This window comes from Candidatus Nebulibacter yamunensis (assembly GCF_024208055.1).
GTDB classification, from domain to species: domain Bacteria; phylum Pseudomonadota; class Gammaproteobacteria; order Francisellales; family Francisellaceae; genus Caedibacter; species Caedibacter lacustris.
The window spans coordinates 1-57671 of the sequence record NZ_JAMBMW010000008.1; the positions used below are offsets into that span (position 1 = coordinate 1).

Annotated in this window: 48 protein-coding genes, 1 tRNA gene and 1 pseudogene (1 of these 50 running past the window's edge); 32 read left to right on the top strand and 18 right to left on the bottom strand. The window is 36.2% G+C overall.

What is annotated here, in order from left to right:
- The 3 genes from M1V25_RS04815 to M1V25_RS04825 all read right to left on the bottom strand — a co-directional run.
- Positions 1-251, bottom strand: a 251-nt coding sequence (locus M1V25_RS04815; protein ID WP_498842592.1) for a hypothetical protein, incomplete at its 3' end; no start/stop codon positions are given.
- A 199-nt stretch (positions 252-450) separates the two neighbouring features.
- Positions 451-525, bottom strand: a tRNA-Arg gene (locus M1V25_RS04820).
- A 332-nt stretch (positions 526-857) separates the two neighbouring features.
- A complete protein-coding gene (locus tag M1V25_RS04825; RefSeq protein WP_498842593.1) occupies positions 858-2516 on the bottom strand; it encodes a glutamine--tRNA ligase/YqeY domain fusion protein in 1659 nt (552 codons plus the stop codon).
- Positions 2517-2688: 172 nt separating this feature from the next.
- On the opposite strand from M1V25_RS04825, the gene pckA reads away from it, so the two are divergent.
- The 4 genes from pckA (at position 2689) to M1V25_RS04845 (ending at position 7834) form a co-directional block, all read left to right on the top strand.
- On the top strand, positions 2689-4308 hold the full coding sequence (gene pckA / locus M1V25_RS04830; RefSeq protein ID WP_498842594.1) for a phosphoenolpyruvate carboxykinase (ATP): 1620 nt from the start codon (positions 2689-2691) through the stop codon (positions 4306-4308).
- 167 nt (positions 4309-4475) lie between these two features.
- Positions 4476-5675, top strand: a complete 1200-nt coding sequence (locus M1V25_RS04835) for a BaiN/RdsA family NAD(P)/FAD-dependent oxidoreductase (protein ID WP_498842595.1) — start codon at positions 4476-4478, stop codon at positions 5673-5675.
- Between the two features lie 176 nt (positions 5676-5851).
- The gene (locus M1V25_RS04840; RefSeq protein WP_498842596.1) at positions 5852-7354 is read left to right on the top strand and encodes an APC family permease; all 1503 of its coding nucleotides are present in this window, start codon (positions 5852-5854) and stop codon (positions 7352-7354) included.
- Between the two features lie 210 nt (positions 7355-7564).
- Positions 7565-7834, top strand: a complete 270-nt coding sequence (locus M1V25_RS04845; RefSeq protein WP_116964144.1) for a hypothetical protein — start codon at positions 7565-7567, stop codon at positions 7832-7834.
- On the opposite strand, the gene rsfS is transcribed toward M1V25_RS04845, so the two are convergent.
- The gene (gene rsfS, locus M1V25_RS04850; RefSeq protein WP_116964145.1) at positions 7831-8175 is read right to left on the bottom strand and encodes a ribosome silencing factor; all 345 of its coding nucleotides are present in this window, start codon (positions 8173-8175) and stop codon (positions 7831-7833) included. The two genes, M1V25_RS04845 and rsfS, sit on opposite strands and share 4 nt — an antisense overlap.
- Before the next feature lie 215 nt (positions 8176-8390).
- On the opposite strand from rsfS, the gene M1V25_RS04855 reads away from it, so the two are divergent.
- The 10 genes and pseudogenes from M1V25_RS04855 to M1V25_RS04900 all read left to right on the top strand — a co-directional run bounded on the left by M1V25_RS04855 (position 8391) and on the right by M1V25_RS04900 (position 19151).
- On the top strand, positions 8391-10493 hold the full coding sequence (locus M1V25_RS04855) for an ATP-dependent helicase (RefSeq protein ID WP_498842597.1): 2103 nt from the start codon (positions 8391-8393) through the stop codon (positions 10491-10493).
- Positions 10494-10496: 3 nt separating this feature from the next.
- On the top strand, positions 10497-11006 hold the full coding sequence (locus M1V25_RS04860; RefSeq protein ID WP_498842598.1) for a low molecular weight protein-tyrosine-phosphatase: 510 nt from the start codon (positions 10497-10499) through the stop codon (positions 11004-11006).
- Entirely contained in the window at positions 10993-11616 is a 624-nt protein-coding gene (gene yihA / locus M1V25_RS04865; protein ID WP_116964148.1) for a ribosome biogenesis GTP-binding protein YihA/YsxC, read from the top strand. Before M1V25_RS04860 ends, yihA begins: the two co-directional genes overlap by 14 nt.
- Before the next feature lie 16 nt (positions 11617-11632).
- The gene (locus M1V25_RS04870) at positions 11633-13147 is read left to right on the top strand and encodes an ATP-binding cassette domain-containing protein (protein WP_116964149.1); all 1515 of its coding nucleotides are present in this window, start codon (positions 11633-11635) and stop codon (positions 13145-13147) included.
- A 13-nt stretch (positions 13148-13160) separates the two neighbouring features.
- A complete protein-coding gene (gene rbsC / locus M1V25_RS04875; protein ID WP_498842599.1) occupies positions 13161-14108 on the top strand; it encodes a ribose ABC transporter permease in 948 nt (315 codons plus the stop codon).
- Positions 14109-14131: 23 nt separating this feature from the next.
- A complete protein-coding gene (gene rbsB, locus M1V25_RS04880; protein ID WP_239986764.1) occupies positions 14132-15043 on the top strand; it encodes a ribose ABC transporter substrate-binding protein RbsB in 912 nt (303 codons plus the stop codon).
- 110 nt (positions 15044-15153) lie between these two features.
- Positions 15154-16533, top strand: a pseudogene (gene eno, locus M1V25_RS04885) (phosphopyruvate hydratase); the annotation flags it as partial.
- A gap of 197 nt (positions 16534-16730) precedes the next feature.
- Complete coding sequence (locus tag M1V25_RS04890) at positions 16731-17051, top strand: septum formation initiator family protein (RefSeq protein WP_116964151.1); 321 nt, start codon at positions 16731-16733, stop codon at positions 17049-17051.
- The gene (ispD, locus tag M1V25_RS04895) at positions 17048-17740 is read left to right on the top strand and encodes a 2-C-methyl-D-erythritol 4-phosphate cytidylyltransferase (RefSeq protein WP_498842600.1); all 693 of its coding nucleotides are present in this window, start codon (positions 17048-17050) and stop codon (positions 17738-17740) included. The genes M1V25_RS04890 and ispD overlap by 4 nt, the downstream gene beginning before the upstream one ends.
- 67 nt (positions 17741-17807) lie before the next feature.
- On the top strand, positions 17808-19151 hold the full coding sequence (locus tag M1V25_RS04900) for a dihydroorotase (RefSeq protein ID WP_116964153.1): 1344 nt from the start codon (positions 17808-17810) through the stop codon (positions 19149-19151).
- A gap of 186 nt (positions 19152-19337) precedes the next feature.
- Here M1V25_RS04900 and M1V25_RS04905 read toward each other — a convergent pair whose 3' ends face one another.
- On the bottom strand, positions 19338-20345 hold the full coding sequence (locus M1V25_RS04905) for an OmpA family protein (protein ID WP_498842601.1): 1008 nt from the start codon (positions 20343-20345) through the stop codon (positions 19338-19340).
- Between the two features lie 269 nt (positions 20346-20614).
- On the opposite strand from M1V25_RS04905, the gene M1V25_RS04910 reads away from it, so the two are divergent.
- Positions 20615-22405 carry an aminopeptidase P family protein gene (locus M1V25_RS04910; RefSeq protein ID WP_116964155.1) on the top strand — a complete coding sequence of 597 codons (1791 nt, stop codon included), beginning with the start codon at positions 20615-20617 and terminating at the stop codon, positions 22403-22405.
- 13 nt (positions 22406-22418) lie between these two features.
- Here M1V25_RS04910 and M1V25_RS04915 read toward each other — a convergent pair whose 3' ends face one another.
- The 6 genes from M1V25_RS04915 to M1V25_RS04940 form a co-directional block, all read right to left on the bottom strand.
- Positions 22419-25532: an efflux RND transporter permease subunit gene (locus tag M1V25_RS04915; RefSeq protein WP_116964156.1), complete on the bottom strand. Its 3114-nt coding sequence runs from the start codon at positions 25530-25532 to the stop codon at positions 22419-22421.
- A gap of 12 nt (positions 25533-25544) precedes the next feature.
- On the bottom strand, positions 25545-26750 hold the full coding sequence (locus M1V25_RS04920) for an efflux RND transporter periplasmic adaptor subunit (protein WP_116964157.1): 1206 nt from the start codon (positions 26748-26750) through the stop codon (positions 25545-25547).
- A 3-nt stretch (positions 26751-26753) separates the two neighbouring features.
- The gene (locus tag M1V25_RS04925; RefSeq protein WP_116964158.1) at positions 26754-27275 is read right to left on the bottom strand and encodes a disulfide bond formation protein B; all 522 of its coding nucleotides are present in this window, start codon (positions 27273-27275) and stop codon (positions 26754-26756) included.
- 222 nt (positions 27276-27497) lie between these two features.
- Positions 27498-28208, bottom strand: a complete 711-nt coding sequence (locus tag M1V25_RS04930; protein WP_498842602.1) for an HvfC family RiPP maturation protein — start codon at positions 28206-28208, stop codon at positions 27498-27500.
- Complete coding sequence (locus M1V25_RS04935; protein WP_498842603.1) at positions 28208-29050, bottom strand: HvfB family MNIO-type RiPP peptide maturase; 843 nt, start codon at positions 29048-29050, stop codon at positions 28208-28210. Before M1V25_RS04935 ends, M1V25_RS04930 begins: the two co-directional genes overlap by 1 nt.
- 32 nt (positions 29051-29082) lie before the next feature.
- Entirely contained in the window at positions 29083-29379 is a 297-nt protein-coding gene (locus M1V25_RS04940; RefSeq protein ID WP_116964161.1) for a hypothetical protein, read from the bottom strand.
- A 186-nt stretch (positions 29380-29565) separates the two neighbouring features.
- Here M1V25_RS04940 and M1V25_RS04945 point away from each other — a divergent pair, with 186 nt between their 5' ends.
- The 5 genes from M1V25_RS04945 to thrC are packed head-to-tail and all read left to right on the top strand — an operon-like array spanning position 29566 to position 32561.
- Positions 29566-29718: a hypothetical protein gene (locus M1V25_RS04945; protein ID WP_498842604.1), complete on the top strand. Its 153-nt coding sequence runs from the start codon at positions 29566-29568 to the stop codon at positions 29716-29718.
- 27 nt (positions 29719-29745) lie between these two features.
- Positions 29746-30039 carry a hypothetical protein gene (locus tag M1V25_RS04950; protein WP_498842605.1) on the top strand — a complete coding sequence of 98 codons (294 nt, stop codon included), beginning with the start codon at positions 29746-29748 and terminating at the stop codon, positions 30037-30039.
- Positions 30033-30290, top strand: coding sequence for a GNAT family protein (locus M1V25_RS04955; RefSeq protein ID WP_498842606.1), 258 nt, complete (start codon positions 30033-30035; stop codon positions 30288-30290). Before M1V25_RS04950 ends, M1V25_RS04955 begins: the two co-directional genes overlap by 7 nt.
- The gene (locus M1V25_RS04960; RefSeq protein ID WP_239986766.1) at positions 30283-31281 is read left to right on the top strand and encodes a homoserine kinase; all 999 of its coding nucleotides are present in this window, start codon (positions 30283-30285) and stop codon (positions 31279-31281) included. Before M1V25_RS04955 ends, M1V25_RS04960 begins: the two co-directional genes overlap by 8 nt.
- Positions 31278-32561 (top strand): threonine synthase, encoded by a 1284-nt coding sequence (thrC, locus tag M1V25_RS04965; protein ID WP_498842607.1) that lies wholly within the window; start codon positions 31278-31280, stop codon positions 32559-32561. Before M1V25_RS04960 ends, thrC begins: the two co-directional genes overlap by 4 nt.
- Before the next feature lie 69 nt (positions 32562-32630).
- On the opposite strand, the gene ubiD is transcribed toward thrC, so the two are convergent.
- The gene (gene ubiD / locus M1V25_RS04970) at positions 32631-34103 is read right to left on the bottom strand and encodes a 4-hydroxy-3-polyprenylbenzoate decarboxylase (protein ID WP_116964164.1); all 1473 of its coding nucleotides are present in this window, start codon (positions 34101-34103) and stop codon (positions 32631-32633) included.
- A 199-nt stretch (positions 34104-34302) separates the two neighbouring features.
- On the opposite strand from ubiD, the gene fur reads away from it, so the two are divergent.
- The 3 genes from fur to pyrG all read left to right on the top strand — a co-directional run bounded on the left by fur (position 34303) and on the right by pyrG (position 36895).
- Positions 34303-34737, top strand: coding sequence for a ferric iron uptake transcriptional regulator (fur, locus tag M1V25_RS04975; protein ID WP_116964165.1), 435 nt, complete (start codon positions 34303-34305; stop codon positions 34735-34737).
- Between the two features lie 116 nt (positions 34738-34853).
- Positions 34854-35147, top strand: a complete 294-nt coding sequence (locus M1V25_RS04980; protein WP_116964166.1) for a VOC family protein — start codon at positions 34854-34856, stop codon at positions 35145-35147.
- Between the two features lie 95 nt (positions 35148-35242).
- On the top strand, positions 35243-36895 hold the full coding sequence (gene pyrG / locus M1V25_RS04985; protein ID WP_498842608.1) for a CTP synthase: 1653 nt from the start codon (positions 35243-35245) through the stop codon (positions 36893-36895).
- A 9-nt stretch (positions 36896-36904) separates the two neighbouring features.
- On the opposite strand, the gene M1V25_RS04990 is transcribed toward pyrG, so the two are convergent.
- From M1V25_RS04990 to M1V25_RS05005, 4 genes are all read right to left on the bottom strand, one after another.
- Positions 36905-37195 (bottom strand): YciI family protein, encoded by a 291-nt coding sequence (locus tag M1V25_RS04990; RefSeq protein ID WP_498842609.1) that lies wholly within the window; start codon positions 37193-37195, stop codon positions 36905-36907.
- Positions 37196-37441: 246 nt separating this feature from the next.
- Positions 37442-41329 carry a phosphoribosylformylglycinamidine synthase gene (purL, locus tag M1V25_RS04995; protein WP_498842610.1) on the bottom strand — a complete coding sequence of 1296 codons (3888 nt, stop codon included), beginning with the start codon at positions 41327-41329 and terminating at the stop codon, positions 37442-37444.
- 106 nt (positions 41330-41435) lie between these two features.
- Entirely contained in the window at positions 41436-43322 is a 1887-nt protein-coding gene (locus M1V25_RS05000) for an ATP-binding cassette domain-containing protein (RefSeq protein ID WP_498842611.1), read from the bottom strand.
- A gap of 10 nt (positions 43323-43332) precedes the next feature.
- On the bottom strand, positions 43333-43923 hold the full coding sequence (locus tag M1V25_RS05005) for a CBS domain-containing protein (RefSeq protein ID WP_157966620.1): 591 nt from the start codon (positions 43921-43923) through the stop codon (positions 43333-43335).
- 252 nt (positions 43924-44175) lie between these two features.
- Here M1V25_RS05005 and fumC point away from each other — a divergent pair, with 252 nt between their 5' ends.
- Entirely contained in the window at positions 44176-45555 is a 1380-nt protein-coding gene (gene fumC / locus M1V25_RS05010) for a class II fumarate hydratase (protein ID WP_498842612.1), read from the top strand.
- 34 nt (positions 45556-45589) lie between these two features.
- Here fumC and dacB read toward each other — a convergent pair whose 3' ends face one another.
- The gene (gene dacB / locus M1V25_RS05015) at positions 45590-46999 is read right to left on the bottom strand and encodes a D-alanyl-D-alanine carboxypeptidase/D-alanyl-D-alanine endopeptidase (protein ID WP_498842613.1); all 1410 of its coding nucleotides are present in this window, start codon (positions 46997-46999) and stop codon (positions 45590-45592) included.
- A gap of 90 nt (positions 47000-47089) precedes the next feature.
- Here dacB and folB point away from each other — a divergent pair, with 90 nt between their 5' ends.
- From folB to pheT, 8 genes are all read left to right on the top strand, one after another.
- Positions 47090-47452: a dihydroneopterin aldolase gene (gene folB / locus M1V25_RS05020; RefSeq protein WP_498842614.1), complete on the top strand. Its 363-nt coding sequence runs from the start codon at positions 47090-47092 to the stop codon at positions 47450-47452.
- Positions 47440-48738 carry a dihydropteroate synthase gene (gene folP, locus M1V25_RS05025; RefSeq protein ID WP_498842615.1) on the top strand — a complete coding sequence of 433 codons (1299 nt, stop codon included), beginning with the start codon at positions 47440-47442 and terminating at the stop codon, positions 48736-48738. Before folB ends, folP begins: the two co-directional genes overlap by 13 nt.
- Before the next feature lie 102 nt (positions 48739-48840).
- Positions 48841-49770 (top strand): ABC transporter ATP-binding protein, encoded by a 930-nt coding sequence (locus M1V25_RS05030; RefSeq protein ID WP_116964192.1) that lies wholly within the window; start codon positions 48841-48843, stop codon positions 49768-49770.
- Between the two features lie 5 nt (positions 49771-49775).
- Entirely contained in the window at positions 49776-50555 is a 780-nt protein-coding gene (locus M1V25_RS05035; protein WP_116964175.1) for an ABC transporter permease, read from the top strand.
- 17 nt (positions 50556-50572) lie between these two features.
- A complete protein-coding gene (locus tag M1V25_RS05040) occupies positions 50573-52222 on the top strand; it encodes an NAD+ synthase (protein WP_116964176.1) in 1650 nt (549 codons plus the stop codon).
- A 342-nt stretch (positions 52223-52564) separates the two neighbouring features.
- Positions 52565-53830, top strand: coding sequence for an MFS transporter (locus M1V25_RS05045; protein WP_116964177.1), 1266 nt, complete (start codon positions 52565-52567; stop codon positions 53828-53830).
- Between the two features lie 63 nt (positions 53831-53893).
- The gene (pheS, locus tag M1V25_RS05050) at positions 53894-54907 is read left to right on the top strand and encodes a phenylalanine--tRNA ligase subunit alpha (protein WP_116964178.1); all 1014 of its coding nucleotides are present in this window, start codon (positions 53894-53896) and stop codon (positions 54905-54907) included.
- Positions 54908-54954: 47 nt separating this feature from the next.
- The gene (gene pheT, locus M1V25_RS05055; RefSeq protein WP_498842616.1) at positions 54955-57336 is read left to right on the top strand and encodes a phenylalanine--tRNA ligase subunit beta; all 2382 of its coding nucleotides are present in this window, start codon (positions 54955-54957) and stop codon (positions 57334-57336) included.
- A gap of 6 nt (positions 57337-57342) precedes the next feature.
- Here pheT and M1V25_RS05060 read toward each other — a convergent pair whose 3' ends face one another.
- Positions 57343-57671 carry the 3' portion of an NADH-quinone oxidoreductase subunit B family protein gene (locus tag M1V25_RS05060; RefSeq protein WP_116964180.1) on the bottom strand. Its footprint extends 193 nt past the window's final position, so 329 of the gene's 522 nt are visible here — the last part of the coding sequence; its start codon lies beyond the right edge, outside the window — the gene reads right to left on this strand; its stop codon occupies positions 57343-57345.

Below are 57671 nucleotides of genomic sequence, written 5' to 3' on the forward strand. Positions count from 1 at the left end.
TCAAACGAGGTGACTAAGCCATTGACTTCATTAGTGATCAATTGAGGCAGTTCAGCTTCAGTAAACTGATAGCTGATCTTCAAAGCATCCTCATCAGTGCATTGTTGACTAAAGAAAGGTTTATTAGCACAGGTATTACCACTATCCCCACCAGCATATCCCAATGAGGTCCATAACGTGCAAACTGATAGTAAATAAACTAAATAAAAAAGTGTCGCTTGAAGATACTTTAGAACAACACTTTTAATCATCTAAGGTTTCCTTACATTCACTTTACCTCAAATACAGATGGTATCTTAAAATTCCAGTATCGCTGTAATGCTTTGTTGTAAAGAATTGTTCGGTTGTGTTTCTCCAATCTCAAAACATAAAGGAACTAAATCTCAATCGATGATAACTTAGTAAACGCTATCATAATTTTCTATTTTTTATGACTTTATTTTGCTTTTATGGTGTCCCGAGCAGGAATCGAACCTGCATTTAGCCCTTAGGAGGGGCTTGTTCTATCCGTTAAACTATCGGAACACGGCGCTAAATAATGCACGAAAATAGATGTTTATTCAAGTTCAGTTTCTGGTACAGAGTCAATTTTTTGTAGCTTGATTAACCGTGACAGACAGGGGTAACTTGTCTTTCAGGTAGGTGATAAGGGCTTTTACCACATTTTCATCTATGGTTTCTACCACCTCACCATTGACATCTATTTTATCAAGAGTGACTAGACGCTCCAGCTCATTGGTGATTTATTTTGTCCAAAAAATCGTAGTTATCGTATTGATCGCTAATCACTATGGACTTAAGGATTATTTTTGGAATCTCAAAATAAACTTGGGTCTGACTATAAGTGTATACATCTGTTATTTTGACCACGTATCTTTTAAGCTAACAATTTGATTAAAGATCAGATGCTGATCGTTATGATCATAACGATCAGCACAGAAGTAACCTAAACGATTAAACTGAAAGCGTGTTTCAGGTGCCACGTCGGATAAGGATTTTTCAAGTTTAGCATTTTTAATGGTATTTAAAGAACTTGGGTTTAGTCCATCTTCTAAGTTATCCAGTCCACCAGGATTTTCACAGTTAAACAAACGATCATATTGTCTTATTTCAGCATTGATACAGTTGTTTGCATCTACCCAATGTACTATGCATTCAGGTTTTTTGCCATCGGTAGGTTTCTGTCCACCTAGCGTTTCAGGAAGATAGTAGCATTTTAGTTTGGTGATGTTTCCTTTATCATCTCTCTCTAGCCCATAACATTCAATAACATAGGCGTTTAATAAACGAGCACGTCCATTTAAGCTGAGTCGTTTATGACTTTTTTCTAAAACATCCATAAAGTCATTTTGTTCAATATAAATTTGATTTGAAATACTGATATCTCTACGTCCAAAATCGGGATTCTGTGGATGATTAGGAACGTTAAGGAGTTCATGATTTAGGTTATCAATTTCAACGAGTAGGGGATACAAAACAACGTTTCGCCTTGGGGTAATTTGATTTAAATCATCTCGAATCACCTCTTCAAAAAGACTAAAATCGGTGAGGGAGTCTTGCTTAGAAATGCCAACAAGTTCAACTAATCTACGAATGGCAGAAGGCGTGACGCCTCTTCTGCGAAGCCCACAAATAGTAGGCATCCTTGGGTCATCCCAACCATGGACAAGCTGATTCTCAACGAGGTATTTAAGTTTTCGTTTACTGGTGATCGTGTAGTTTAGATTTAAGCGTGAAAACTCAATTTGCTGAGGCTTACATGTGAAGCCACATTTTTCAACTATCCAGTCATAAAGTGGGCGATGATCTTGAAATTCAAGTGTGCACAATGAATGAGTGATACTTTCAAGAGCATCTGATGCGGCGTGAGCAAAGTCGTACATTGGGTAAATACACCAAAGCTCTTCAGTATGAGGATGAGTAACTTTTTTGATCCGATAGAGTGTAGGATCGCGCATATTAATATTCCCTGAAGTCATATCTATTTTTGCACGCAAAGTACAGCTGCCTTCATTGAACTCACCATTACGCATTTTTTGAAATTTTTGTAAATTTTCTTCAATAGATCGAGTGCGATAAGGACTGTCTACACCTTTTTCAGTGAGCGTACCTCGATAGCTTTTGACTTCATCAGCACTTAAGTCACAGACATAAGCATCTCCATTTTTAATGAGTTTAAGAGCTAACTCGTAAAGCGTTTCAAAGTAATCAGAGGCATAAAATAACTTGTCGTGCCAATCAAATCCTAGCCATTTTACATCTTCTTGGATGGCATGTACAAATTCAGCTTCTTCGTTAGCAGGGTTAGTGTCATCAAAGCGCAGATGACAAGGTCCGCGCTGATAAGCTTGCGCTAAGCCAAAATTCAAGCAAATGGATTTTGCATGTCCTATATGTAGGTAACCATTAGGCTCAGGTGGAAAACGGGTAACGACTTTACCCTTGTTTTTATTATGTTTAATGTCTTCATCAATAATATTGCGTATAAAGTTAGTCTTATGTGCAATGTCAGCCATAAAGCACTCGCGTTTTGTTTTTAACACCACATTGTAAAGTGCTTTAATAGCGAGCTCAATAGTCACAACGATAAAGGAAATAAAAATTCAATAAAGTTAGCTATATTAGGTTGTTCATACTGCTTAAGCATATTATTATATTTGTGCTAGAACCAATGGAGAATCTACAAACATGTTGCTTGATCAGTTAAAAAAGTATCAAATTAATGAAACTAAAGAAATTTTTTACAATCTTAGTTATCAAGATTTGTATAGACACGAGACATCTAAGACTACTCACGGGTATGAGAAAGGGATAGAAACTTCAACAGGTGCAGTGACTGTTGATACTGGTGAATACACAGGGCGCTCACCAAAAGATAAATTTATTGTTGAGACTCCAGAAGCAAAAGAAAATGTATGGTGGGCAAAAGATGGCTCAGATAATAAACCTTTATCTGCCAAAAGTTGGGAACATTTAAAAACACTTGCAACGAAGCAATTAAATGATAAAAAACTCTATGTAATGGATGGCTTTTGTGGTGCCAATTCAGCGACAAGGCTTGCTGTCCGTTTGGTCACAGAAGTAGCATGGATGGCGCATTTTTTTAAAAATATGTTTATTCGCCCAACAGAAGAAGAGCTTAAAGCGTTTCAGCCAGATTGGACGATTTTGAATGCGTGTAAGACAAAATGTGAAGATTATGAAAAGTGGGGTTTGAATTCTGAAACGTTTGTTGCTTTCAATATTACTGAACGTATGACTTTAATTGGTGGTACATGGTATGGTGGTGAGATCAAAAAAGGTATTTTTTCAATGATGAATTACTTTTTGCCACTCCAGGGGATTGGCTCTTTCCATTGCTCTGCTAATGTTGGTGATAAAGGCGATTCAGCTTTATTTTTTGGTTTATCAGGAACAGGTAAGACAACACTATCAGCAGATCCAAAGCGTAAACTCATAGGTGATGATGAACACGGTTGGGATGACGATGGCATTTTTAACCTTGAGGGTGGTTGTTATGCCAAAACCATTAATCTATCTAAGGAGAATGAGCCTGATATTTATCACGCCATTCGTCGTGATGCGTTGTTGGAAAATGTTGTATTAAATATAGATAAAATAATTGATTTTTCTTCAAGTGTCAAGACAGAAAACACACGTGTATCGTATCCGATTTACCATATCAATAATATTGTTAAACCTGTTTCAAAAGCAAGACATCCAACTAAAATTATTTTCTTAACCTGTGATGCTTATGGTGTGTTACCACCTGTATCTAAGCTTTCAATTGAGCAAGCGATGTACCAGTTTTTATCAGGTTATACAGCAAAAGTAGCGGGAACTGAGCTAGGTGTCAAAGAACCAACAGCAGTTTTCTCATCGTGTTTTGGTCAGCCATTTTTATTGTTGCACCCAACTCGATATGCTGAGATTTTGGGCAAAAAAATGCTCGTGCATGGTGCGAGTGCATACCTTGTAAATACAGGTTGGACTGGTGGTGGTTATGGCAAGGGGCATCGTATTTCAATTAAAGATACGCGTGCAATTATTGATGCTATATTGGATGGATCGATTGATCATGCACCACTAAAAAAAGATGTGGTTTTTGACTTTGAGATTCCACAAGCTTTGCATGATGTTGATAGTAATATTTTAAATCCACGTAACACTTGGAAAGACAAAGAGGCTTACGATGTGCAATATCAGAAGTTAGCGGCGATGTTTGTTAAAAATTTTAAAAAATTCACTAACAATCTACTAGGGAAAAAATATGAGGAATATGGCCCAAAGTGTGACGCCTTGGTTTAGTTGATAAACTTAAGGCTTTAAAATAAAAACATGTTAAATATGAAATTTTCTTTCCTATAGTCATAGCGAACTTAAAAAACTTATTTGATTTTCATATTTTTTCTAACTCATTGTTTTTCTATGATATATTTACCGACCTTATCAAAGATAAGTATTTCTCCTAATTTATGAAAAAAGATGTCTTAGTGATTGGGGCAGGAGCCTCGGGCTTAATGTGTGCAATTGAAGCAGCAAAGCGTGGGCGCAAGGTCATTGTGATTGATCATGCGAATAAGGTTGGTAAAAAAATTTTAATGTCAGGTGGCGGGCGTTGTAATTTCACCAATTACTATGTTGAACCTGCACGTTTTTTATCACAAAATCCGCATTTTTGTAAATCTGCGCTTAATCGCTATACACAGTGGGATTTTGTTGCACTTGTTGACAAGTACCAGTTGCAATATCATGAAAAAACATTGGGGCAGTTATTTTGTAACGGTAAGTCTTCAGAAATTATTGAGATTTTGCTTTCTGAATGTAAAAAATATGCAGTTGAGATAGAGCTCAACACTGAAATAGATGCAATTGAGGAATTAAAATCAAATGAAAAAAAACTTACTGAGCGATTTAAAATCAAAACATCAGCACAAGGGTATATTGTAGAGTCACTTGTTATCGCAACAGGTGGCTTATCAATTCCCACTATGAGGGCAACGGGGTTGGGTTATCAAATCGCTAAAGACTTTGGAATAAGAGTATTACCTACATCAGCTGCTTTAGTACCTTTTGTTTTATCAGAAAAAGATAAAAAACGTTATGCCACACTTTCAGGTATTTCAGTGTTTGTAGAAGTAGAATGTCGTAATCAGTCTTTTCGTGAGAATATACTTTTTACCCATAGGGGTTTAAGTGGTCCTGCGATGTTGCAAATTTCTTCTTTTTGGCAGTTAGGAGACATTTTGCATATTAATCTTGTTCCAGATGCTCCTGAGTTGGCAGCATATCTTGTGCAAGGGCAACATAAAAATGGTTCAATTAAGCTCAAAACTTTATTGGAAGAACTGCTACCTAAGCGTTTACTCAATGTGTTTTTAAATGAAACTATGCTAAACAGTAACATTGCAGAGCTTGCAACAAACAATCTGCTAGAGGTAGCAAATATATTGCAAAACTGGCAAATTAGACCATGTAGTACAGAGGGCTATCGAACAGCAGAAGTCACCAAAGGCGGTGTGCATTGTGATGAGCTATCATCCAAAACTTTTGAGAGTAAAAAAGTTAAAGGGTTGTATTTTATCGGAGAGGTGATAGATGTGACGGGCTGGTTAGGTGGATATAACTTTCAATGGGCATGGGCTTCTGGTTGGGCGGCAGGGCAAATTGTTTGACCTGGTACTTGCTGCAAAAATTATATTAACTGTAAATGTTTGTTTTAATGTTGAATATTGTTATATATTTACAGAAGCTAAAAATAACGTTATATTCTCACGCTGTACGGGATGGCTTAGGCAAAATAACGCTTTAATTTCAACTCAGTTTATGTGAACAAATAAAGGGCAGAACAATGAGTACAGGATATATACCCAAAAAATCGGGCGTTTCACTTGTAAGTGCAACGTTATTAAGTGCAACGTGTATGGTTGGTTCAGGTTGGCTTTTTAGTGCTCAATTAACAGCGAGAATTGCGGGAAATTGGGCATTTGTTGCGTGGATATTAGCGGCTATTTTAGTATTATTTGTTGGACTTTGCTTGTCTAAAGTTGTATCTGTTTATCCTGTAAGAGGGGCAACAACCCGATCAAGTGCATTGTCACACAATGGTATTTTTGGGATGCCGTTTGCCTTTGCAAACTGGTTTGGAGTTATGGTAGTCATTGCAACAGAAGCACAAGCAACGACTCAATATCTATCTGCTGCTATTGGTTCTGAGGTGTTAATGCAAAATCATGCTTTAACGTACGGTGGTAAGTTTCTAGCATTAGGCATTTTATTTTTATATTTAGTTGTGAATTTTTATGGGATTAAGCTTTTAGCACGTGTCAACAATATTATTACGGTGTTTAAAATATTTATACCTCTTTTTATAATTACAGTATTTTTAATTGCAGGCTTTGATCACACAGGCGCTGTAAACAACTTTGATTTGACGACAAATGGTGATTATGGCTTTAGTAGTGCAGTGGTAGCTATCATTAGTGCTGGCTTAATTTACTCATTCAATGGTTTTCAGATTAGTGTATCCTTTGCAAGTGAAATTAAAAATCCCAAACGTAATGTCCCTTTATCAATTATACTATCGGTATTTATTATTTTAATTGTTTATATGGGCCTGCAATATGCCTTTATGACAGCGGTTCCCCATGATTTATTGGTTAAAAATGGTGGTTGGCAAGGAATGAATTTTTCATCGCCATTATTAAATCTTGCAATGCTATTGGGATTAAATTTCTTAGCGTTGTTGTTGTTAGCAGATAGTGTAGTGAGTCCCTCTGGCACTGGTTACACTTATTTGGGTGCATCATCTCGTATGCTTTATGCAATGTCAGCTGAAGGGCAAATGCCACGTTGGATTGCAAAACTTGATCCGATCTATAATTTCTCCAAGCGGTCAATGATGATTAATTGGATTTTAGCAGCTATTGTGTTGTTTAATGCTGAAAGTTGGGCGGCTTTAATGGTGATTGTAACTGGTTATCACGTTATTGGCTATATGGCAGCACCAATTAGCATGGGTGCTATTGCACCTAAAACGCGTTGGGCAGGTTTGGTGGTGTTTATTCTGTTAGGACTCATTATGCTGACGATTCCAGCGGGTGACTTGTTAATGGTTAATTTGTCATTAACAATATTGTTGGCGATCTATGCTGTTGTGCAACGAAAAGTGGGTGTGCAAAAATTGCTATTATTTATTATTCCGTTTATTGCATACTTATGGCTATTGTATATTGTGCCACATATTTGGTTTGTTGCTATTATTTCAGCTGTTTTCTATATTTTAATCACCACAAAGTCTTACGTTGCTTTATGTAAAGAACATAGTGATGAGACTCGCGTGATTGAAGACTAAGTATAGCATCGTATATACTTGTCAGATTTAAAATTTTGCTATCTAAACTTGAAAAAACCCTATCTAGCTGTCATTCTTTAGATGGTGAATTCAAATGCTTTGAGTACGAACTGTTTTGTGATTTTTGTGCCAAAAGTGTGCAAAATTTAAAAATCAGGAAGTTTGTAAAATAGTTTATGATGAAAATCACAAGATAGGAGTCTTGTTATTATGGTTAGCGGAAAATTTTTACTGACATTTGATTGGGTAGTCAACTGTTTGAAATCCTTTAATCAAACCCAGCCAAAAGATAAAAAAATAGCAGAACGATTACGTTATATCGTTAAGCTTGCAACTGCAAGAGGCTGCAAGTCGAGCGCTCATTTTTTTGAGCGTTTATGTCAGGTGAGTTTGTCGATTACTGAAATTCGTAAATCAACTAAACATTTAGCAAGTTTTGTTTCTCCTGATGAGATGAAAATTTTATTATCGACTGCTTAACTTGCTTTTGATGAGTTGGGTTTAATATCCCATAGTTTCTCAAGTTGATAGAAATTTCTCGTCTCTTCGCGCATAACGTGAACGACAATATCTGCTAAGTCGATTAAAATCCAGTCGCTTTTTGCCTCTCCTTCAACCCCTAGAATCTTAATGTTATGTTTTTTAGCCATCATCTCTAAATGACTGGCTAAAGCTTTAGCATGTGTACCCGAATTAGCTGTACAAACAACAACGTAATTCATCAATTCGGTCAAATGGGTAACGTTCATGACGTTGATGTTTTCGGCTTTAATGTCTTCTAAGGCATTTATAGTTAAATCAAGAATTTTTTTTGCTTCCATTGTTGAAGTGATCGTAAAGTTACTTAAGTTTAAAGCGTAACAGTTTAGTATAAGTTAAAAAGACAAGCAAGTGCTATGTGATTGGTGATATTTTCGTTACAATGCAATCAAAAGAGGAGTTTAGGAGTTGCTTGGCAATATTTAAAACTGTTAATTGCAATTCTGCGTTTAAAGTTTTGTAGTGAATGTTAATAAAAATGCTCAGCAAAAAGTAAATGAAAGGTAAATTGAATTATACAGCTGAACAATGGGAGGTTATTAGACATGACCTTGATAGTCATGCTTTGATTGCAGCTGTGGCAGGTAGTGGTAAAACACAGACGTTAATTGCACGCATTGAGCACCTATTAGAAAATAATGTAAATCCTCATGAGATATTAGTGTTAATGTTTAATAAATCAGCATGCAATGATTTTCAAAAGAGGTTAAGCTTACTTGAGTTTGATATGCGTCAACGAATTGACATTAAAACCTTTCATGCTTTAGGGTATAAAACGATTGGTTTTATGGAGAAAAAAGGCTTGCTTGAACCTGCAACCCTTATCAATGCAGACTACCTATTAGAAAAACTGACAAAAGAGGCTTTACAGAAAACGCACAGATTAATGGCATACAAAGAAGAGATTACAACAGAACTTATTGATACCTTTAGTCAATACGTTGCAATGATTAAATCAAACTTACTATTATCAGATGCGCTTAAACTAATCAATAAGAGTGAGTACAGTAAAGTTGAGGTATTTTTTCAGTTTTATGAACAACTTCGTTATCACTATAAGTGGCGAACATTTGATGACTTACTCTATGAGCCGATGCAAATTTTATACAAAAATAAAGTTTTAGCTGAACGCTTTGGCAATCGTTATCATTATGTGATAGTCGATGAATATCAAGATATTAATGAAGTGCAGCAATATTTGTTAAAGCTTGTTGCTGCAAATGCTAAATCGGTAATGGTAATGGGAGATGTAGATCAAACTATTTATGAATGGCGTGGCTCAAAACCATATTATATGTCAAAAGGTTTTGCTTTGGATTTTCAGCCACTTAAACGTTATAGTTTATCACAGACTTTTCGCTATGGGCATTTGTTGTCAATGATGGCAAATCAAGTGATTCAATATAACGATGTGCGTTCACAAAAAATATGCTTTTCAGCACTAACTGCGCAAAAGAAAACGGACGTCAATATTATCAGTAAAAAGCAGTTAACATCTGTGATTGAAGCGGTTCAACAGGATTTAGATAATCAGCTATATTTGTTGCAAGATGTCGTTGTTTTAGTGAGGAAATATAGCTCGTTTATATTATTTGAGTTAGCCTGTTTGCAAGTAGGTATGACTTATCAAATCTTAGGTGGAAAAAGTGTATTTAAACTGTCAATAACCGAGACAATTTTAGGATATTTACAACTCACAGAACAAGCAAAGTACTTATTGATTCTAGATAAAGCCACGCGCCAAAATATAATATGTACAATGTTAAGCTATCCAAGTTTGTATTTAACAGCAAATCAATTACATAGTCTAGCAGCACTGCTTTGTGAGCAGCCAACTAAACCTGAAGAAGTATTTTCAGCATTTAATAAAATGTATACTTTGCCTTTTTATCAACAAAAACACATTGAAGAAAGAATGTTTGTATGGCGCACAATGTTAAATTGGCGTCCAACGGATAAAGCAAAGACAGTTATCAATGGATTATATACACTTTTAGATCTTAAAAGTTTATTGACCAAAAAAACTACAGTTAATCCGGTATATATGGATAGTGATGTGGCAGATGCTTGGTTGAGTTTTGCATCGGATGATCAAAAGACTCTTGCACAATTTATACAACAGCTTTTAAACTTGAAAGAAAAGTCGTTAAAAGACTCAAATAGCAATAGTGGATTAGTGATTTCATCTATCCATAAGGCAAAGGGTTTACAATGGCAGCATGTAATATTGTGCGATATGACAGAACAAAGCTTCTTTGGTAACGTCAGTGAACAACCAACTCAAGAGGAAATTGAGAGAGAACGTAGACTTTTCTATGTCGCAATTACACGTGCAATTAGCAAGCTTAGCATTATTGCTGGAACCGACATTGCAAAACTTAATCAATGGTTCAATACAGGTGGTGTGCGACATCCTTGTGACTTAAGAAAAACAAACTCGGTACGCTTTTTATATGAAAGTCAATTGCTTACGTGTGAAAAAGCGTTACATACACTCACAGAAAATCACAATAATACTGTGAACATTAAGCCAAAATATAATAAACTAATCGCAACTTATTTACAGAGGCTTCAATCAAAGGCCAGTTTAATTGAGTAAAAAATGATCAAAACAGTTAGCATTTTGTTCGTGTGTATGGGCAATATCTGCCGCTCACCCACGGCACATGGCATATTTAGACAATTAGTGCAAGCAGAAAATTTAGAAGCCTATTTTGAAATAGAATCTGCGGGAACACATTCAGATATTTGGCATAAAGGGAGTGTTTCTGATCCTAGAAGCGTTGCAACAGCGTTAAAATATGATTGTGATATCTCGGATTTACGTTCAAGACAACTTGTTGCTTGTGACTTTGATTATTATGATTATATTGTTGCGATGGATGAGCAAAATGTTATGGATATGGCAGTTATTGCTAAAAAAACACATGACATGGGAAAGGTTACAAAATTATTGGACTATGCCCCACATTTAAATCTTAAAGATGTACCTGATCCTTATTATCATCACGGATTTGATCAAGTGTATTTGATGATTGATACCGCGTGTAGAAAACTTTTATCACATCTAAAAACCAATTTACAAATAGAGAAAAATAATGAATTATCGTAATGTAAAGTATTTGATGGGTGCTTCTCTTGTTAGTCAATTACCTCATGATTATGGAATTGAAGTTGCCTTTGCTGGACGCTCAAATGCCGGCAAATCAAGTGCTTTAAATACTTTGACAGAGCACAATAAACTCGCGCGCGTGAGTAAAACGCCAGGGCGCACACAATTGATTAATCTTTTTAGTCTAGACGAGCACAGAAGACTTGTGGATTTGCCTGGTTATGGTTATGCCAAAGTATCAGAGAAAACTAAGGCAAATTGGCAAAAAACGCTAGAGCAATATTTAACTATGCGTCAATGTTTAAAAGGTATTGTGCTACTTGTTGATGCGCGTCACCCAATTAAAAACTTTGATTGTATGATGGTGGAATCAGCAGTAGTGTATCAGCTAAATTTACATATTCTACTAACTAAAGTAGATAAACTTAAAAACAGTGAAAAAGCCAAAGCTGAACGCTTATTGGGTGACTACTTAAAACAAGTCAAAGCAGGTGAAAACATAAGCTTTCAACTCTTTTCTGCGCATACGGGAACAGGATTAGAGAAGCTAAAGCAAAAGCTTGATTTATGGTATGGTTTACCCTTTGTTGATATGTCATCTGTTGAGTAGTTTTAAAATGGAGAAAATGGTGAGAAATGACGCTCAAAACACCAGAGAATATGTACTCAAGCTTGAAGATATTCATAAAAATTTTCCAGGAACAAAGGCATTAGATGGCGCAAGCTTAAACGTTTATAAAGGCAAAGTCATGGGGCTTTTAGGTGAAAATGGCGCAGGTAAATCAACCTTGATGAAGGTATTAAATGGTATTTACCAAAAAGATAAAGGTGTAATTTACTTTGAAGGACAAGTAGTAAAGTTCAATCACATTCGTCAAGCACAAAAAGCAGGTATTGCTATGGTCCATCAAGAGCCACACATCTTGCCAGATTTAACGATTGCAGAGAATGTATTACTTGGACAGGAGTTAATGCAACATCGTTTTAAAATCAATTGGAAAGCAATGTATAAAAAAGTGGATGATTTGTTGCAATCACTACATATGAAACAAAAGGCCAAATCTCTGGCGCAAGGTGTAAGTATAGGTGACCAAAAATTGCTAGAAATTGCCAAAGCATTATCTATCGATGCAAAAGTCATTATCATGGATGAGCCAACCGATGCTTTAACAGAAAAAGAAGTTTTGCGATTGTTTGAAATCATTCGTAAGTTATGCTTTCAAGGTAAAAGTATTATTTATATTTCGCACCGAATGGAAGAGATTTTTGATATATGTGATGACATTACTATTATGCGTGATGGTCAATCTATTATCGAAAGTCCAATAAGTATACTCAATTACGAACAAATCATCGAAAAAATGGTTGGACGTAAATTAGAGCAAATTACATATAAAGGGCAAAGCATCTTAAAAAGTAAGCAAAAGGTTTTTTGTGCTCAAAATATTAGTAATAATCAAATTAAGCCTATAAGCTTTGAGATTTATCAGGGTGAAGTGTTAGGATTTTATGGTCTTATTGGTGCAGGTAGAACACAATTGGCACGCAGTATTTATGGTTGCTATCCGATTGTTGAAGGTGAGCTTATATTAGAAGGCAAATTGATTAAGGTCAAAAGTCCTTATGAAGCGATCGTGCATGGGATTATCTATATTTCAGAAGATAGAAAAATAGATGGACTTATTATTGGTGCTAGTGTACGCGAAAACATGTCTCTATCAACTTTAAAGTCCTTAAGTAATCGATTTGGACATATTGATTGCAAAAAAGAAAAGGAAGAAGTGAATCGGTATATCGAGAAGTTTAAAATTAAAACCTCTAGCCAAACGCAACTTGTGCAAAATTTAAGTGGAGGAAATCAGCAGAAGATCTCAATTGCAAAAGGCTTAATGTGTCATCCAAAACTTCTCATCTTAGATGAACCTACGCGCGGCATTGATGTTGCAGCAAAACGTGAGATCTACCGTTTAATACATGAATTTAAACAACGTGGTTTGGCAATTTTACTGATATCATCCGAGATGCCAGAGGTAATTGGATTAAGTGATCGTTTAATGGTAATGAGTGATAGGCAAATCAAGGGTGAGCTTGAGTTAGGTGCCATTACACAGGAAGCAATTATGAAACTGGCGCTTGGCTAATAAAGAGAGGACTATGGGAAAAATCAAATATAAATTTTTAAGTAAGCAATTTCTTATCGAATATAAGGCAGCAATTGTCCTTATTATAATGGTTATTGTTATGTCGTGTTTAAACGAGTATTTTTTAACGTGGAGCAATATTTTAGTAGTTTTACAGCAAACTTCAGTCAATGCGATTATTGCAGTTGGTATGACATTTGTAATTTTAACCAAAGGCATTGATTTATCTGTAGGTTCAGTTTTAGCATTGTGTGGTATGATTTGTGCTTTTTTATTATATTGGGAATGTCCTTTATATATTGTTATACCCTTAACAATACTAGTTGGTATTGTTTTAGGAGCTATTAGTGGCATAATTGTAACCAAAGGTGTAGTACAACCTTTTATTGCAACGTTAATTACAATGACACTTTTTCGTGGTTTAACAATGGTGTTTAGCAATGGTTACCCTGTTGCAACGAGCTCAGATGCCTTTGCCGTTATTGGAACAGGGCGCCTGTTTGGAGTTCCTGTGTCAGTTTATATAACAGCTATGATCTTTGGGTCAGCTTTTTATATTTTAAAGTACACGCGTTTTGGTCGTTATGTTTATGCTACAGGCGGTAATGAAGAAGCTGCTAAATTAGCAGGTATTCGCATAAATAACATTAAACTTGCAGTGTATGTCATTTCAGGTGCATTAGCTGCAGTGGCCGCGATGGTTATCACTTCGCGCTTATCTTCGGCGCAACCGACAGCAGGAACAGGTTATGAGCTTGATGCTATTGCTGCCGTTGTTTTAGGTGGAACAAGCTTGTTTGGTGGTAAAGGTAAAATCATAGGCACTTTGATGGGTGCGCTTATTATTGGGCTGTTGAGTAATGCTCTTAATTTAATGGATGTTTCATCATATTATCAAATGATTGTGAAAGCATTCGTTATTTTAATTGCAGTATTATTTGATTTTAAAGTAAAAAACTAACCAACCTTATGGAGAGAAGTCGTATGAAAAATAAAATCATGAAGTATGTCAGTTTAATCATAGGTATTTTTTCGATTTTAATATTAGCAGGTTGTGGAAACTCAAATGACAATAGCAAAACCATTGGTTTGGTTGTTTCTACGCTAGATAACCCATTTTTTGTCAGTATGAAAAGTGGTGCAGAGGAAACAGCAAAAGCAGAGGGTTATAAGGTTATTGTTCTTGATTCACGCAATGATCCATCTAAAGAATTATCGAACGTACAAGATCTTGTTACACGTAATATTAAAGTTATTATTATCAATCCAACTGACTCACAGGCGGTTTCTAATGCGGTGAAATATGCCAATCAACACAACGTTGAAGTGATTACTTTAGATCGAACTGCTGTTCAAGGGAAAGTATTATCTCACGTTGAATCGAATAATGTTGTAGGTGGAAAAATGGCTGCTCAATATATGATTGAGCGCTTAAATGATAGTGGTAAAATCATAGAACTTGAGGGGATTCCTGGTACATCTGCTGCAAAAGAGCGAGGTAAAGGTTTCGAAGATGAAATTGCCAACTCAGGCATCACGATTGTTGCTAAACAACCTGCAAACTTTGATCGTACCCAAGGTTTAAACGTAACCCAAAATCTATTGCAGGCCAATCCTGATATTAATGGTATTTTTGCACAAAATGATGAAATGGCATTAGGTGCAATACGTGCTGTAGAAGAAGCTGGTAAAAAGCGTATTATAATTATAGGCTTTGATGGTACCAAAGAAGCTATCAATGCAGTAAAAGCTGGGAAAATGACAGCTAGTATTGCTCAGCAGCCTTATTTAATGGGAGAGCTAGGGGTTGAGGCAGCAATTAAATTCTTAGTTGGTCAAAAGGTTAATCCACATATTGTTGTGCCATTAAGATTGGTAACACAATCTAATGCTTAATTGAAAAAGTAAACTCAATTTCTTTATGGATATTGGTTAATCCACTGGGCATTTAAGGTAAATGTTGGTATGCTTATGCCAAATTTTTATTAAGACAAAAAGGTAAAATAATGAATGCAAGAATTACTAATATTGTAGCAAGACAAATTTTAGATTCTCGTGGCAATCCAACTATTGAAGCAGATGTAATTTTAGAGTCAGGCGCTTTTGGACGTGCGGCAGTACCTTCTGGTGCTTCGACAGGAACAAGAGAGGCGCTTGAATTAAGGGATGGTAATAAGTCGATTTATTTTGGCAAAAGTGTGTTAAATGCGATTAAAAATATAAATATAACGATTAAAAAAGCACTCATCGGTTTAGATGCGTTAGATCAGCGTTTAATTGATCAAACGATGATTGATTTAGATGGTACTGAAAACAAAGAAAAATTAGGTGCTAATGCGATTTTGGCTGTTTCTTTAGCATGTGCTAGAGCTGCTGCTTCACACCTTAGAAAGCCATTTTATCGCTATTTGATGAACTCTAAAGAGTATATTATGCCAGTACCGATGATGAACGTTATCAATGGTGGTGAGCATGCTGACAATAATATTGATATGCAAGAATTTATGATTATGCCAGTTGGTTTTGATAAGTTTTCAGATGCGCTTCGCTGTGGTTCGGAAATTTTCCATACTCTGAAGAAGGTGCTTGTTAAAGCAGGTTTTAGCGTTGTTGGAGTTGGTGATGAAGGAGGTTATGCGCCAAACCTTCCGTCAAATGAAATGGCAATTGAGATGATTTTAAAAGCCATTGAACAAGCAGGTTATAAAGCAGGTGAAGAAGTCTATATTGCTCTTGATTTGGCTAGTAATGAGTTTTACAAAGATGGTAAGTATGTATTGGCTTCTGAAAATAAATCATTGACTTCAGCTGAACTTGTTGATTACTTAGAAGATTGGGTAAATCGTTACCCAATTATTTCTATTGAAGATGCGATGGCTGAAAATGATTGGCAAGGCTGGAAACTTTTGACTGAACGTTTAGGTAAAAAAGTGCAATTGGTTGGGGATGATTTATTTGTAACCAATAGTAAAATTTTGCAACAAGGTATTGATAAGAGTATTGCTAATTCAATTTTAGTGAAACTTAACCAAATTGGTACCTTAAGTGAAACCTTTGAGGCAATGGCAATGGCAGCTGATGCCGGCTATACTTCTGTAGTTTCACATCGTTCAGGTGAGACTTCCGATACCACTATTGCTGATTTAGCAGTTGCAACGGGTGCAGGACAAATTAAAACAGGTTCTTTGTGTCGTTCTGATCGTGTGTCAAAATATAATCAATTACTGCGCATTGAAGAAGACTTGGGTCAGAATGCAATTTATCCAGGTATTAAGGCTTTTAACTTCAATGAGGACTTAAATGATGAAGCAGGTGTGCAAGTTGAGCAGGAAGCTAACGTTGTATCAAAAGAAAATACAGAAGAAACGAAAGTGCATGTTAACGAAACGATTGTAATTGTTGAAGATGAAAAGCACCATACAACTGAAATAAAAGAACAGATTAAAACTTTTGTAGTAAAGGAAAAAACTTTAGAAAAAGGGCAAAAACAGGACCAACAAGCAAAGCTTCAAATTGATCAGGCTGAACAAATTGCAAAGCAAGGACAGCTTGCAACCAACGAAGAAGAAAAACCTAAAGTAGAATGATTACACGCTATACCTTTTTTATTGCGGTTTTAGTTACGGGGATTGGAGCATTACAATATGATTTTTGGTGGAGCCAAACAGGATTTTTTGCAACACAAAAGCTTAATCAGGAAGTGAATATCAAGCAAATGGAAAACAATAAACTTCAGGCACGCAATAATCAATTGTATGCGGAGATTCTGTCACTGCGTCACAATGATTTTATTTTAGAAGGTATGGCACGCCAAAACTTAGGTTTTATTAAAGATGGTGAAATGTTCTATCAAATCTTCCAACCTCAAGAGAAAGTCATATCCTTGCAGGAAGATAAGAAGTGAAAAGAATTGTGGTTATTCCTGCAAGTGGCATAGGTTCAAGGATGCAGCAAGACATTCCTAAGCAATATATTAAGCTAGATAATGGTTTGACGATTCTAGACACAACAATTTCATGCTTATTGAGTGAGTCTTTTTTTGATTTAATTGTAGTAGCGCTTAATTCAAAAGATCGTCATTGGAAGTATTCAATTCATACTACTAATGCACACATTAAAATTTGTGCAGGAGGGGCAGAAAGAAGAGATAGCGTGCGCAATGCACTGATGGCATTAAAAAATATTGCTAAAGATGACGATTGGATTTTTGTACACGATGCCGTGCGCCCTTGTGTTCGTCTAGATGATATACGGCGTTTATATGCTTCCGTTATGGTAGAAAATGCTATTGGTGGCGTTTTGGCATTAAAGGCGTCTGATACAGTTAAATGCGTTGATAAGCAACAAAATATTATTAAAACAACAGATCGAAAGTATATTTATCTTGCACAAACGCCTCAAGTTTTTAAATATAGAACTTTGTTAATGGGATATTATTTTTGTTTGCATAATGACATATTAGTGACTGACGATTCATCTGTAGTTGAAGCATTGGATCACCAACCAATTGTGATAGAGGGAGATAAACGTAATATCAAAATTACAACGCCAGATGATTTAGTGCTAGCAAATTATTTTTTGTCAACGCTATGAGACATACTTCTCATATTTTTGAAATTCGCTACAATGAGTTTACCTATTGCAAAGGATAAGCTTAACCATGCCAAATTACCTTATCAAAAATCCAACAATTGTTAATGAAGGAAAAATATTTGTTGCAGATGTCTTAATTGAAGATGGGCGTATTACACAAATTAAAGTTGGTATAGAATCACATCAAAATGTTAAAATTATTGATGCTGAAGGTTTATATTTATTACCTGGTATGATAGATGATCAGGTGCATTTTCGCGAACCAGGCTTAACCTATAAAGCAGATATTGAAAGCGAATCAAAAGCAGCAGTTGCGGGTGGTATTACTTCATACATGGAAATGCCAAATTGTAAGCCTGCGACCGTGAATATTGAACGTTTGCAAGCAAAGAAAGATCTAGCCAGTTTAAAATCACATGCTAATTTTGCATTTTACCTTGGGGCAACGAATGATAATATTGATGAGCTTAAACGCTTAAAGACGGATGATGCTTGTGGTGTTAAAATTTTCATGGGCGCATCAACAGGTAACATGTTAGTTGATAATATTAAAATCTTAGAAGGCTTTTTTGCAAATTCACCAATCTTAATTGCAACGCATTGTGAAGACACACCAATTATTACGACTAACGAAGAAAAATATAAAGCTCAATACGGTGAGAATATCCCATTTAATTTACATGCAGAAATTAGAAGTCGTGAAGCATGTATCAAATCGTCCAAACTTGCAGTAGAGTTGGCCAAAAAATTTAACACTAAGCTTAACGTTTTACATATTACAACTAAAGAAGAGCTTCAATTATTTGCAGATAATAAAACTAAGGATTTAGTCAATAAACGTATCACCGCTGAGGTTTGTGCTCACCATTTGTTTTTTTCACGCAAAGACTATGATATGAGAAAAGGCTTGATCAAATGTAATCCTGCAATCAAAGAAGAAGCAGATCGTTTGGCATTATTACAAGCTGTAAATGATAATACGTTAGATGTCATTGCCACTGATCATGCTCCACATACATGGGCAGAAAAACATCAAAGTTATTTTCAAGTACCTTCAGGTTTACCACTTGTCCAACATGCTTTATTATCTCTTTTGGAGCACTATCACCATGGTATTTTTAGACTTGAAAAAATTGTCCAAAAAATATCCCACGCACCAGCAATTATCTACCAAGTAAAAGATCGAGGTTTTATTCGTGAAGGTTATTGGGCAGATTTGGTGTTAGTTGATTTAAATACACAAAACAAAATTACGGATACAACAGCTAAATCAAAATGTGGTTGGTCTCCGTTTAGTGGTTTAACGTTTTCATCAGCAATCGATAAAACCTTTGTTAATGGCATATTGAAGTATGAACATGGTAAGGTTATAGCAGATAATTTGGCTATGCCTTTGAGTTTTAACAATTAAGAATATTTCAAGGTAGTTTAATGGTGTTAATTGACGATGATATAAGTGGTGGCTTGATCCAATATGGAAGGCTTGTATACCATTTTCTATTAAAATAGACGTTTGTAACACCACCAATAGAAAGTTTTGCAACTAGAAATGCCCACATAAGCGGGCATTTCTAGTTATTGTATCTATTTTAAAGTATTATTGTGCTTTTAGTGGCACAGGAATGCTTGCCTCAACACGTTGGTTGATAGATTGATTTGCTTTAGTTGTATTTGGTACCAATGGGTGTGTGTATCCATAACCAATCACTTCAATGTTACTTGCGTCGACACCTTTAGAAATCATGTAAGTTTTAACTGCTTGAGCACGATTAACAGAAAGTTGTTGGTTATATTGTGCATAGGCCTGTCCAGTCTTACCTTGCGATGCAAAGCCTTTTAATACAACTTTATTAATATTATATTCTTTCATAAAATTAATTAAGTTATTAATTGCTGCTTTTGCTTTTGCATCTAACGTATAATTGCTATAAGCGAATTTCGCATCTAAATGCATTGTAACTTTGTCGCCATCAACAGTATAGCAACCAATTGATTCACGCGTCATTTCAGAAGTATTTGCTTGACACTCCATTACATTTTTAGGTAAAGCATAGGTTGCATGATATTCATTTTCGCGTGCTTGTTGTTCAGTTGACATTGGACCTACTGCTGCATAAGCGCTTGAATTACTTGCACCACCAAAATACAAACCAATACCAACAGTAACCATGCTACCATTTGGTGTTTTAGAACCAAATGATTGTAAATAGCGGTAATCCGCCGATACAAACGCATTAGGCGCGAAGTCATATTTAACACCAGCACCTACATCCAAACCAAATGAATTCGTTGTAAAATTCATATAACCGCCACCTAATGCTACATAAGGAGTTAATTTTGTGCTATTGGTAAGGTTCCAAATGCCTTCAGCAAGAACTGTTTTTTGATTATTGCCCATATAGCTTAGAGTCGCTTGTGCAGCTAGGTTTTTATTGAAGCCATAACCAACCGTACCAACTACCGCAGGACCAGTATTAGAATGGCTGTTGTTAAAATAACCACCCAAACCAAATTGTCCATATAATTGCTTGCTATGATCATTAGCTGCAAATGCACCTGAGCATAATCCAGCTGCTATCAAACTTACAATGATTTTTTTCTTCATGTTTTCTCCTTTTTTTAAGTTATCATTATTTAATCTAAATTAAATTTAAACTAGGTACTCTCTGTATCATCTTACGAAAGTCATAAGATGGGATCTATGCTTAACTACATTCAATTTAAACTCATGCCAGTATAATTAACTTTTTAGCGAAGGTGGAGAGGGGTTAGCGCTTTTTTTCATAAAAATGCTGGAAATCTTATTGTTTCTGCGATTTATCTACGTTTAAATGGGGTTATTTTGTTTCTCACCCAATTAGTAAGGAAAGCCATATGCCATCCATTATCACTAAAATAAATGATGTACGCACACTCATGCAACAAAAACACTATGATTATTACTTTGTGTCATCAACAGATGCGCATAACAATGAATACTTACCTACAAATTGGCAACGCCGGATGTGGATAAGTGGTTTTGATGGCAGTGCTGGAGAAGCATTAATTGGTATGAATGACGCTTATTTATGGACAGATGGTCGCTATTTTCTACAAGCCGAAGCTCAGCTTGATCCTAGTATTTTTAAATTACAAAAACAACAAGGATTAAGTTTAGAGTTTGAAGTGTGGTTAAGTGAGCATGCTAAAGGAAAAACACTGGCTGTTGATCCTACAACCGTTTCTATTAAACGCGGACAAGCTTTGGATAAAATCATGCATGAAATTGGTGGTAAATGCATTTTTGATACTAATAATATAGTTGACATCGTACGCAAGGAACTAAACGACATGCCACAACCACCATCTAGTCAAGCATTCTTACATCCAGAACAATTTAGTGGTAAAGCAACAAAAACAAAATTAGATGAAGTTAGAGACAAAATGGCTAAGCAAGGCGTTGCCTTTGTTGTTATTAGTATGTTAGATGAAATTGCATGGCTGTTGAATATTCGTGGCAACGATATTGCCTTTAATCCTTTAATTATTAGTTATGTCATTATTGGTCAAGATATGTGCTCATTTTTTGTTGATCAAACGAAACTAAGTACTGAGATCAAAAACAACCTTACCGAACAGGGCGTTACAATCATAGACTACAATTGCTTTTATTCGCAACTGAGTGATTATGAAGGCCGTATTTGGTTAGATCCTAATAGCGCAAACTATTCAATACTACAACACTTAAATAAAAATTGTGAGCCTTATTTTGTCCAATCCTCAATAAGTTTGCTCAAGGCATGCAAAAATATTGTCGAAATCGATGGTGCTAAATATGCCCATAAAAAAGATGCAATCGCCGTTATTTCATTTATTTACTGGCTTGAAAATAATTGGCAAAATGGTGTTGATGAACTTTCAGCACAAGATAAGTTACTAGCATTTCGCCAACAACAAGCCAACTTCAAAGGAGCAAGTTTTGACACCATAAGTGGTTTTGCCAGCAATGGTGCTATTATTCACTATCGCTCAAGTAAAAAAACCACCAAGGTTATTAATGAATCAAGTCTCTATTTACTTGATTCAGGTGGTCAATACCTAGAAGGGACAACCGATATTACGCGTGTGTTTCACCTAGGTACACCAAAGTTTGAACACAAACACTATTATACACTTGTGCTAAAAGGGCACCTTGCTATTCAAAATGCACACTTTCCAAAAGGTACGAAAGGTGAGCAGTTAGATACAATTGCGCGTTTACCACTTTGGCAAGAACAATTAAATTATGGGCATGGGACAGGTCATGGAGTAGGGAGCTTTTTATGTGTCCATGAAGGGCCTCAACGTATTTCACCTGTTAATACTAATCAAGTACTTGAAATTGGTATGATTATAAGTAATGAACCAGGTGTATACTTTCCTGGTCAGTTTGGTATTCGAATTGAAAACCTTTGTTTTGTCAAAAAAATGCGTAAACAAGCACATCATGAATTTGGTGAGTTTTATTGTTTTGAAGATTTAACTTTAGTGCCCTATGCACGCAATTTAATTGATATACAATTACTTTCCAATGAGGAAATCAAACAAATCAATAGCTATCATCTACGCATTGAAAAGGAACTAATGCCGATGATCAGTGATGAAAACTTAAAAATTTGGCTTAAAGCACAAACTAAAGCTTTATAAGCTCTTAAAAAGATTATTCTAAAGGATGACTCTTATTGATTTGAGCAATGATTTTTTCTTCCTCTTTCCAGCGAGCGATAAGCGCACGACGATCTTTAGCAAGGTAGCTATACACAACAGGTACAACGAATAACGTAAACATGGTACCAATTGTCATACCTGAGGCAATCACAATACCGATAGATTGTCGGCTAACGGCACCAGCACCAGTTGCAATAACAAGCGGAACGACACCAACAACCATTGCAGCAGTGGTCATCAAAATGGGGCGTAAACGAAGTGCAGCTGATTTTAAAATAGCTTCAACTTTATTGTAACCTTCTTCTTGTAATTTATTGGCAAATTCCACAAGTAGAATGCCATGTTTACTAATAAGTCCAATGAGTGTAATTAGACCGACTTGGGTGTATATATTAATTGAAGCATAGCCTAAATTAAAGATCTGACCTAAATATAACGGAATAAGGGCGCCACAGATTGACATTGGTACGCTAATGAGAATAATGAAAGGGTCTCTAAAGCTTTCAAACTGTGCAGCAAGCATTAAGAAGATAACGATTAATGCAAATAGGAAAGCAATCGCCATTTGGTTCGTATTTCCCAGATATTGCCTAACAGAACCTGCATAGTCATGAGTATAACCTTGTGGTAATTCATTTTTTGCTAGGTTTTGCATATATTCAATTGCTTGCCCTTGACTAATACCGGGTGTAGTAACTGCATTAATTGTTGCAGAGTTTAACTGTTGAAAACGATTTAAGCTGAGTGGCATACTTTGAGTTTCAAAGGTGACAATAGATGACAGTGGGATTAACTTACCACTTGCTGTGGCAATACGGATTTGCCCTAGTTGTTCTTTTGTGAGTTTCATGTCATTTGCAAGTTCTGGAATGACTTGATAACTATAGCCAAGCATACTGAAGTAGTTAACATAGCCACCAGAATAAGCATAACCTAATGCCTGGGCAATTTTCTGCATGCTAATGCCAAGGGAGGCGGCTTTTTCTCGATCAATGTTGATGACCATTTGCGGATTATCAAATTGAAGGTCGCTTTGAGCAAAAACAAATAAGCCACTTGTCATCATTTTCTTTATGATATTATTCGCAATATCATAAATACTAGGGTAGCTATTAATAGATTGAATGACAAACTGCATAGGTGGTCCAAAAGAAACTCCAGGTAAAGATGGCATTTCAAATGTATAAATTTGCGAGCCAGCGACATTATTGGTAAGGTTTTGTAAAATTGATTTAAGCTCCATTTGTGTTTCTTTGCGCTCATTCCAAGGTTTAAGTACGACGCCACCAAAACTACTATTGCTTTGTGGGTAGCCATTAACGACAAAGGTTGATTGTACACCCGTTAGGCTTTGCATATCTTTATAAAGTGCAGGTGAAAATGTATCTAAATAATGAATGTTAGCAGGTGAGGGAGCAGTACCTTGAATACCAATAAAGGCTTGATCTTCTGTAGGTGCAAGCTCAGATTTTGTGCCTGAAAATAAGAAGTAACAGCTAATAACCACAACGGCACCAAATAAGATAATAACGATACGCACACTCATCACCGTACGTAAAGCCTTTTCATAAGCATTTTTAAGTTTCTCAAAAGTGGAATCAATGAATTTAACTGTTTTTGTTTCGGTGATTGATTTTGACAATACTTTTGAACAAAGCATAGGTGAAAAGGTGTAAGCAACGATTCCTGAGATCACTACAGCACCTGCAAGTGAATAAGCAAATTCAGTAAATAATATACCCGTTAAGCCGCCCATCATCCCGATTGGTAAATATACAGCAACGAGTGTTAAAGTCATCAAAATAACCGGATTAGCGATTTCTCTGGCTCCTTGAATTGCGGCTTCAAAAGGAGTTGCACCTTCTTCAATATGACGATAAATGTTCTCAAGTACTACAATTGCGTCATCGACTACAAGACCAATTGCAAGTACCATTGATAGTAGTGTTAAAAGATTAATAGAAAAGCCCATTAAGAACATAAAGAGAAATGCGCCAATCATTGATAGCGGAATTGCAGCAACAGGGATAATTACTGAGCGAATGGAGCCAATAAATAGAAATAACACAATCGTCACAATAACAATTGCTTCAATAAGGGTTTTAACAACGTCATGAATGGATGCTTTAATATAGGTTGTATTATCATAAACGATATTCATGTTAAGACCAGCTGGTAAGCTTGTCTCAATTGTTGATAAGTTTTTCATGATATTATCGACAACTGTTAATACGTTAGCATCTGATGCAGTCACAACGCCTGCAAAGACCCCGTATTTGCCATTGAAGCTAACATTGGAGGTATAAGTTTGTGCGCCAAGCTCTACATTTGCAACGTTACCTATACGTACCAAATTACCATTTTCGTTTTTGACAACGAGTTGCTCGTATGCTTGGGCTGAATCTAAGTTAGTCGTTGGATTAAGTGTGAAATTAAAGTAAGGTCCTTTAATTTGCCCGCCTGCAGCGATTAAGCTATTGACCTGCAAAGCATTAGCAATATCATCAGGTGTCACATTAAAACGTGCCATATTGTCATAGTTTAACCAAATGCGCATCGCATAGTTTTTCTCGCCCCAGATAATCACATTTGAAATGCCACCTAACGACTGTAATTTAGGTGTAAGTTGATTTTTTATATAAGCAGTAATTTCTTGTTCATTTAAGGCATTACTGGTAAAGCTTAAAATAAGGGAAGGAAAAGAGTTCCCAGATTGCATTTCAATAGAGGGTGATTGCGCGCCTTGTGGCATTTGGTTTTGTACTGCATTAACTTTTTGTACGACCTGACTTAAGACGTTGTTTGGATCAGACCCAAGTTTAACATTAATCGTAAGGGTGCTTAAGCCCAACGTGCTTGTTGAAGTCATATAATCAATGCCATCAGCACTTCCAACTGACTGTTCAAGTGGAGTGGTAATAAAGCCTTGGATAATGGAAGGGTTAGCTCCAGGATAAGCAGTTGTTACAATAATAGTCGCATTGTTCATGTAGGGGTATTGGCGAACTTGTAAAGTCAATGCTGTACCAATACCTGCAGCTAAAATGAGTAAGCTTATGACCGTAGATAGCACAGGCCGCTTTATAAAAATATCAATAAAATGCATATGCCTTTTTTCCTATGGATTGTTTTTAAAGTTATAGTCATTGTTGATGATGGCACTGCTACCGTTTTGTAATTTATTTTGACCAGAAGTTGCAACAATTTCATTTGCTTTTATGCCTTCTACAATAACTTCATTATTATTAGTCATAGTTGTTTTTACCGGAATTTGTTTGGCAGTGTATTGCTGTTTACCTGTTGAAATAATTTGAGCTTGACCGTCTTTAAATGCACTATATTCAGCTATAACAGGCTTACCATCTTTGTAATCAGATACAAGTACAAATACAGTTTCACCATAAAGGGCGTAGCTTACCGCGTTACGTGGAATGATAATAGTGTTATCAATTGGAGGCAAAATAACGCTAACGTCTAAGAACATACCAGGGTAAATCAAATATTGTTGATCTTTATTATCATAGGTGGCTTGGACATTGATTGCGCGATTATCACTAGTAATTTCTGAGTTAAGCGCTGTAATTTTTGCTTTAAATACTTTCCTTGGATAGGTATCGCTACTAAATTCGATTTCACCATCGACGTGTAAGTTGCTTAAGTAATTTTGAGTAACGGTAAAGTTAATGTAGATAGGTGAAATTTCGGTGAGTGTTGCAGCATTATTACCAGCACTGAAATATTGACCAAGACTGATTTGACGAAGACCAATTTTACCATCAAATGGGGCTTTAACAATGTGATAACCAATATTAGCTTGAATGGAGGCAACGTTTGCAAGATTTGCTTCATATTTTGCTTTAGACTCATCTGCTGTTTGTTGTGAAATAGCTTGTTGTTTAACAAGATCCAGGTCGCGCTCATAAGTAATTCTAGCAAGTTCCAGATCAGCTTGAGCTTGTTTTAATTGTGCTTGTAATTGTTGTGTATCCAACGTGAAAAGTACTTGTCCTTTTTTGACCATTTGTCCTGCTTCAAACGAAATAGAGGAAACTAAGCCTGAAGCTTGTGCAGTAACGTTAACATTTTGGATAGCTACGGCTTCGCCTATGGTTTTAACCGTTGGATACCAAGTTTGTGCTTTTGCTTGAGTGGCGGTCACTTCAGGTGGTTGCATTTTCCAAGTTGCCATTGCAGCTGCTTTTTTGCCGTTGACAAAGGCTGCAAAACCAAATATACCACCAAATACTACAACGAGTATGGCAATAACGATAATAAAAGCCGTAATGAACTTCTTTTTTGAAGCCTGTTGAACATGCTCAACCATGATTTATCCTTTTTTAGTGTTTTTAAGATGATGTGTAGAGTTATAAAACAAAAATTGCCAAAAATGTAGCGCAGAAAATATGATAAAGATCATAAAGCTATACGCTGCCATGCTTAAACCAAATAGTTGCCAGTCAATTTGCGAGCAATCTGGTCCACTGGTAAATAAAGCTTTTACAAAGTTCAAAAGCGGTAGGTTTTGGAATAAGCTATCAACACCGGCTTCACAGCTTCCAATATATTTGCTAGGATGCCATTGCATCCAAACTTGTTTAAGGGCAATAAGTGCACCAAGTAGCGAAATAATTCCAATTATAAAACTATAAATACGCACACCAGTGGTTTGTGGTCGATGCAGTAGTGCAATCAATGAAACAACGGTGAGCAGCAAAATTGCAAATTGTTGTAGTAAACACATTGGACAGGGTTTTAAGCCTGTGAATTCAAAGTATATAATGCCAAAGATGACTAATAAGCCTGTCATAAAGCTTTTAAAATAAAAATGGGGACTTCTAAATCCGTGCATGACGCTTCCTTAGTTTGCCATTGCTTTGTAAAAAAAGCGTAATTATAGACAAAAAAGTCATGAAGTCATTAGCTAAGCTAGTAGGATGTAAATAAGAATGAATGTAAAAAGTACCCTGTTGCGTCATTTCTAGCTTTACCTTAATATAAACGTAGAACGGTCGTTCATTCTAATGAGTGTTTGCAGAAAAATAAATAAAATCATTTTCTTCCTTATCGATTGTTATAAATGCGTTAAAATATTTTTGCGTAAAAAAGACTCGCATAATGCACGACCTGCTATGACAAAATCATCATTAAACGTAAGTAATAAGTTATCCGAAGTAATTTTAAGTGCGGTATCAATATTAAATCCAGACTCAAAAACCTCAACTAGGTGAGCACTTAGTAAATTTACCTCCATAAAACAAACTTTAAAATCATAATTACGGTAAACAATTAAAAATGTAGGGTTTAGAGGTGGATTAAGTGGTAAATAATTTCTGCATATTTGATGGACAGGGAATTGGTAAATTAAAACACGAGTACTAGTGTTACGAATAAGTGTATCTTTATTATCAATAATTTCTTTAGGTTGGTAATCGGGTGAAATTTCGACCTCAAGTTCAATCCACTCATAGTGCATAAGTTCGACTAGAAATGGAAAACTGAGTTTAGGTAGTCCATTTAGGTAGTCAACAAATTGTTTAGGGATATGGTAAAAATAAGGGCTCGTTGCACTGTGGTCTTTAATGAAACCTTTAACTAATTTATGCCATTGAGAAGAAGTTAAAATAGAAAAACTAACAGGAAAGGCGCGCTTAAGTATACTATTGATATTGTTGTATATAAGTTCTTGATAAATTTGCATACGATTATCATGAACATTGACAATTGATTTTAAGGTGGATTGATTACGGATATTATGAGCAAAGTCAGACATCGTATCAAACATTATTCAAATACCTTTGATTCACATCTGTTATGAATAGACTTAATCGTACTAAGTTCTTGTTGCAACGATAATAAGTTTGGAATATTAAAATCACGCTCAAGAAGTGTTGGGAAAAAGCCATGTGTTTGATAAGTGTACTGTAGTAGCTGCCACACAGAGCTATTTACATCTTCACCATGCGTATCGATAATTAAACTGTCTGTTTTTTGACAGTGACCAGCAATATGAATATAACAAATTTTATTGGTTGGTAGTTGGTCAATAAACGTATAAGGGTTATAGCCATGATTAATGCTATTGACATAAACATTGTTGACGTCTAAGAGTAGCTGACATCCAGATTCTTGAATAACGATATTTAAGAAATCAATTTCTTTAATGACTTGAGTAGGAGCAGCATAATATGAGATATTCTCTAATACAAGAGGTTGTTCGATTATATCTTGGACTTGTTTAATTTTCATAACAACGTGTTTGATTGTCTTGTCATGAAAAGGCAAAGGTAATAAGTCATATAGATAGCCTTGTGCATCGCTACAGAAGCTTAGATGCTCACTATATATCGAAATATTATATTCACGCATAAAGGCTTTAATTGACTTAATAAATTTGAAATTAAGTGGTGCAATACTACCAATAGAAAGATTAAGCCCATGCAATACAATAGGAAGCTTTTGCAGGTATTGGTTAAGTAAATGTTTACGCTTACCACCCATTCCAAGCCAGTTTTCAGGCGCAATTTCAATAAAATCAACAATATGGGTTTGTGCTAAAAGTGTGTTAAAAAACTCTTGCCTTAGTCCCAAGCCAATTGCTTTATGATGGATAGTAAGATTAGTCATTGTGTATATTTGTTCAACTCAGGTATGCGTTATTACATAGTTGAATCACTGTCACATGAGCCACTTTCACAATTTGCATCAGAGGTGTTATCAGATGAGTACATGCCACTACATTGACCTTCACCACACTTACCTGCCCCGCATTTTGCATCTTCAAGTTTAATATTATCGGCATTAGGGTTTTGATCGGCTTGCATACTGTTAGTTTGGGCATTGGCATAACCTGAATTCATGTCATTACTTTGGAAATTGGTATTGTTTGCAAAAGTGCTACTAGACATACCAAAAGCTAAAGCGGCTGTGATAAGGGCAGATTTTTTGGTGTTCATTTATTTATCTCCTTGTTTGGGTTGTTAGAAAATTCCTTTCCTTAACTACTTTGTGCAGTCATAATCTAAATTCTTGATGGGGGAGACCCCTGCAAATTACTGAATTATCGCACAAAATATTAAGATTTAACTGACAAAATCATAACTGAAAAACAAAAAAATGCACTATTTATATTACAGAATTTTATGATAAGTCAAAAACTAACAGAGATGTGGGCATATGATATAATCCCAACAGCGAAATGGATTGCTGTTAACGTCGATAGGTATACTATTTCAGATGAGACTGTATATTGCTTGAATCAAGTAAAGGTTGAGCAGATTGCGGGAGATTTATGAAAAAATTTAGCAAAGAAGAACGTTAAAATGATGAGACTAAAATTTGAGAAAGTAAATAGCGCTTATAAAGCTATGATTCTTAGTTGGCTTAGTGAAAAACACGTTCAAGAATTTTATTATGGAGATGGGCTTAAAAATACGCTAAACAACCTGGAGCTTTATTGTCAGGGGGTTAATGATAATGGGGGTTATACTTTCAACCAGTGGGTGGCATTTTGTAATGATAAACCGTTTGGTTTTTTAATTACCACTTTCATCAATGGACCATATGATCCAAACCATAATTATGATAAGTGGTATGTAGAAGGTAAAAAATGTTGACGTTAGATCTTCTTATTGGTGCAAAAGAATTTCTTGACCAAGGGTTAAGTTATAAAATGATCAAGGCGTTTATATTAGATCAGTTTTCAGAGGTTGATTATTTCATTATTAACCCAGAAAAAGCAAATACAAAAGCAATTTATGTTTATGAAAAACCCGGGTTTAAGAGCCTTGAGGAGTTTCTCCCCACTAACAACCCTAAGCCACATTTGATGATGCGCTTAGCAGTAAAGGATTTAAAAAATGGATAGACCGTTGCAACAAGAAGAAATGAAAATATCGGTGAATGACAATATAAAAAAAGGTTCTGCCTTTGCACCTGCAACAAGTGCTAACTTTGCTGTAGGTTTTGATTTAATGGGTTTTGCTATTTCAGGTGTGGGTGATATTGTGCATTTAACACGTAGAGATGATGATCAGCTTGTCATTAAAGATATTAAAGGTGTGCTTACGAAGAACGATCTAAGTTTAAATATAGATAAAAACGTCTGTGGCGCAGTAATTAAGAAATTTATAAACGACCATCATTTAAAAATAGGATTGGATATCACGATTGAAAAAGGCATTCCTATTGGATCAGGTATCGGAGGGTCTGCAGCCTCATCTGTAGCGGCAATCCTAGCGGTGAATGAATTTTTACAAGCGCCATTACCAAAGGAGCGTTTGATTGATTATGCTATTTATGGTGAGAGTTTAACCTCAGGGGGCGCTTATCATGGTGATAATGCCGTACCTGCAATGTTTGGAGGTTTAGTTTTACTACAAAACTCACAGCCATGCAAGTTTATTCAACTGCCAACGCTTGAGCTTTATGCCGCTGTTGTGGTGCCAAAGCTTCAAATAGAAACAAAAGAAGCACGTAAACTCATTGATGTGCCTTTTAATATAAAAGATTTTGTTGCCCAAAGTGCAAAAACAGCAGCTGTTATTAGTGCGCTTTATGAGAAAAATATAAAAAGGTTGACAGAAAATTTTATTGATATTTTAGTAGAGCCAAAGCGTAAACTCCTAATTAGAGGCTATGATCAGGCTAAGGATAAAGCTTTAGCGCTAGGTGCTTTAGGATTTGGGATTTCTGGCTCGGGACCTGCTGTATTTGCTTTGGCTTGTGAGCGACAAACATCTACATACATTGCATCGGAATTACAACAAATTTTTCAAAAAGAGGGCTTGGATAGTCAAGCTTATGTAAATCCACTTAACGTAGAGGGTGCAAGAATAATAACGCGAGAGGAAAGATGAATTTTATTAGTACACGAAATAAAAACACCTTTGTCACTTTATCTGAAGCATTACAAAATGGTTTAGCATGTGATGGTGGTTTGTATGTGCCAGAGGCTTTTCCAACTTTTGATTGGCAATCTTTAACAACAGATCTTCCTTATGCTAAATTTGCAGTTAAATTACTCGAACCTTTTTTTGCAGATGATCCGTTAAAGGATAAACTTGATCAAATCTGTAAAGAGAGTTTTAACTTTGATTTACCCTGTCTAAGACTAGATCAATATAATGCAATGTTAGAGTTGTTTCACGGACCAACACTTTCATTTAAAGATTTTGGTGCGCGATTTTTGTCAAATTGTTTAATACATATTGAAACAGACAAAAGCTTTACCATTATGGTTGCAACTTCAGGCGACACAGGATCAGCTGTTGCTTCGGCATTTTATCAAAAACCAAAGATAAAAGTGATAGTACTTTTTCCAAAAGGTAAAATATCGCTTCGTCAACAACAACAGATTACTTGTTGGCAGGATAATGTGTGTGCAGTTTCAGTAAAAGGTACATTTGATGATTGCCAGACTTTGGTTAAAGCCGCTTTTGCAGATAGTTGGTGGCAACAAAATACCTACTTAAATACCTCAAATAGTATTAATATCGGTAGGCTTTTACCTCAAACAACATATTATGCTTATGTTGCTTGGCAGTACTATTTAGAGTATGGCAAAAAAGCAAATTTTATTGTGCCATCCGGTAATATCGGTAATGTTTGTGCATGTTTTTGGGCAAAAAAAATGGGGTTACCTATTAATGAAATTATTATAAGTCAAAATGAAAACAATGTAATTGGGCAATTTTTGACTCATGGAATACTACCCAATAAACATAGCATTCAAACATTTGCTAATGCGATGGACGTTGGCAAGCCAAGTAATTTTGAACGTTTGTATGCGTTATATAATAGCGTCGAGGATTTCCGGAAAAACGTTAAAGCATTTAAGGCAACTGATCAGGATATTGTTAATATGATTAAAGCAATTGAATCAAAATACCATATGTTGATTTGTCCACATACAGCAACTGCATTTTTTGCACGCGCATATTTACCAAAAAATCAGGATTTTATCATGGTGGCAACTGCACATCCTGCTAAGTTTGAGCAAGTTTTAGAGCCAATTATTAACAAGGAAGTTCCAGCTCCGAAAGCTTTACAAGAGCTGTTAAACCGCAAACCTCACAACGAGGAAATTATGCCTAAACTTGAAGATTTAACTCATTTATATCAAATGTACTTTAAGTAGATTTAAACCTCTTAATTCCTGTACACTGTTGAATATTTCCAGCGATTATTGGCTATTAAGGTGTAGAGTTTAAATTTCTAATTCAGGCCACAACATATCTACTTTATCGATAATATCTTGACGCATGGTGATAACTTCTCCCCATTCACGGGTTGTTTCGCCAGGTAATTTATTGGTTGCATCTAACCCCATTTTAGAACCTAAGCTTGATACTGGCGAGGCAAAATCTAAGTAGTCGATTGGTGTGTTATCAATAAGTGTTGTGTCTCGAATCGGATCCATACGAGTCGTAATCGCCCAGATAACGTCTTGCCAAGAGCGTATATTAATATCTTCATCGACAACAATAACAAATTTGGTATACATGAACTGACGTAAGAATGACCATACTCCCATTATTATACGTTTGGCGTGTCCTGGATACTGCTTTTTAATACTTACTACTGCCAAGCGATAAGAGCAACCTTCTGGTGGTAGATAGAAGTCGACAATTTCAGGAAACTGTTTTTGGATAATAGGGACAAATATTTCATTAAAAGCAACACCTAAAACGGCAGGCTCATCCGGTGGGCGACCAGTATAGGTACTATGATAAATCGGATTTTTGCGATGCGTTATTTTTTCAACTGTAAAAACAGGAAAGGTTTCAACTTCATTATAATAGCCTGTGTGATCACCATATGGACCTTCTTTTGCAGTTTCATTTGGATAGATATAACCTTCCAAAATAATTTCAGCATAGGCTGGTATCATGATGTCATCACCGTGTAGTAAAGATGGTGTGAGCTCTGTTTTACTACCGCGCAAAAGACCTGCAAAGGCATATTCAGAAAGTGTATCAGGAACTGGAGTTACAGCAGCTAAAGTTGTAGCAGGATCTGCGCCTAATGCAACACAAACGGGGAAAGGTTGATCAGGATAAGTTTTACACCATGCTTGATAATCAAGTGCACCACCTCGATGATGAAGCCAACGCATGATAAGTTTATTTTTACCAATCACTTGTTGGCGATAGATACCTAAGTTTAAACGCTCTTTCCTTATACTATTAGTAATAGTAAGTCCCCAAGTAATAAGTGGTGCAGCATCTTTTGGCCAACAGGTTTGAATTGGCATTTGATAAAAATTAATATTATCTTGCTCAATAATTACTTCACGGCAAGGTCCATTTTTTATGACTTTAGGTGACATCTTTAATACCTGCTTGAGAATTGGCATTTTTTCCCAAGCGTCTTTTAATCCTTTAGGTGGTTCTGGTTCCTTAAGATAGGCTAAAAGCTTACCAATTTCACGCAATTTGTTGACATCGTCTGTACCAAGAGCAAGGGCAATACGCTTTTCTGTGCCAAATAAATTTGTCAATACAGGCATGTCATAACCTTTTGGATTTTCAAATAAGAGTGCGGGACCTTTTTGGCGTAAGACGCGGGAAGAAATTTCAGTCATTTCAAGGAATGGTGAGACTTCTTTGTAAATACGTTTGAGTTCATTGCGCTCTTCAAGATAATCTAAAAAATTTCGTAAGTCTTTGTAATGAAGCATGTTAAGCCTAAAGATATATCTATAAAGGCGTATAGTAGCGGCTTTGAATGTAAAATCAAGGATAAGCAATAAGAGGGAATAAAAATTTGCAATTAGTGTAGATAACATAAAAATTCATCGGTAATTATGTACAATGACTTCATTTATCAAAGTGATGTGGTTAGAATACCCCAATTTATAGCTTAATATCGTTAAGTTTATGTCATTAGGAAAAGAAGATCTTAAACAAGCAGGATTAAAGATAACGCAACAAAGGCTGAAAATATTAAGAATTTTTGAAAGTTCACAGCAGCGCCATTTATCAGCTGATGATGTGTATAAAATTCTACAACAGAACAGTGAAGACGTTGGTATTGCTACTGTCTATCGTGTATTGGCTCAGTTTGAGTCAGCAGGAATTTTGCAACGTCTTAACCTTGGTCGTGAACAAGCGGTTTACGAGCTAGAATCAGATGATCATCACGATCATATGATTTGCGTGAAATGTCATAAAGTAGAAGAGTTTATTGATTATGTCATTGAATCAAGACAAAATAAAGCAGTCGAAGAGCTAGGTGGTAGGCTTATTGAGCATAGTTCAGTGCTTTATATTGAATGTAAAGATTGTATAGCAGCAGATCAATCAAAAAAGTAATAAAAAACTCATTAATGAAGTATATTTACCTAATTCAAATCATTTGCGGCTTTTATGCTAAAAGAATTGTGATGGGTTACACTTAAGCATGGTAACAGAACATACAGGGCAGAGCTATGAACAAGATAGATCATGTGGCAATCGTGGTGGAAGATTTGGATACAACGGTTCAGTGGTATTTGGCACATTTTAAGGCAAAACTTATTTATCAAGACAAGACGTGGGCAATGCTTGAGTTTGCAAATATTAAGCTTGCTTTCGTGATATCCAATGAGCATCCAGCACATATTGCCTTTATTTCTAAGGATGCTAAACGATATGGAAAATTAAAACGTCATCGTGATGATACTTACTCATGTTATATAAAAGATCCCTCTGGTAATGTTGTTGAGATTGTAAAATCAGAATAACTTTATAGTGAGATAAAACAAAATTTGCTAGCACAAGAAGATGCTTTTTGTTATGCTTTGCCAACATTAACAATGTTTAATGTCGTAGCTTTTTTATGTCTATCCATATTGAAAATAATCATACCAAATTTGTATTTGTAACAGGTGGCGTTGTTTCCTCTTTAGGAAAGGGAATTACTGCTGCTTCTTTAGCTACTTTACTGGAGTGTAGGGGTTTACACGTCACTTTAATGAAACTTGATCCATATATAAACATTGATCCTGGTACCATGAGTCCGTTACAGCATGGTGAGGTATTTGTTACCGAAGATGGTGCTGAGACTGATTTAGATTTAGGACACTATGAGCGCTTTATTCGCACAAAAATGACTAAGCGCAATAATTTTACGACGGGACGTGTTTACCAAGATGTGATTAAAAAAGAGCGTCGTGGTGATTATCTTGGTGGTACGATTCAAGTGATTCCTCATATTACGGATGAGATTAAGCTTAAAGTGCTACAGGCAGTTGATGATAAAACAGACGTTGCGATTGTTGAGATTGGAGGTACTGTTGGTGATATCGAATCTTTGCCATTCTTAGAAGCAATTCGTCAGCTTGCACAACAATTAGGTAAAGCACGAAGCCTATTTTTACATTTAACGCTCTTGCCTTATATTAAAGCGGCAGGTGAGCTTAAAACAAAACCGACCCAGCATTCGGTTAAAGAGCTAAGAAGCATTGGTATTCAACCTGATATTTTAGTCTGTCGTTGTGAAAAAAGTTTTGATGTTGATGAACGGCGCAAAATTGCTTTGTTTACTAATGTGTCAGAATCTGCTGTATTTAGTGCAGAAGATGTGTCGAGTATTTATGAGATTCCACGTCGCTATCATGACCAAGGTTTAGACATTTGCGTGGTGAGTCAACTTGGATTACATGTACGTTCAGCTGATTTATCTGAATGGGATAAAGTAGTATACGAAATCAAAAACCCAAAATATGAAGTAACGATTGCAATAGTTGGTAAGTATGTAACTCTAACTGAAGCCTATAAATCTTTAAATGAAGCGTTATTCCATGCTGGTATTCATAATCATGCTAAGGTAGATATTAAATTCATTGATGCAGAAGAGATTGACAACTCAAATGTCAAAGAAACTATTGGCGATGTTGATGGTATTTTGGTGCCAGGTGGTTTTGGTGCGCGAGGTATAGAAGGAAAAATTAAAGCGGTTCAATATGCAAGAGAAAACAATATTCCATTTTTGGGGATTTGCCTAGGGATGCAAGTTGCTGTTATTGAGTTTGCACGCAATATGCTTGGACTAAAAGATGCCAATAGTACTGAGTTTAAACCAGAGACCACTGATATTTTGATTGGTCTTATTACCGAATGGGAAAACGCACAAGGTGCAAAAGAAAAGCGTAGCCAAAATTCTGACTTGGGGGGCACAATGCGTTTAGGTGCACAACTTAGCCATTTAAAAGAAGGGACTCTTGTACGTAAGATTTATAACAAAGAAAGTATACTAGAGCGTCATCGCCATCGTTACGAAGTTAATAACCACTATGTTGGAGCTTTAGAACAAGCGGGGTTAGTGGTAAGTGGTAAGTCACAGGACCATAAGCTTGTTGAGGTAATTGAAATTCCATCACATCAGTGGTTTATTGCTTGCCAGTTTCATCCTGAATTTACATCAACGCCACGTGATGGTCATCCTTTATTTGAAGGCTTTGTTAAAGCATGTTTAAAAAATAAAATATAAGGTAACAGGTTAAATAAAAACCTGATAAGCTGTAGCATACTTAACTGGATCAAAGCTGTGATAGCTATAGCTAGCAACGTTTTCGATTACAAATGGATCTTGTTTTATGAGTTGTTTAATTTCATTTAAGTCCCCACTTGCTAAAATAACCCCTCCATTTTTGTCACTGTTTGGACCAGATGCGATAAATAGACCTGCCTCATAACCTCGATCCAGAAATTTACGATGTTTTGGACGTATTTCATCAATAATATGGGTAGGTTGAGTGTAAGTAATTATAATAATATGAGTTTGTTTCATTTTGCTTGTGGGTTTATCGTCAAGGTTATATATTGTTGAGAATATACCTTAAGAAGCTGAAAAACCATGGATTTTCTCAGAATTCAATCGTGCGAAAATGAATGGATTTTATGGTAGTGTTTTTCAATAGATAGCATTACAGCGTTATCCGGTTTCTCAAGCCTATTTGTCCCTTGAGTTACCATATCGTTTAAATTGCATACATTTCTAGTTGCTAATGACTGTTAGGAATACGCTTCTAGTTTTTTAATTAACCCACTTGCGTGCATTCATAAACAAGCGCATCCATGGGGAGTATTCAAGGTCTTTATTGCGCCAATCAGCAGGATACCATGACATTTGGACGAGCCTAAATGCACGTTCAGGATGTGGCATCATAATCGTGACACGCCCATCTTGTGAGGTAAAACCTGTAAAACCACCTGCAGAACCATTGGGATTTAATGGATAATATTCAGTGGGATTGCTGTGGCTATCAATAAAACGTAAGGTTGTTTGTTTATTGACTATCAACGAATTTAAATCATTTTGATGTTGATATTGAGTCCGTCCTTCTCCATGTGAGATGACGATTGGCATTTTTAAGCCTTGCATTTCTTGAAATATAATAGAAGGTGTTTCCAATACTTCAACCATCGAAAGCCGTGCTTCAAACTGCTCAGATAGGTTTCTAACAAACCTTGGCCAATGCTCGGCACCAGGGATAATATCTTTTAACTGCGATAGCATTTGACAGCCATTACACATCCCAACTGTGAATGTGTCGCTTCGATTAAAGAAATGTACAAACTGATCGTAGAGTTTATTATCAAATAGAATTGACTTTGCCCAACCACCACCAGCGCCTAATACATCTCCATAAGAAAAACCACCACAAGTAGCTAAGCCTTTGAATTTATTAAGGTCAAGTCGATTGTACTGTAAATCACTCATATGGACATCAATTGCATCAAAACCACTCAAAGTGAAAGCAGCAGCCATTTCATTGTGGCTGTTTATGCCTTGTTCGCGCAAAATCGCAATTTTAGGTTTGATATTTAAATTTAAATAAGGTGCAGCAATATTTTCTTTATGGCTAAAAGGTACTTGGGCAAATAGTCCATGATCGGTTAGACCCTTAATGAGTGTGTGTTCTTGATCGGCACATTGAGCATTGTCACGCATACGCTGAATTTGGTATGAAGTTTGTGACCACAGTGCTTGTAGTTCTGCTCTTGTAGCGCAGAAAATTTCGTCAATATCGTTGTAGATAATAAATTTCGCATCCTCAACTGAAGCATTTGGTTTACCAATTCGATGTGCTTTTAATTGGAAGCTTGTTAAAAGCTGCATAACGATATCGTGATCAATGTTGCGCGTTTGAATAACTGCACCAAGTTCTTCATTGAATAAAGCCGCATGTACATCCTCGCCCAAAGCTTCAATATCAATATCAAGTCCACACTTAGCAGCAAACATCATTTCGCAGAGGGTCACAAATAACCCACCATCAGAACGATCGTGATAAGCAAGAATTTTATCGTCTTTAACAAGCTTATGAATAGCAGCAAAGAAGTTTTGCAAGTGTTTAGGTTCAATGTCAGGTGTTTGTTGTCCAAGTTCGTTGTAAACTTGTGCAAATGCGGAGCCACCTAAGCGATTTTTACCAATACCTAAGTCGATAAAAATTAAATCAGATTCAAAGGCTAAGCGCAATTGTGGTGTTAATGTGCGGCGAATATCTTGTACGGGCGCAAAGGCTGTTGCAATTAATGATACAGGAGAGACCACTATTTTATCACCCTCTTCATCCTGCCACTTGGTTTGCATCGAAAGTGAATCTTTACCAACAGGAATAGTTAAGTCTAGCTGTGGACAAAATTCCATGCCGATGGTTTTAACCATCTCATATAACCTAGCATCTTCACCTTTATGTCCACATGCTGCCATCCAATTTGCAGAAAGCTTAACGTCAGAGAGATGATAGATGTATGCTGCTGCAATGTTTGTAATTGCTTCACCAATTGTCATTCTGGCAGCGGCAGCTGGGTTCATCATCGCAAGTATGGGGCGCTCTCCCATTGCCATAGCCTCACCGTGATAATCAGTAAAACTGGCAGCTGTAACAGCAACATCAGCAACAGGTACCTGCCAAGGTCCCACCATTTGATCGCGCTGAGTCATGCCACCAACAGTTCTATCGCCTATAGTGATTAAGAATTTCTTACTACCAACAGCAGGTAGGCGTAAAATGCGTTTAACTGCTTCATGCAAATTAATGCTAGAATAATCCCAGTTTGTTTTGTAATTTGGAGTTGAGCACACATTTTTAAGAGTTTTAGGTGGTTTACCTAATAAAACAGACAGTGGCATATGGATGGGGTCAACAGCAGAAGCGCTGTCTTTTAAAATTAAGGTTTGTTCTTCTGTTGCTTCACCAACGATGGTATAAGGACAGCGTTCACGTTTAGCAATTTTGTCAAATAAGCTTAAATCTTTCCTTTCAATGGATAATACATATCGCTCTTGTGATTCATTGCACCATATTTCAAGTGGAGATAAGCCCTTTTCAGCAACAGTAATTTTATCTAACTCAAACACTGCACCTCGTGCGCAATCTGCAACCAACTCAGGTAAAGCATTAGAAAGTCCACCAGCACCAACATCATGAATACTGATAATAGGATTATCTATACCCATTGACCAGCAGCTATCAATAACTTCTTGCACGCGACGTTCCATCTCAGCATTATCACGCTGCACAGAAGCAAAGTCTAATGCCTCATTCGAATGACCTGCATTAACAGAGGAGGCAGCTCCTCCCCCTAAACCAATCAGCATTCCAGGTCCTCCTAAGACAATGATTTTAGCACCAACTGGAATTTTGCGTTTTTCGATATGTTCCTCTTTGATGTTACCATAGCCGCCTGCGATCATGATTGGCTTGTGATAACCCCACACATCTCCATTAAAGGATTGCTCAAAGGTGCGAAAATAACCACATAGATTAGGGCGCCCAAATTCGTTATTAAATGCAGCTCCACCTAATGGTGCTTCTATCATAATATCTAATGCTGAAGAAATATGTTTAGGTTTGCCGTAAGATTTTTCCCACGGTTGAATATCGTTTGGTAACAGAAGATTGGACACGGTGTAACCGGTTAAACCAGCTTTGGGTTTAGCACCACGACCTGTTGCACCTTCGTCACGTATTTCACCTCCTGCACCTGTTGCTGCTCCTGGATAAGGTGCAATTGCCGTTGGGTGATTGTGAGTTTCAACTTTTATCTGAATATGGATAGGCTCTCGCTTAAAGTGATATAAACCATTTTGATCTTTTTGCAGACGTTCAGCTGCGTACCCGGCAATTACTGCGGCATTATCATGATAAGCGGATAAAATATTTTCTTTGTGGTGATCATAAGTATTTTTTATCATCGAAAATAAACCATTTGGTTTTGCTTGACCATCGATGATCCAATCTGCTTTAAAGATCTTATGTCGACAATGCTCAGAGTTAGCTTGAGCAAACATCATAAGCTCAACATCGGTTGGATTACGACCCAAATTTTCAAAGGCATGAGCTAAATAATTTATCTCGTCTTCCGAGAGTGCTAAACCAAGTCTATTATTAGTGTCATTTAATGCATTTTTACCGTGTTCTAGAAGAGGGATGATTTTGAGTATCCCTTGACCATGTGTGTTAGCAAATGGATTAATAGTATTGATGTCAAAACTAAAACTTTGCGTCATCCGATCATGTAATACAGAAGCCATTTTGTTTAAGTTTTCTTTACTTAATATAACATTGGTTTGAAGGTAATATACAGTTCCACGTTCGACTCGTTTAAGATCAGTAAAGCCACAGTTATGGAGTATATCTGTTGCTTTGGATGACCAGGGGGAAATTGTTCCTATGCGTGGAAGGACGATCAATGAAGTCCCAGATTTATCGTTAAGCTTACCTTTATCACCATAGTCTAAAAGTGCTTCAAGTTTCTTTTGCTGTGTATCACTTAAAGTATTGGCATAATCAATAAAATGAAGATATTCAGCTTGAATATTGGTGATATTAGGTTCAATCGATTGTAATTTCTTAAGCAGTTTTTGTTGGTCAAAAGAGGATAAGGCATCGTTACCAAACATTTGTAACATCTTTGTACTCGTGGATGAAAGCTTAGCATGTCCTTATTTTGATAGATTTACCCCCAATTATAAAGTGCTAAATGCGATTATTTTTTCTTGTGATTAGAAGCTTTTGTTATTGTCCTTCAAACTCAGAAAGCATTTCCCAGAGCTGGTATTTTTCATTTAGCAAGGTTGTTTTTTCTTCTAGTATCTGCTGGGTTTGTTGAATGTTGACTTTATCTTGTTGGTAAAATTGGGGTTCAGACATTTGTTGTTGCAAAGATTGAATTTCAGACTCAAGTTTTTCAATTTCATCAGGTAAGGTAGCAAGTTGTTTTGTTTGTGCATAAGAGAGCTTTTTTGGGGGATTCGCTTTATCTTTTATTGGCTGGACTGACTTTGGTTTTGATTTTTCAAGAACTTCAGATGCAAATTGTTTTTGACGCAGCCAGTCGTCATAACCACCGATGTATTCTTCCAACTTTCCATTGCCTTGAAACACGATTGTGCTAGTAGCTATATTGTTAATAAAGCTTCGATCATGGCTAACGATAAGCACAGTACCGGTATAGTCAAGAATCAAACTTTCTAATACTTCTAAAGTTTCAACGTCTAGGTCATTAGTTGGTTCATCAAGTACCAAAATATTACTGGGTTTGGCAAAGAGTTTAGCAAGTAATAGGCGGTTACGTTCTCCTCCTGAAAGTGAGGAAGCGGGGCTTTGCATGCGTTTTGGGTCAAATAAAAAGTTTTGAAGATAGCCTATAACGTGTACTTTTTGATTATTGATATCAAGATAATCACTACCTTCCGTTACATTATCAACTAACGATAAGTTGGGATTAATTTGATTTCGAAGCTGGTCAAAATAAGCAATTTGTAGGTTTTCACCGTGAATAATATTGCCAAAAGAGGGAGGGCACTTTTTAAGCAAAACCTGTAGCAATGTACTTTTACCACAACCATTCGCACCAAGGATTGCAATTTTATCTCCACGTTGTATTTCACATGAGAAATGATTAAAGATTGAGTTGTTTTGATAACTAAAACCAAGGTTTTCAGCTCGAATAACAACTTTGCTGGATTTACTACCTTGGGATGCACTTAATGATACATTACCTTGTTGTTCTCGCCTTGCACTTCTTTGTTCACGCATGATTTTAAGCGCACGAACGCGCCCTTCGTTACGTGTGCGCCTGGCTTTAATGCCTTGACGAATCCAAGCTTCTTCTTGCTTAAGTTTTTTATCAAAATTGGTATTTTGCACATCTTCAGCGTGTAAATATGCTTCTTTTTGTTCTAAGAAGCGTTCATAATTTCCTGGAAAACTAAGAACTTTACCTCGATCAAGTTCCGTAATATCAGTGGCAATATTTTGTAAAAAACTACGATCGTGAGTAATAAATAAAATACTACCTTTAAATTGCAATAAAAAACGTTCAAGGAACTCTATCGATTCGATATCAAGATGGTTAGTTGGCTCATCTAATAGTAATAAGTCAGGTGATTTTACAAGCGCCTTAGCTAGTAAAACTCGACGCTTAAGACCTCCAGATAAATCATCAAACGGAGCTTCTTTATCTAGTGATAACTTAGAGAGCACTTTTTCCACTTCAGTTTGAGCTTCCCAACCATGTGCATCGTCAATTTGTTTTTGTAAGTCGCTTAGTTTAGATAGGTTATCAGGCAAGCTTAAATCAGTTTGCAGTTGATGTTGATAACTTGTTAATATTTGACCAAGTTCCCCGAAACCCGCTAAAACAACGTCAAAGACCGTGCCTTTAGTATTTTCTGGTACCTCTTGTTCAAGCCATGCAATTTTGGTGTTATTATGAACAATTCGTTCACCACTATCAGGTAAAATTTGACCTTGTAATACTTTAAAAAGGGAGGATTTTCCTGTGCCATTTCGTCCAATTAAACAAATACGTTTATTGGACTCGATGTCTAAAGAAATATTATCAAGGAGTTTATGGTGACCAAAGGCAAGGTCGGCATTGCGTAAAGAGATAATAGCCATAATGATAAGGTTAGATGATTTTATTTAATTCGGCTAAACTGCGTGAACCGAAGTCATGACCAATGCTGGCCCCTAAGCGTTTAGCAATAAAGCTGGCTGAAATGATTCCACGAATAACAGCGTTACCATGTTTATCATATTCTTGAATAAGCAAATGATCAATTTGCTGATCGTGCATTAAACGTGCAAGATGTCCAACACGTGCATCTTTTAATACATCGTATTCTAGAACAGGTAGCGCATTGATTTTGGTCATAAGCATTCCACTCGTCATTTCTTTAAAGTGAACACCTTCTCGCTGTGCAACTTGTGTTCTATATACACCGTGCAAGCGTTTTGCATTGATAAGACCAATGATTTGGTCATCATTATTAACAACTAGTAAAGAATGTACTTCAACTTTTTGCATCTTTTGTAAGGCATCGTCAATTAAAGCTTTTACATGGATAGTGTATGGCTTTACGATATGAAAATCAGAAAATACGTCTAAAGCTCGTGTTTCAAGCGATATCACATCCATGCTTTCAGGGTGATAATAAGGAATACTTTTTTGTACTGTGTGAGTAATAGTTTCCAGTAGTTTATAATCTTTAAATGGCATAAATACTCGTCCTTTAATCTTTAGTGATAAGTCGCACATAAGTCTAATCAGGATTGCGCTACATTGCAAACCTTGTGAGATGTAAAGTTAACATATGTCTATCAGCTTGCTTGTAAAAACTTTGTAGCGTCAACCAAAATAATAGCCAATTGCCGGCAACAGTATTTTAGTCTGTTTATTATCTGAGTTTTCTTATGCTTGAAAATATGCTTAAATCAAGCAGCTGTTTGATTATAAATGGAGTTAAATAACATGGGAATACGTATAGAAACTGATAGTATGGGTGAGATTGAGGTCAATAGTAACAAGTATTGGGGTGCGCAAACAGAGCGCTCATTGATATATTTTTCAATTGGGAACGATTTAATTCCACAGGAAGTCATCAAGGCGATGGCAATATTGAAAAAAGCATCTGCTTTAGCAAATTTTGAGTTAGGGCTTTTAAAAAAAAATTACAAGGATTTAATTGCTCAAGCAGCTGATGAAGTTATAGATGGCAAGCATGATGATCAATTCCCCTTACATGTGTGGATGACTGGCAGTGGCACACAATCAAATATGAATGTTAATGAAGTAATTTCAAATCGTGCTATTGAATTAGCAGGTGGGATATTAGGTAGTAAAGATCCTATTCACCCTAACGATCATGTCAACATGTCTCAATCATCAAACGATACTTTCCCAACAGCTATGTATATTGCAACAGCAATCAGCGTAAAAAAGAAACTTGTTCCCGCTTTGCAAACGATATATACGGAAATGAATAGTAAAGTTAAAGAATGGGAAAAAATTGTAAAGATTGGGCGCACTCATATGCAAGATGCAGTGCCTTTAACGTTAGGGCAAGAGTTTTCAGGATATGCTGAGTTATTAAAGCAAGATATTAGCCGTTTAGAAGCAGCATTAACAGATGTTTATCAACTTGCAATTGGAGGGACAGCAGTTGGGACGGGATTAAATGCACCAAAAGAATTTGCACAAAAAGCATGTAAGCATATTGCGAAAATTACGGGATTGCCTTTTATTTCTGCTGAAAATAAGTTCGCAGTACAAGGCTCACACGATGCTTTAGTAGCAATGATGGCACAAATTAAAGTGTTAGCAAATTCATTATTTAAAATAGCCAATGATATCCGACTGTTAAGCTGTGGACCTCGCGCTGGTTTCCATGAACTTTTGTTGCCTGAAAATGAACCTGGTTCTTCTATTATGCCTGGCAAAGTTAACCCTACTCAATGTGAAGCGATGACGATGGCATGTGTGCAGGTTTTTGGTTATGATCTGGCAGTAACCATTGCAGGCAGTGCGGGTTACTTGGAAATGAACGTTTATAAGCCGCTCATTATCTATAATATTTTGCAATCTATAAATATGTTATCGGATAGCTGCATTAATTTTACACGTTTTACGTTAGCGGGCACAAAACCTAATAAAAAGAAAATTGAAGAGTATTTACATAATTCGTTGATGCTTGTGACAGCATTAAGTCCCGTGATTGGGTATGATAAAGCATCAAAAATAGCGCATTATGCCGATAAACATAACCTATCCTTAAGTGAAGCAAATAAGGCTTTAGGTTTTTTGCCTGAAGATGAGTTTAATCAGGTGGTCGATCCTTATAAAATGGTTTAACAATGGATGGTTCTAAGAGTTTGTCGCACAACCCTTAGAAGTTATCATAAAAGATTTTAATCACTTCGTTTTGGAAAATACGTGATTTCACACGTTGACTTTGGGTTAGGTTGTTAAGCATGATTGAAAAGCTAACCAGGTGATTTTTTTTGGTTAACAGATAACCTGATAGAGTAGACACCCCCGCAAGCGTACCAGTTTTAGCATGGACCTTGCCTTGGAGTTTCCCCACCATTCGATAAGCAAGTGAACCATCTTCACCTGAGCTAGGCAGTGCATTAAAAAACCGTTTACCAATTATGCTATTGTAAACTTTCGTGAGTAACTCCACCATAAAAATAGGGGTGACAATATCTAAGTGAGAAAGCCCTGAACCATCTTCCATGTGTAGCTCACCTATATTAACGCCATAGCTTTTTTGAATGATGGATTTGATTGCTTTGGTTGCACCTTCTGTTGTGCCACTGCCTAACAAGGTGTAACCAACTGTGCGTGCAAAGCTCTCAGCATATAGATTATCGGATTTTAGTAGCATGTGACTAATCATATCATCGATTGATGCGGAGGTTAGTTTAACAAGCATGGTGAGTGGAGTTTTTATTGGTAGATTACCAAAGGTCACATTTCCTGAATAATGGATGCCAACTTCACGCAAAAAATCTTTAATGGTGTGTTGCGTTTTAAGTGCTGGATTTGCAACTGCAAGGTTCAAATAAAACTCGGCTTTTTGTGGTAGACACCCAGATAGGTTAAGCACATTATGATTGGTCATTTGGATATCAAAGGTACAGTTTTTACGCTCACTTGGTGGAGCAAGTCTTGTTGTATTATTGATTGTAATATTACGGGTATTGGAAACCTCTTTAACAGTTGTTTTGTTGCCAGTTGTATTAATAAGCTTGATCACAAAGCAGTTTTTATTCACATTTAGACTTGAAGCAGGTGCTGCAAAACAGTAAGGAGTATCGCTTTTTGACCAGCCATTTGGAACGTAATCACCTGAGAAGTGATTGGCGATAATAACTGCATCGCCATTTATTTTTTGTATCCCACGTTGTTTGATCTGTGAGATAAGGTTGTAAAGTTCTGAACCTGTTAAGCTTGGATCACCTGTAAACTCAAGGTAAAGATTGCCATTTAAGGTACCATTGCTAAATTGTGACTTGTCATATAAGACCGAAGTTGTAAATTGGAAGTTTTTTGGCAAGGCTGTTAATGCAGCAATGGCCGTGAAGATTTTATTGTTACTTGCCGGAATAAACGGGAGATTTTCAGCGTATTTATAAAGCACTTGTCCAGAGCTCACACGTTGAGCAGCAATACCTATAGAGGCGTCGGATAAATGATATGTTTTAACCAAAGATTGAATTTCACTTTGTACAGAGCCCATCGTTAGCGTAACGTTGCCAATAGTAAAAAATAAAAATAATGTTAATTTTTTCACAATTATGGATCAGTTTAGACTATCGAATTTGCAGAATGTTGTTGATAATAGCAAGATTTTAAAAACCTTGTCACGTGTGATCTAGCGATTATGTATAAACTTAAATTAAATGGTATAGCTTTAAATACTTATCTTGGTGTTTATGATTTTGAACAACAACAGATGCAAACCGTTCTAGTTGATGTAATTGTAGAGTTTAAAAATATTCCCAAAGCCTGCATAAGTGACGCACTTGAAGATACTTTTTGTTACGCGCAAATAAACGAAGTGTTAATGAGAATGGCCGCATCAAAACGTTATCAACTTATTGAGCATTTAGCGCAGTCTTTGCTAGATGCTTTGGTTTTACACCTTAATCATCCATTAAACGTCTATCTTGAGTTACATAAAACCCCACCTCTAGAGAATGTAGTAAATGCAAGTTTTTGTGTGGAGTATATATGCCAAAAGTAGTGTTAGGATTAGGGAGTAATTTAGGTGCTAAGCTTGATTACTTACGCAAAGCAGTTGATCTTATTGATAAACGTATAGCTAAAATCATTGCTACTTCAAAGATTTATCAAACATCAGCATTATTGCCACAAAGTGCACCAGTAAGTTGGAATATAGATTACTATAATATGGCGCTTCTTATTGAAACAACGCTTGAACCACAAGCTCTTTTATTAGGGATTAAGGCAATTGAAACAGAAATGGGGCGTGATGCACTACATGCGTTTTGGTCACCTAGAGAAATTGATATTGATATTCTGTGTTATGGAGATGTAACTTTAAGTAGTGATGCTCTTAATATTCCCCATAAGGCATTATTGGAGCGTAATTTTGCGTTAAAACCTTTGTTAGAGGTTTACCCTAATTGGCGTTATCCAAATAAAGACATAGATTTATATGAATACTTAAAAAAAATGGAAAAATTGAAGCTTGCCCCTTTTACTTTATCAGCAACTCAAATCATGGCAATTGTAAACTTATCAATAGATTCATTTTCAGCGGAAGAAGCTCAGCCACCAACTGTCGATGAATTTGCAGGTTATGTTATGAGATTGATTGAAGAAGGAGCGGAAGTCATTGATTTAGGTACAGAGAGTACTAAACCACAGGTAAAAGCAAAAACTGCTGAGAAAAATTGGCTCATGCTTCAGCCTTATTTAATTGTCTTAGATGAGTTGATAAAATATACTGGCTTATCAGTTACACCTAAAGTGAGCATTGATACCTACCATGCGCAAGTTGTTGAAAATGCCTTGCACTATTCATGTGTGAATATGATTAACGACGTTTATGGTATAGAAGCCCAAGCTATTGCAAATCTTATTAAAGGCGCTGATATTAAATATGTCTTTATGCACCAATTAGGCAAAGCGGCGACAAACTACCTTGACATTAATCGCGATCCTGTTTTAGAAGTTATTGAGTATGCGCAACAAAGAATCGCGGATCTTATGTCGTGGGGGATGAAAAAAGAGCAATTAATATTTGATATAGGAATTGGTTTTGGTAAGCACGATTATCAAGCACGCGCCTTACTTAAGCATGTAGATAAAATTAAATCAGCGTTAGGCGTGGAAATACTGGTTGGTCATTCGCGTAAGTCATCAGTTATGCGAGTGGTTGAAGGCAAAAGCAATTTATACAAAGATATTGCAACGGCAATGATTGCTCATGAGCTTATCCAAAAAAATGTGGATTATCTTCGTGTCCATAACGTTGATTTAACGAATATGGCAAGGCAGATATAAGGCAGTCTAGATTGGTTAAACTAGCATGTTGTTATAGCTTCAAGTTTATAATTTGCTACAATGTGTTCATTAGTCTTCAATGAACACTGGATTTTTGTTCTTATGAGCTTTGAAAAAGCATTGTCTTTGGTCAATGTCAACAAAATTTATAAAGGTGGATTGCACGCGGTTAAAGATATTAGTTTTGATGTTTATCCAGGTGATTTTTTTGCACTTTTGGGTCCAAATGGTGCTGGTAAATCAACCACCTTAGGCATGATTTCATCTTTGGTTAACAAAACAAGTGGCAGCATAGAAGTGTGTGGTTTTGATACGGTAAAAGATGCGTATATGGCGCGTAAACATTTGGGTGTAATGCCGCAAGAAGTTAATGTAAATGTCTTTGAAACACCTTTACAGATCCTTTTAACCCAATCAGGTTTCTTTGGTATTTCACGTAATGAAACTGTTCCTTATGCAGAAAAGCTATTAAAAGACATGGCATTATGGGATAAAAAAGACACACAAGTCCGATTTTTATCAGGCGGAATGAAGCGCAGACTTATGGTTGCTCGTGCATTAGTTCATAAACCAAAGGTATTGATTTTAGATGAACCGACAGCAGGTGTAGATGTTGAGTTAAGGCAAATATTGTGGCAGCAGATAAAAGCTTTAAATGACAGGGGTTTAACCATTATTCTCACTACACATTATTTAGAAGAAGCAGAAAGCATGTGTAATCGTATTGCACTTATTCATAATGGTAAGCTTCATATCAGTTCAGACATGAAAACTTTTTTGCGTTCGGTTGAAAAAGAAACTTATGTTTTTGATTTAAAGCAACCCATAAGCATGAATAAATTTAGTTGTGAATATGGTCAATTTACAGTTGTTGACCAGATGACTTTAGAAATTGAAGTAGGTAAAGATGTATCCTTGAATCAATTATTTGCAGGGTTATCCGAGCAAAATATAGAAGTGATAAGTGTTAAAAGCAAAACGAATAAATTAGAAAAATTATTTATTGATGTTGCTAGAGAAAAAGTGTGGTAGAGGACATGACAATTAAAGAATATTGGACGATTTATTATACGCTTCTTAGAAAAGAAGTTGTGCGCATATTTAGAATATGGCCACAAACGATTTTACCATCTGCCATTACGATGAGTTTATATTTTTTAATATTTGGCAAAGTCGTTGGTGCACGTGTTGGAATGATGGATGGCTTTGATTATATGCAGTTTATTACTCCAGGACTTGTTATTATGGCGGTGATTAACAACGCCTATGCAAATGTAGTTGGATCTTTTTATGGTGCGCGTTTTAGTCATTCAATCGAAGAGTTACTTGTTTCTCCTGCTAATAACCATCTGATTATTTTGGGATATATTTCGGGTGGGATTGTGCGTGGTGTAATTGTTGGTGTATTGGTAAGTATTGTTGCGGCACTCTTTGGTGGAATATCATTACATTTTCATAATCTATTATTGATTATGCTTGCCTTTTTATTGTGTGGGGCGTTATTTTCATTGGGCGGGTTGCTCAATGGGATATTTTCCCAGAGCTTTGATGATACAACCATTTTCCCAACTTTTGTATTAACACCACTGATTTACTTAGGGGGTGTATTTTATGGTCTAAGCGTATTGCCGCCATTTTGGCAGCATATTGTTCAATATAATCCATTGTTTTATATTGTTGATTTTGTGCGTTTTGCTTTTATTGGATATTCTTCAATGAACCCCACAATTGCTTTTGTTGCAATTATTATCTTTATCGTTGTTTTATATAGTCTTGCATGGTATTTATTATCGCGTGGTATTCGTCTGAAGTCTTAAATTGAGTATTTTAATAAATGAAAATTTCCATAGTTCAATTAAATTACGTTATTGCTGATTTTGACTATAACTTTGAAAAAATAAGTAAAGCAATATATACACATAAAGATTCAGATTTGATCGTTTTTTCTGAACTGTGTATTACAGGTTACTATCCATATGATTTGTTAACTTATCCTGAAATTATTGATAGGCAAAATGAAGTAATTCAAAGAATTAAAGATTTAACAAAAAAATTACAGGTTGCTGTTATAATAGGTGCAGCTACAACAGTTTCAGCGCTTAAAAAGTTTCATAATAGTGCACTTGTAATTGATAAAGGTGAACTTGTATTTAGTTATCATAAGCAATTAATTCCAAGTTATGGTGTATTTGATGAAGCACGGCATTTTATTCCAGCTAAAAATAACCCCGTATTTTCATTTAAAGGTCAAAGCATAGCACTTTTGGTATGTGAAGATATTTGGTATGACAATCATCAAGGCTATGATTATAATCCTATTGACGCTTTATCGTCGATAGGATTAGACGTCACTATTGTATTAAATGCCTCACCATCGATGTTAGGCAAATTTCGACAACGCCAACGCATTGTGTCTAATATTGCCAATAAACTAAAGTCACCTATTATTTATAGCTCACAAGTTGGTGGTTATGATGAGCTTGTCTATGATGGCGCAAGTTTTATTTGTAATAAAAAGGGCGAGCTTATCGCTCTAGCAAAGCATTTTGAAGAGGATGTAATTAGTGTTGACTTGGCAAATTTACCTTCTACGATATTGCCTTATCCTTATCAGAATCAGCCATATGCTTTAGTTTTAAAGCAGCTTACCTGTGGGCTTTATGATTATGTGCATAAATGTGGTTTTAAGGGTGTGGTTGTGGGCTCATCTGGTGGCATTGATAGTGCTTTGACACTTGCTATTGCAACTTTAGCATTAGGTAAAGAAAATGTAAAAGCCATTACGATGCCATCAGCTTATTCTTCAGCAGGCAGCGTTGATGACTCTGTTAAGCTATGCCACAATCTTGAAATTGAGTTATTTATCCGTGAGATCAAAGAAGAATTCTTATTAACTTGTCAGAATTTTGAAAAGGCATTTGGGCATCTACCTAAAAAACTCACCCAAGAGAATATGCAAGCACGCATTCGTGGACGCATTGTGATGGAATATTCTAATGACAGCGGATTTTTGATGCTTACAACAGGTAACAAAAGCGAGTTGGCGGTAGGTTATGCAACCCTCTATGGAGATATGTGTGGTGCGTTGAATTGCATAGGTGATTTGTATAAACACGACGTTTATGCGTTAGCTGAATATATCAATCAATGTTATGGTGAGCTTATCCCCAAAGCGATCATTGATAAAGCCCCATCTGCGGAACTTTCAGAAGGTCAGAAAGATTCGGATAGTTTACCGGATTACTACTATTTAGATGCTATGCTTAAACTCTATTTAGAACGTGATTTATTGCAAGAAACAGAAATTAAGCATCTACAAAAAATCGTTGATAAAGTGGATATAAAAGAGCAAAAACGCATTTATAAAATGGTGGAATTTGCTGAATTTAAACGTAAGCAAGCACCACAAATTCTGTTTATTCAACGTCGACCTTTTGGAATAGGACGCAGAATGCCAGTAACAGCAAAATTTCAAAAGCAATAGGAGTTTTAAATGAAAAAGGTAGCTGCGTTTGTATTATCATGAAATATGTTGATCTGTTAGATGAAATTGACAAGACCCAATCACTTAAATATTTGAAAAAAGGTTAAATGGCAAAGAATACTATAAAATATCAAAATACGATGGATTGGTAAGACAAAATTATATTACTTTATTTGCGAATATCAGCATTCTTTAAATAAACTTGATAACCTTTTTACTAAAGGTTTAGAAATAACTCACAAAGATAGAAATAAAAAAGGCATCAAAATTTTATTGTGACTGTGCTTTATCTCATTTAAGCTTGGAAGCTAAATGATATAAAGATGAAAGTTAGAAACCACTATGTCAGTTGACAAACCAAAATATGCCATGTTATTTACTCCAATTTTAAGCATGTGTATTTTAACTATTGGTAATACTTTTTATACAACTTATACCACGCTTGAATTAGAGCGTATGGGGCAGAGTAATTTTATTGTGGGTTTGATCTCTGCTGCTTATTTTACTGGAATGGTGCTAGGTTCTTATTTTAGTCAAAAGCTTATTTTGCGAATAGGTTATATTCGAGCATATGTCCTATTTGCAACTTTGATGGGGTTAGGCGCTATCTCACAGGGTATATTCTATGACGTACCCATTTGGGGAATATCACGTTTTATTTGTGGTTATGCACTTGCTGGGCTTTTTATCGTTGTTGAAGCATGGTGCTTAGAGGGAGCAGGTAAGAGTCACAAAGGACTTGTATTGTCGATTTATTTGTTTATTTATTATTTTGTCCAAGCAAGCGGACAATTTTTATTAAATATTCCATTTAACAGCGTGTTGATGACCTTTTGTGTGATTTCCATTTTGGCATCGATATCGATTATCCCAGTGTGTTTGACACGTTTTGAAATGCCAAAACAGGAGCATCCTAATCTGCTTTCACCTGTTATCCTTTATAAAAAAGCACCACTTGGTATGTGGACAGCGCTTGTTGCCGGGATGATATTAGGGAGTATTTATACGATTTATCCATTATTTCTAAAACAAGCAAAGATTCCCATTGAAAGCATTTCGTATCTGATGTTTGCCATTATTCTTGGTGGTATGTTGCTTCAATTACCAATTGGTAAAATATCTGATTTAGTTGATCGCAGGATTGTGCTTGTATCAATGTTGATAGGCTCGGTGTTTATTTCCATTTTGATTTGTATCTTTCATAATAATTTTTGGCAACTTGCGATTTTTTCATTTATCCTAGGTGGACTTACTTTTACTTTTTACCCTTTGTCTATTAGCTATTCTAGCGATTATTTAAGTGCAGATCAGTTGATAGGTATCGTTGGGATTTTAGCACTTTCTTATGGGATGGGATCAATGATAGGACCGCTTGGTGTGACTTGGCTTATGTCCTTGTTTGGACCGTTTGGATTTTTTATTTATGTTGGTTTTGTTTGTTTATTGCTTATGACTTACACTTTATGGCGTATACGTGTGCGTCAAGCACCCAATAATAATGAGAAGGTTGCATTTCAAAGCATGGCTGCTGAAACTTCTGTGGCGATAGAAGTCGTTTATGAACAGCAGTTAATGGAAGAAAAAGAAGCCCCTGCTCATAAGCAATAAACTCTGCAAAATGATTTTTGAGTGGTATATAATAGCCACCATTATTTTACAAAGGTAACATACATGCAAATCGTAGATGATATATGCTCTAGAGCCCTATTTGCTATAGAGAATACTAAAAATAAGCAAGAGTTAGATCAAATTCGAGTTCACTACTTGGGGAAAAAGGGTGAACTTACTGAAATTATGAAACAATTAGCAAACTTACCAGATGAGGAAAAACCTAAACTTGGTCAAGCGGTGAATGTTGCAAAGAATAAGTTGCAGCTTGCAATTAATGCACGTTTAGATGTGTTAAATACCATTGAGCTTGCACAGAAGCTGGCTATGGAAAGAATTGATGTTACCTTATCAGGGGTAGGACAAGTGCCAGGCAGTTTGCATCCTATAACAACCAGTATGTACAGAATTGAAAGTTTTTTTAGTAAAATGGGCTTTGTTACGGAGTATGGTCCTGAAGTAGAAGACGATTACCATAATTTTGAAGCGTTGAACATTCCGGATCATCACCCAGCGCGTGCCATGCACGATACGTTTTATTTTAATCCGATTACAGTTTTACGGACTCATACATCAGGTGTGCAAATCAGAACAATGGAAAAACAAGAGCCACCCATTCGCATGATTGCACCAGGGCGTGTATATCGTTGTGACTCAGATATGACACATACACCAATGTTTCACCAAGTCGAAGGTTTATGGATTGATGAGAAAGTATCTTTTACTGATTTAAAAGGTCTGTTAAATGCCTTTTTAAATGCGTTTTTTGAGAAAAATTTGAAAATGCGCTTTCGTCCTTCTTATTTCCCATTTACTGAACCTTCTGCAGAGGCGGATATGGAATGTGTTATGTGTGAAGGAGAGGGCTGTCGGGTATGTAAGCAATCGGGCTGGTTAGAGGTTTTAGGCTGTGGTATGGTCCATCCAAATGTATTAAAAGCAGGTGGTATTGATTCGGAAAAATACCGTGGTTTTGCTTTTGGTATGGGTGTTGAGCGACTAACAATGCTGCGCTATGGTATTCATGATTTGCGTTTGTTTTTCGAAAATGATTTAAGGTTCTTAAAGCAGTTCTAATAGATAAAAAGATCAAAGAAAATATAAAAAAATAAAAAGGTTTAAAAATGAAATTCAGTCATCAATGGTTGAGCAATTATTTGGATGAAAGCCCCACAGTGAGTGTGCTTAAGGAAAAACTCACCACAGCAGGATTAGAAGTCGATTCAATTGAGGCGGTCACACCACCTTTTAGTGGTGTTGTTGTAGCAGAAATTAAAAGTATTGGAAAACATCGAGCTGCCGATAAGTTAAATATTTGCCAAGTAGATATTGGTGAAGATGAGCTATTGACTATCGTTTGTGGAGCAGGAAATGTTTACGCCGGAATGAAAGCACCACTGGCAAAAATTGGAGCACGGTTGCCTGGTGATTTTAAAATCAAAAAAAGTGAGCTTAGAGGGCAAGAGTCTTTTGGTATGTTGTGCTCGGAAAAAGAGCTAGGCATAAGTGAAGAAAGTGAAGGTTTAATGGACTTACCTATTGACGCCCCTATTGGTATAGATATACGCCAGTATTTACAGTTGGACGATGATGTTATAGAAGTCGACTTAACGCCAAATCGCGCCGATTGTTTAAGTGTTTATGGTATTGCTAGAGAAGTGTCAGCCTTAACAAGTTCAAAATTAATAAAATTACCAGTAGTTGAATTACAAGCAACACAAAAAGCATCTAAAACCATAATAAGCCAAGCAAGCACACTTTGTCCGCGCTATTTTGGACGAATGATTAAAAGCGTTAATACTAAAGCTACAACACCTTTGTGGATGAAAGAGCGGTTACGTCGTTCAGGTTTGCGTTCAATTTCAGTTATTGTAGATATTACCAATTACGTTCTACTTGAACTTGGTCAGCCGATGCACGCATTTGATGCTGATAAACTAACAGGTAGTGTTTATACACGTATGGCAAAAGAGGGTGAGAAGATTATTTTGCTAGATGAGACTGAGGTGACTTTAAAAAGCAATACGCTTGTTATTGCTGATGATAACAAAGTGTTGGCAATTGCAGGTGTGATGGGTGGGCTTTATTCTTCGGTGACGGAAAACAGCAAGACTATATTCTTAGAAAGTGCTTATTTTACACCAGAGGCAATCGCAGGAAAAGCGCGTCAATATGGACTTCACACCGATTCATCTCATCGATTTGAACGTGGTGTAGATCCTAATCTTTGTGCATATGCAATTGATTATGCAACTTATCTTATTCTTGATATTGCTGGTGGAGAAATAGAAGATCTAGCAGTTGCAGATCACTATGTTGATGAAAACAAAATAATAACTTTGCGTTTGAGCAAGATTAATTCTATTTTAGGGATGAATTTTGAGACAAGTTATGTTGAGCAAATACTTCAATCATTGAATATCTCTATCAATAAATTATCACAAGATGCAAATGAAACACTTTGGCAGGTAATCCCGCCAAGCTATCGTTTTGATATAGCAATTGAAGAAGACTTGATTGAAGAGGTTGGTCGTATTTATGGCTATCAAAACTTACCGATGAGTTTACCAGAAGTATCTTTGATACAACAGCAGGTATCTGAACAGGTAGTGGCGCTTAATCGTTTAAAAATAGTTTTGGTTGATCGTGGTTATCATGAGGTAGTGAATTACAGTTTTATCGACCCTAAACTAGATGCTTTATTTTTTAACCAGGCGGGACTTACATTACAAAACCCAATTTCACAAGATATGTCAGTGATGCGCCAAGGTCTGATTCCTGGGTTAGTCAGTACTTTTAAGTTCAACTTAAACCGTCAACAGTCACGCATACGCATTTTTGAAGAAGGAGTGTGCTTTCAACCAGCTGAGCAGCTGGCACATGAATATTTGCATTTTGCAGGTCTTGCTTATGGCAATATCAATCCACTGAATTGGCAAGAAACAACTTTAGCAGACTTCTATTCTGTTAAAGCCGATGTGGAGGCGTTACTACAACTTAATAAAAAGTCGATTAATTATGTTACATGTGAAGATATCGATTGGTTGCACCCAGGTCAGTCTGCTTATATTTACCAAAACGGCGAGCAAGTTGGTGTGATTGGTATTTTGCATCCAAATATTATGAAAGTCATGCAGATTAAGGGGAAATCACCTGTCGTATTTGAGCTGCAAACTAGCAAAATTTCAAATCGAGATATTGCTAAGTTCATGGCAATTTCAAAATATCCAGCGGTTTCACGTGACATTGCGGTGATTGTTGATCGAAATACAACAGCTCAAAGGTTAATCGATGCAGTGAATAAAGCAAATGTATCACATTTGAATCAAGTGGATTTATTTGACATCTATCAAGGCGAAAGCTTGCCTGAAGATAAGAAGAGTGTTGCTTTAAATTTAATATTTCAAGACAATACGCAAACGCTGACTGATGAAATGATGAATGAAGCAATTACTAAAATTCTTACCTCTTTAAAAACCCATGTGGATGCGAGTTTGCGTGAATAGAGTTAGTTAATAACAGTACTCAATTGCTTTGAAAATTCCCTGTATGATTTGAACAGGTGAAGGAGGGCACCCTTTGACAACTACATCCACTGGAATAATCCCTTGAATTCCTCCTTCAACCGCATAACTGTCTTTAAAAACGCCTCCACAATGCGCACAATCACCTATAGCTAGAACTAACTTTGGATGAGGCATGGCCTCATAGGTTTTAACAAGCGCATCACGCATATTTTTGGTTATAGGACCTGTCACAAATAACATGTCGGCATGACGGGGACTTGCAACAAATCGTATACCATAGCTCTCAAGGTTATAAAAGGGATTGTTAGTTGCAT

Bases quoted from the DNA above. Each gene is read 5' to 3' on its own strand.
- M1V25_RS04825 (WP_498842593.1), bottom strand. From the start codon at position 2,516: ATGGCTGACATTGCACATAAGACTAACTTTATACGCAATATTATTGAT.
- pckA (WP_498842594.1), top strand. From the start codon at position 2,689: ATGTTGCTTGATCAGTTAAAAAAGTATCAAATTAATGAAACTAAAGAA.
- M1V25_RS04835 (WP_498842595.1), top strand. From the start codon at position 4,476: ATGAAAAAAGATGTCTTAGTGATTGGGGCAGGAGCCTCGGGCTTAATG.
- M1V25_RS04840 (WP_498842596.1), top strand. From the start codon at position 5,852: ATGAGTACAGGATATATACCCAAAAAATCGGGCGTTTCACTTGTAAGT.
- M1V25_RS04845 (WP_116964144.1), top strand. From the start codon at position 7,565: ATGGTTAGCGGAAAATTTTTACTGACATTTGATTGGGTAGTCAACTGT.
- rsfS (WP_116964145.1), bottom strand. From the start codon at position 8,175: ATGGAAGCAAAAAAAATTCTTGATTTAACTATAAATGCCTTAGAAGAC.
- M1V25_RS04855 (WP_498842597.1), top strand. From the start codon at position 8,391: ATGAAAGGTAAATTGAATTATACAGCTGAACAATGGGAGGTTATTAGA.
- M1V25_RS04860 (WP_498842598.1), top strand. From the start codon at position 10,497: ATGATCAAAACAGTTAGCATTTTGTTCGTGTGTATGGGCAATATCTGC.
- yihA (WP_116964148.1), top strand. From the start codon at position 10,993: ATGAATTATCGTAATGTAAAGTATTTGATGGGTGCTTCTCTTGTTAGT.
- M1V25_RS04870 (WP_116964149.1), top strand. From the start codon at position 11,633: ATGGTGAGAAATGACGCTCAAAACACCAGAGAATATGTACTCAAGCTT.
- rbsC (WP_498842599.1), top strand. From the start codon at position 13,161: ATGGGAAAAATCAAATATAAATTTTTAAGTAAGCAATTTCTTATCGAA.
- rbsB (WP_239986764.1), top strand. From the start codon at position 14,132: ATGAAAAATAAAATCATGAAGTATGTCAGTTTAATCATAGGTATTTTT.
- M1V25_RS04890 (WP_116964151.1), top strand. From the start codon at position 16,731: ATGATTACACGCTATACCTTTTTTATTGCGGTTTTAGTTACGGGGATT.
- M1V25_RS04900 (WP_116964153.1), top strand. From the start codon at position 17,808: ATGCCAAATTACCTTATCAAAAATCCAACAATTGTTAATGAAGGAAAA.
- M1V25_RS04905 (WP_498842601.1), bottom strand. From the start codon at position 20,345: ATGAAGAAAAAAATCATTGTAAGTTTGATAGCAGCTGGATTATGCTCA.
- M1V25_RS04910 (WP_116964155.1), top strand. From the start codon at position 20,615: ATGCCATCCATTATCACTAAAATAAATGATGTACGCACACTCATGCAA.
- M1V25_RS04915 (WP_116964156.1), bottom strand. From the start codon at position 25,532: ATGCATTTTATTGATATTTTTATAAAGCGGCCTGTGCTATCTACGGTC.
- M1V25_RS04920 (WP_116964157.1), bottom strand. From the start codon at position 26,750: ATGGTTGAGCATGTTCAACAGGCTTCAAAAAAGAAGTTCATTACGGCT.
- M1V25_RS04925 (WP_116964158.1), bottom strand. From the start codon at position 27,275: ATGCACGGATTTAGAAGTCCCCATTTTTATTTTAAAAGCTTTATGACA.
- M1V25_RS04930 (WP_498842602.1), bottom strand. From the start codon at position 28,208: ATGTTTGATACGATGTCTGACTTTGCTCATAATATCCGTAATCAATCC.
- M1V25_RS04935 (WP_498842603.1), bottom strand. From the start codon at position 29,050: ATGACTAATCTTACTATCCATCATAAAGCAATTGGCTTGGGACTAAGG.
- M1V25_RS04940 (WP_116964161.1), bottom strand. From the start codon at position 29,379: ATGAACACCAAAAAATCTGCCCTTATCACAGCCGCTTTAGCTTTTGGT.
- M1V25_RS04945 (WP_498842604.1), top strand. From the start codon at position 29,566: ATGATAAGTCAAAAACTAACAGAGATGTGGGCATATGATATAATCCCA.
- M1V25_RS04950 (WP_498842605.1), top strand. From the start codon at position 29,746: ATGATGAGACTAAAATTTGAGAAAGTAAATAGCGCTTATAAAGCTATG.
- M1V25_RS04955 (WP_498842606.1), top strand. From the start codon at position 30,033: ATGTTGACGTTAGATCTTCTTATTGGTGCAAAAGAATTTCTTGACCAA.
- M1V25_RS04960 (WP_239986766.1), top strand. From the start codon at position 30,283: ATGGATAGACCGTTGCAACAAGAAGAAATGAAAATATCGGTGAATGAC.
- thrC (WP_498842607.1), top strand. From the start codon at position 31,278: ATGAATTTTATTAGTACACGAAATAAAAACACCTTTGTCACTTTATCT.
- ubiD (WP_116964164.1), bottom strand. From the start codon at position 34,103: ATGCTTCATTACAAAGACTTACGAAATTTTTTAGATTATCTTGAAGAG.
- fur (WP_116964165.1), top strand. From the start codon at position 34,303: ATGTCATTAGGAAAAGAAGATCTTAAACAAGCAGGATTAAAGATAACG.
- M1V25_RS04980 (WP_116964166.1), top strand. From the start codon at position 34,854: ATGAACAAGATAGATCATGTGGCAATCGTGGTGGAAGATTTGGATACA.
- pyrG (WP_498842608.1), top strand. From the start codon at position 35,243: ATGTCTATCCATATTGAAAATAATCATACCAAATTTGTATTTGTAACA.
- M1V25_RS04990 (WP_498842609.1), bottom strand. From the start codon at position 37,195: ATGAAACAAACTCATATTATTATAATTACTTACACTCAACCTACCCAT.
- purL (WP_498842610.1), bottom strand. From the start codon at position 41,329: ATGTTACAAATGTTTGGTAACGATGCCTTATCCTCTTTTGACCAACAA.
- M1V25_RS05000 (WP_498842611.1), bottom strand. From the start codon at position 43,322: ATGGCTATTATCTCTTTACGCAATGCCGACCTTGCCTTTGGTCACCAT.
- M1V25_RS05005 (WP_157966620.1), bottom strand. From the start codon at position 43,923: ATGCCATTTAAAGATTATAAACTACTGGAAACTATTACTCACACAGTA.
- fumC (WP_498842612.1), top strand. From the start codon at position 44,176: ATGGGAATACGTATAGAAACTGATAGTATGGGTGAGATTGAGGTCAAT.
- folB (WP_498842614.1), top strand. From the start codon at position 47,090: ATGTATAAACTTAAATTAAATGGTATAGCTTTAAATACTTATCTTGGT.
- folP (WP_498842615.1), top strand. From the start codon at position 47,440: ATGCCAAAAGTAGTGTTAGGATTAGGGAGTAATTTAGGTGCTAAGCTT.
- M1V25_RS05030 (WP_116964192.1), top strand. From the start codon at position 48,841: ATGAGCTTTGAAAAAGCATTGTCTTTGGTCAATGTCAACAAAATTTAT.
- M1V25_RS05035 (WP_116964175.1), top strand. From the start codon at position 49,776: ATGACAATTAAAGAATATTGGACGATTTATTATACGCTTCTTAGAAAA.
- M1V25_RS05040 (WP_116964176.1), top strand. From the start codon at position 50,573: ATGAAAATTTCCATAGTTCAATTAAATTACGTTATTGCTGATTTTGAC.
- M1V25_RS05045 (WP_116964177.1), top strand. From the start codon at position 52,565: ATGTCAGTTGACAAACCAAAATATGCCATGTTATTTACTCCAATTTTA.
- pheS (WP_116964178.1), top strand. From the start codon at position 53,894: ATGCAAATCGTAGATGATATATGCTCTAGAGCCCTATTTGCTATAGAG.
- pheT (WP_498842616.1), top strand. From the start codon at position 54,955: ATGAAATTCAGTCATCAATGGTTGAGCAATTATTTGGATGAAAGCCCC.